The organism is Burkholderia sp. AU17457, from assembly GCF_002223255.1.
GTDB classification, from domain to species: domain Bacteria; phylum Pseudomonadota; class Gammaproteobacteria; order Burkholderiales; family Burkholderiaceae; genus Burkholderia; species Burkholderia sola.
Genome location: NZ_NKFB01000004.1, coordinates 113,305 through 167,719, shown reverse-complemented (window position 1 = coordinate 167,719; position 54,415 = coordinate 113,305). Strand labels below are relative to the sequence as shown.

Here is a 54,415-nt window from a genome sequence, read left to right as displayed (position 1 = left end):
CGATCGCGGAAGTGCTGCAGTACCTCGGCTTCGCGGACGTGCGCGAAGGCGACGTGTTCCTGACGCCGCCGGGGCGTGTGTTCGCGGAATTCGGCACGCAGGAACGCAAGCTGATGTTCGCGGATCACCTGCTGAAGCACGTGCCGCTCGCCGCGCGGATCAAGAAGGTGCTGAACGAGCGGCCGGGCCATCGCGCGCCGCGCGTGCGCTTCGAGCAGGAGTTGGAGGATTTCCTGTCGGACGGCGCGGCCGAGGAAACGCTCGACGCGGTGATCGACTGGGGCCGTTATGGCGAGATCTTCTCGTACAACGACCAGACCGAGATCTTCAGCCTCGAGGACGTCGAGTCCTGAAGCGGGCCGAGTGCGCGGTATAACGGCGTATCGTGGCCGGCCCGCGCGCCGCGCTGGAGCGTGTGCCTTCCATGACCGGATCATGGAAGAGCGGTTTTCTCGAGTGAATTTGAATGACCGACAAGAATCCCGATTTTTCACCGATGCGCATGCGGGCTCGCGGATTCGTGGCGCAAGGCCGCATCGAGGATGCGCTTGGACTGTACGGCGACATCCTGAAAGTGGCGCCGGAAGACGCGGCGACGTATGCCGATCGCGGCACGACCTTCGCGATGATCAAGAAGACGGATCTCGCGCTGAACGATCTGAACCGGGCCATCGAGCTGGGCTACACGGACCCGTCGGCGTATTGCACGCTCGCGACGATTTACCTCGAAGGCGGCGCTTACCAGAAATCGCTCGATTACTTTGACAAGGCGCTGAAGCTCAATCCCGACCAGCCTTTCGTCTATTTCAATCGCGCCCGGGCATACGAGACGCTGGGCGATATCAACGCGTCGATCGCCGATCTCGAGCGATGCCTGACTTACAACCCGGACGATACGCTGTCCGCGAAAATCGAGGAAAGGGTGGCGCAGCTTCGCACGCGTCTGTAACCACGGCAGCTCGCGAGTACGCTGAACGACGCGGGCGCCGCGCATGGTGTACGGCGCATCGCGCGATTACTGCAAATTCCCCCACCGATCGACGGCCGGTTCCGCCGACGCCCACTTCCAGTGCGTGCCTTGCTGGCACGCATTCGCGAAATACCAGTCGGCCTTGTCGCCGTCCTTCACCGAAAACGCGAATTCCTTGCACAGCGCGAGCGCCGACGAATACGCGCGCGTGACGCGCACTTCGCCTTCGCCGTTTTCAAGCGGCAGCGTGTTCTTCACCTTCCACGGCTTCACTTCGCCGACGGCGAGACTGCCGGCCGTTTTCGCGATCGCGTCCTGCTGATTCTGATGGAGCTGCTTCATCGTGCGGTTGACGGCCTCGTCAGTCGCGGCCTGCACGGCAATCCCGACGCCGACACCGACCGCCGGGTTCGCGGTGACGAGGCCCGTTGCCGCGCCGGCCAGCGCGCCGCTCGCCGCGCCGACCGAGCCGCAGCCCGACAGCGCGAGCGTCGCCGCGCACAGCGCGCCGATCGCCGCGATACGGATCGCGATGCTCATTGCAGCGCGCCCCAGCGTTCGGTCGCCGGTTCGGCCGACGCCCATTTCCACACGGGCCCGTCGCGGCAGATGGTGGCGACGTAGAACGCCGATTGCGCGGCCTTGTCGGCCTTCGCCGGCGTATCGACCGCGAACACGATTTCCTTGCAGTCGAGCGGACCGACGCTGATCATCCGGCTGACGGTCACGCGGCCCTGCTCGTCGTCCTCGATCGGGAACGAATGGTGCGTCGACCACGGCGCGACGCCGCCGACGTCGAGCGGGCCGGCCGCCTTCGCGATCTGCTCCTGCGTGTAGCGGTGCGCGACGCGTTGCGAGTACTGGACGCCGGCCCGCGCGCCGGCAACGGCGCCGAGGCCGATGCCCGTCGCGACGGCGGCATTGTTGGTGACCTTGGCGGCGATCGCGGCGCCCGCGATACCGGCGCCGGCCGTCGCCCCTTCGCTGTACAGCGAATTGCAGCCGGACAGCAGTGCGGCCGTGGCGATCACGGCCAGCGCGACGCGCGCCGGCGTGGCCCGGCGCGGCGATTCGAAACGAATGTTCATCCCTGAGTGCAAGTCCTGTCTGGGTGAGCGGCGACGCGTGCACGTCCTGATGCCGCGTCATTGTTTCGCAATTGTCATAGGAAAACTGCAAAGCTTTGACAAATCGCCGGGCGGCGGGCCGCGTGCGCGCGGGCGGCGTTATTGTCGGATAGAAGATCGGAGAGGGGTCGAAACGTTACAAATTGAAGGTAATTGTTACCTTCGGATGCGATCAAGCGACCTAGACTGTTTTGCTATGGAATGTTTCTACGACGGCCTCGAGCCGCGCCGCATATGAGACACCCAGCCATGCGCCGTTCGAAACGGTTGTCACACCGGCCGCCCATCGCGGCGGCCGACCATCCGGAAGCACCACCGCGCCCGCGGACCGACGCGCCTTCGGCACCGCCTGCGGGCACGCCGGACGAGACGCCGTCGGACGGCGATCACAACCAGGGCGGTGCTCGCCCGGAAGGGCTCGACTATCAGCGCGACCTTGGCCAGGAGCAGGACGCCTGATGCGGTCGTCGCCGCATTCCATCGCCGTATTTCATTGCAATTCTCGGAACTGAGTCGCCGCGCGGCCGCCTTCGGGCCGCCGCGCCTGCTCTGGCGTGCGTCGCGCGCCAGCCAATCGAATCGAGGAGGGGAAGTCGCATGAGCAGATTGATCGTGGTATCGAATCGTGTCGCCGCCGGCGAGGACACGCGCCCGAGCGCGGGCGGCCTGGCCGTCGGCGTGATGGACGCGCTGAAGGAAACCGGCGGCGTCTGGTTCGGCTGGAACGGCGAGATCGTCGGTGCGCCGGATGCCGAGCCCGCGATCCAGCGGGACGGCAATGTGACGTATGCGACGGTCGGGCTGACCCGGCGCGACTACGACCAGTACTACCGCGGCTTCTCGAACGCGACGCTATGGCCGGTGTTTCATTACCGCGGCGATCTCGCGCGCTTCGACCGCCAGGAGTACGCCGGTTATCTGCGCGTGAACGCGATGCTCGCGAAGCAGCTCGCCGCGCTGCTGCGACCCGACGACCTGATCTGGGTGCACGACTACCACCTGCTGCCGTTCGCGCACTGCCTGCGCGAGCTCGGCGTGAAGAACCCGATCGGCTTCTTCCTGCACATCCCGTTTCCGTCGCCCGACATGCTGCGCCTCGTGCCGCCGCACGAGGAACTCGTGAAGTTCATGTGCGCGTACGACGTGGCGGGCTTCCAGACCGAGGCCGACAAGCAGGCATTCACCGATTACATCGAGCGGCGCGGCATCGGCACGGCGAGCGACGACGGGATGCTGCATGCGCACGGCCGCGTCGTGAAGGTCGCCGCCTATCCGATCGGCGTGCATCCGGACGCGATCGCGCAGGCGGCCGTCCAGTACGGCACGCGCAAGCCGGTGAAGATGCTGCGCGAGGCGCTGGGCGACCGCAAGCTGGTGATGAGCGTCGACCGCCTCGATTACTCGAAGGGGCTCGTCGAGCGCTTCCAGTCGTTCGAACGGATGCTCGCGAATGCGCCGGGCTGGCAGGGGCGCGTGTCGCTCCTGCAGATCGCGCCGCCGACGCGTTCCGACGTGCAGACCTACCAGCACATCCGCGAAACGCTCGAAGGCGAGGCCGGCCGCATCAACGGCCGCTTCTCGCAGCTCGACTGGACGCCGATCCAGTACCTGAACCGCAAGTACGAGCGCAACCTGTTGATGGCGTTCTTCCGGATGTCGCAGATCGGCTACGTGACGCCGTTGCGCGACGGGATGAATCTCGTCGCGAAGGAATACGTCGCGTCGCAGGATCCGGCCGATCCGGGCGTGCTCGTGCTGTCGGAGTTCGCGGGCGCGGCGGCCGAGTTGACCGGCGCGCTGCTCGTCAATCCGTACGACCTGTCGCAGATGGCCGAGACGCTCGAGCGCGCGCTGTCGATGCCGCTCGCGGAGCGGCAGGCGCGTCACGAGGAGAACCTCGCGCGGTTGCGCGAGAACGACCTGTCGGTCTGGCGCGATACGTTCGTCGCCGACTTGCGCAGTGTCGCCGCGGCGGCGTCGGTCACGCAGCGCGCGGGCCGGCGGGTCGCGCATGCGTGAGTGCGTGCCGGGCGCCGGCAGCGACGACGAAACGGCGGGCGATACGGCCGGCCGCTTCTTCGTCGTGACGGGCGGCCCCGGTTCGGGCAAGAGCACGTTGCTCGATGCGCTGGAGCGCGCCGGGTTCGCACGCTCGCAGGAGGCCGGGCGCGGCGTGATCCGCGACCAGCTGGCCGTCGACGGCCCGGCGCTGCCGTGGCGCGACCCGGCGGCGTTCGCCGAGCTGATGCTGGGCTGGGAGATGCGGTCCTACCATCTCGCCCGGCAGGCGCGCGGGCCGGTGTTCTTCGACCGCGGCGTGCCGGACGTGATCGGCTATCTGAAGCTGACCGGGTTGGCGGTACCCGCGCACGCGGAAGCCGCGGCGCGGCGTTTCCGCTATCACCGGCGCGTGTTCATCGCGCCGCCTTGGCCCGACATCTATGTGCAGGACACCGAGCGCCGGCAGGATTTCGCGGAAGCGGTGCGGACCCATGACGCGATGGTCGAGTGCTATACGTCGTACGGCTATCGGCTGATCGAGTTACCGCGCGTGAGCGTGAAGGCGCGTGTGCGCTTCGTGATGGACACGCTCGACGCCGCATGATGGCCGCCGCGTGTACGGCGGACGACGGTGTCAGGCCGTCGCGTCCGGCCGCGGCGACGCGATGCGCAGCAGGCTGACGACCGCGGCCACCGCCGCGAACGCCGCGGCGACATACAGCGCGAGCGTCGGCCCGCGGTCGGGCGCGAGCCCGAAAATCAGCGCGACCAGCGCGGCGCCGAGCGTCTGGCCGGTCAGGCGCGCAGTGCTCAGCATGCCGCCGGCGCCGCCGCTGCGCTCGCGCGGCGCCGACGACAGCATCGCGCGGTTGTTCGGCGACTGGAACAGCCCGAAGCCCGCGCCGCACAGCGCCATCCGCCACACGATATCGACCGTGCCCGGGTGCGCGCCGATCGTGGCGAGCGACAGCAGTCCGGCCGCAAACAGCGCAAGCCCGATCCCGCCGAGGATGCCGGCCGAATAGCGGTCCGACAGCACGCCCGCGAGCGGTGCGGCGAACACGATCACGAGTGGCCACGGCGTCATGTAGAGGCCCGTCTCGACCTGCGAGAAGCCGAGCGAATGCTGTAGCCAGAACGGCAGCGCGACGAACGCGAGCATCTGCGACGTGAACGACGCCGTCGACGTGTAGACCGACAGCGCGAACATCGGGATGCGCATCAGGTCGACCGGCAGCAGCGGCGCGGGCTGCGACAACTGACGCTTCACGAAGAAGTAGCCGATCACGAATGCGACGGCCAGTTCGGCCGCGACGTACGCATGACTTTCGCCGTGACCGAGCCCGTCGACGGCCGTGATCAAGAGGCCGAACACGCACGCGTTCATCAGCGCGCTCGCGAAGTCGTACGGCGCGTCGTGCAGCGGGTTGGCCGGCAGCGCGCGCACGCTGCCGAGCACGGCCGCGATGCCGATCGGCACGTTGACCGCGAAGAGCCACGGCCACGACGCGAACGACAGGATCGCGGACGCGACCGTCGGCCCGATCGCCGACGACAGCGCGACCACCATCGCGTTGATCGACAGCCCGCGCCCGAGCATCGACGACGGGTAGATCATCCGCACGAGTGCCGCGTTGACGCTCATGATGCCGGCCGCGCCGAACCCCTGGATCACGCGCATCACCGCCAGCATCGGCAGCGAGCCGGCGAGCGCGCAGCCGAGCGACGCGGCGGTGAACAACGCGAGGCCGGCGATGTAGATGCGGCGATAGCCGACGCGTTCGCCGAGCGACGCGAGCGGCAGCAGCGTGATCGTGACCGCGAGCTGGTACGCGTTGACGATCCAGATCGACGCGGCGTCGGACGCGTGCAGGTCGCGCGCGATGGTCGGCAATGCGACGTTCGCGATGGCGCCGTCGAGCACGGCGAGCGTGATGCCCAGGGCGACGCAGACGATCGCCCAGTAGCGTTGCGGAAGCGGCAGGCCGGTATCGGCGTTCATGACGGGAGCGAGAGCGTGGTTGTTCGCGCGCCCGCTTGCCGGTTGCGTGCGCAACCATGTGCAGGGGCGGCGGCGATGAACGGCCCGGCCAGCGCGGCTGCGGCGGAACGGGGCCGGTCGAGTGTATCACCGGGGCGCATCGCGCGACGCCAAGCCGCGCGGTGGCCGGCTGGCGCGCGCATTCAGCCTTCGAAGTCGAGGCCGCCGAGCCGCACGAGCGGGTCGGCCTGCGTGCGCGACGCGAGATCGATGTCGCGTGCGCTCTCCCATGCGCCGAGCTTTTTCGGCAACGCGGCGAGGTAGTGCTCGAAGCGCTGCGGGCCGTCCGGTTCCATCAGCCGCTCGATTTCGTCGGTGTCCCAGGTCAGTTCGAGATTCAGCGGATGCGCGAAGCCGCTCACGTGCTCGTGTGGCGCGCTGCGGATCTGCACGCGCGTCGGATGCCCGTGCCCGCCATAGGGGACGACGTCGGTCTGAACGTGATCGGCGAAGAATGCGGCGATCGCCTGCGCGATGCGCGGCGCGAATTCGGTATCGAAACGGCGGGCAGTGTCGGGCTGCATGAAGGCGTCTCCTGTCGGCCGAAAATCGTAGCACGGCGACGACGCGTTTCGGCGCGAGCGATACCGGTAATCGCGCGTTACCACTTGCTGCATCTATTACGGCCGCCTCCCGCCACAATGCATCGCATCCAGTACCACTTCGCGTGGGAGTCCATCATGAAAAAGATTGCCGCAGTGTGTGTCCTTGCCGGTTCGCTCGCGGTCGCGGGCCCGGCGTCCGCGCATGGCCGCGACGGCGGCGCCGTCATCGGCGCATTGATCGGCGGCGCGGTGCTGGGCGCGATCGTGACGTCCGCGATGAATCCGCCTGTCGCGTATCAGGCGCCCGTGTACCAGGCGCCGGCCTATCAACCGCCGACGTACTACCAGGCGCCCGCGTACCAGCAGCCTGCCTACCCGACCTATCAGCAGGCGCAGTACCAGGACGACGGCCCGAACTATTGCTACGACCGCTATCAGCGCGCGTACGTGTGCGGTGCGCCGGTGCAGGGCGGTTACGCGCGGTCGGCCGGCTGGTAAGCGGCGGCGCCTGCGCGCGAGCACGTGCGGGGCCGATGCGCGGGCATCGTCGACGATTGCTTCGCCGGCCCGGACGACGAAAGGCCCTCGCTCGATGCGAGGGCCTTTGCCTTTTTGTGCGGCCGGTTCGTCGGCCGGAGTGATGCGCCGCCGGCCTTCGGCGGGCCGTGCGCAGATACAAACGGTTGCAATTGCGCGTCAGTGGCGATGACCGCCGCCGCCACCGCCGCCGTTCCAGTCGCCGCGGTGTCCGCCGCCGCGTCCCCAGCCGTTCCCGCGGTTGCCGCGATCGCCGTCCCAGCGATGGTAGTCGCGCCGGCCGCGATCCCAGTCGCGTCCGCCGCCACCGCCCCAGATGTTGACCGTGCCGTACACGGGAGACGGGGCGTACGCATAGCCGGGATCGGAATAGTAAGGCTGCCCGTAGCCGTATCCGGCGTCCGGGGCAACGACGCAGCCGGCCAGCAGGGTGGCGACGCCGGCGGCAGCAATGAGCTTCAGCATGATGTTCTCCGTTGGTTCCGCTATAAGTACCGCGCCCCGCGATTGCCGGCTGTTTGCAATTGTGTCGCCAAATTACAGCCTCGTAAGGTCCTGTGACGAAAGTGTTAGCATCCGGGGCTCATTTGTTTTTCAGGAGCACATCGATGAAATTCGCGATCCGGGCCGCGCTGGCCGCCTTCTGCATGACAACGGCCGCCGCATGCGCGGCCGCGCCGGCCTCCGCGCCCGCCGTGTCGGCCGAGTCGATCAAGATGTTTCCGCAGGCAGCGACCGGCCAGCAGCGCGTCGTGATCGCGCTGCCGGCGCTCGAGAACGAGGGTGATGCGCGCGTCGAGCTGATGATCGGCAAGACGCTGCAGACCGACTGCAACCAGCAGTGGTTCGGCGGTGAGCTGACTGCCGAGGATGTGAAGGGCTGGGGCTATACGTACTACCGGCTCACCGACGTGAAGGGGCCGGCATCGACGCTGATGGCGTGCCCGGGCCAGGCGCCGCAGCAACGGTTCGTGCAGGTGCGCAGTGACGGTCAATTGCTGCGCTACAACAGCCGCCTGCCGCTCGTCGTGTATGTACCCGACGGCTTCGACGTGCGCTATCGCGTGTGGCATGCGTCGAAGGACGTGCAGCAAGCCGTGAAGCAGTAATCTCTCCGCGGCGTCCTGCCGCTACCCACGGGCCGCGCTGCTCGTGCCGACGAGCGCCGGCCATGCGGCCAGCGCGGCTTGCGCGACGGCCTCCAGATCGCGGCGGCTCGCGCCGTCGCGCGCCTGGATCGACATGCCCTGCTGAACCGTCACGTAGTAGCGTGCGATTGCGTCGACGTTCGCGTGCGCCGATATTTCACCGGTCGCGACGCCTTGCGCGAGGCGTTCCCTCAGCGCGTCGACCGTACCCTCGCGCATCGCGATCAGCGTTTGCCGGACCATATCGGAACGCTCGGCCGGATGCAGCGCCGACAGCACGATCAGGCAGCCGGCCGGCTTCGAGCGCCGCGTGAACACGCGTGCGGTATCCATCAGGTAGCTCTGCACGGCGTCGCGCGCGCTGGCTGCCCGTTCGACACCGCCCCAGATTTCTCGCCCCTCGGTTGCGCGGTAATGCTCGAGCGCTTGCCGGAACAACGCTTCCTTGCTGCCGAAGGCCGCATACAGGCTCGGCGATGCGATGCCCATCGCGGCCGTCAGGTCCGTCATCGACGCGCCTTCGTAGCCGAGACGCCAGAACACTTCCATCGCGCGATCCAGCGCCGCTTCCTTGTCGAAGCTTCTCGGTCGGCCTCGTTCAGCCATTGCGTCCGTCCCTTCGTCGATATCTGTATCGATCGATAAAATAAATCAATTGACTGTGAGGCGCAACTTCCCACATTCTGTGTCGGTCGTTACATAAATGAGGAAAGGAACCGACATGAATCGACTTCAGGGCAAACGTGCACTCATCACGGGCGGCAGCCGCGGCATCGGCGCGGCGATCGCGAAACGGCTGGCGGCCGATGGCGCGGACGTCGCGATCACGTATGAAAAATCGGCCGAGCGGGCGCAGGCCGTCGTCGCCGGCATCGAGGCGCTGGGCCGTCGCGCCATTGCGATCCAGGCCGATAGCGCCGATCCCGTCGCCGTGCGCAACGCGGTCGATCGCGCTGCGGAGACGTTCGGCGGCCTCGACATTCTCGTCAACAACGCGGGGATTTTCCGGGCCGGCGCGCTGGACGACCTCACGCTCGACGATATCGACGCGACGCTGAACGTGAACGTGCGCGCGGTGATCGTCGCGTCGCAGGCGGCGGCGCGGCATCTCGGGGAAGGCGGGCGCATCGTGTCGACCGGCAGCTGCCTCGCGACGCGCGTGCCCGATGCGGGGATGAGCCTCTATGCGGCGAGCAAAGCCGCATTGATCGGCTGGACGCAGGGGCTCGCGCGCGATCTCGGCTCGCGCGGCATCACGGTCAACATCGTGCATCCGGGTTCCACCGATACCGATATGAACCCCGCCGATGGCGAGCATGCCGATGCGCAACGTTCGCGGATGGCGATTCAGCAGTACGGCAAGGCCGATGACGTGGCCGCGCTCGTGGCGTTCGTCGTCGGGCCGGAAGGGCGGTCGATCAACGGCACCGGATTGACGATCGACGGCGGCGCGAACGCGTAAAGACCGATGCCCGGCGTGAGTGGGCCGGGTAACGGTGCGTTCATCGTTCGTCGTGGTTCGTTACTGGCAGCCGAGGCGCAGGTACTCGGTTTCCAGATCGGCCCGTTTGTCGTAGGCGTGCAGTTCGTTGCGCGGCTTGCCGTCCGGGCCCATCCCGCGCACGACTCGGTGGCCGCGATCGGGCGAGTGCGTGAGCGCATCGATGCCGGCGGCCAGTTCCCGGCACCGCGCGTCGGCGGAGGTGCTTTCCGCGCGTGGGGCTGCCGAAGCGGTGACGTTGGCGATGCCCGGGCTGACGTAGCGTTGCTTGGCAGGGGCCGTGCCGGTGTCGGCGGCGTTGGCCGTGGCGGTCATCGCTGAAAGCGCGGCGAGCGCCGCGATCGTTCGAATCATTCGAGAAGTCCGTATGCTGAACCGAAGAAGGTTCGGAATTCTACGCAGTGTTCGCTGCATGTCGGCGGAGAACGGACGAGGTGCGATCGCGTGTCGCGCGTCGCGGTGAACGGGCGATTACCCATCTTCGTGTGCTGCGCCGCATGCGCGGCAACATCCTCCGGACAGCAAAAAGCCCGCTTGCTTTCGCAAAGCGGGCTTCGGCATTTGGTTGCGGGGGTAGGATTTGAACCTACGACCTTCGGGTTATGAGCCCGACGAGCTGCCAGACTGCTCCACCCCGCGGCGCGAAGTGTACTTCGGGTTGATGCCGGGAGTCAATCGATTCGTGTGGCGGCAGTCCCGATGCCATATCGGGCCTGTTCCTTGAAACGCCTGCAACGCAGTGAAGCGGACGCGTACCGCCGCAAAATTTTCACATCCCCCCACAATATTCGCGCGCCTGATACGTCTTCAGACGCATGGAACCGCCACCCACTTCGCAAACGATGACCGACCCAGACCGCGACATCACTGCGACAGTGATGCGTGAACGAACGAGGCTAGGGAACTTCATTCGGCGCCGGATCCGCGACCCGGACGATGCCGAGGACGTTCTGCAGGATGTGCTTCACGAATTCGTGCAGGCTTATCGGCTGCCTGCGCCAATCGAACAGGCGAGTGCGTGGCTGTTCCGTACGGCGCGCAACCGCATCATCGATCGTTTTCGCAAGAAGAAGGAGCAGCCGCTGGCCGATCTGCTCGATGCCGACGACGACGCGGACAGCGAGTATCGCCTCGACCTCGCGCTACCGTCGCACGATGCCGGCCCTGAAGCGCTCTACGCTCGCACGCTGTTGCTCAAGGCGTTGCAGGATGCGCTCGACGAATTGCCGGCGAATCAGCGTGAGGTTTTTATCGCGCACGAGTTGGAAGGGGCGTCCTTCAAGGAGATGGCCGCGCAAAGCGGCGTCGCGCTCAATACGCTGCTCGCGCGCAAACGCTATGCGGTCCTGCATCTGCGTGCGCGACTGCAACCCATTTATGACGAACTGGATATCTAGAGGAGTCGACGGATGAATTTTCGAATCAGATGTGCGGGCAAAGCGCTGCTCGTGGTGGTCGCCATCGGCGTGCTCGGATGGGTCGTCATGATGCTTTGGAATTGGGTGATGCCGGGCTTATTCGTCGGCGCCCGGACGATTGATTTCGCCCATGCGCTGGGCTTGCTCGTGTTGAGCCGGATTCTGTTCGGCGGATTCCGCGGACACCGTGGCTGGCACGGCCGGCGCCACTGGCGCAAGTGGGAAGCCATGACGCCCGAAGAGCGCGAGCAATTCCGGGCCGCATGGCGATCGGGTGGCAAGCGGCCTACCGAGGAGTGAACATGCGCGAGAAATCAACGGCCGACTGCAAGCAGAAGGCGGGCGTGATCGCGCCGGTCGTCGATCTGAAACGTTGCGAAGGGAAGGGGGATTGCGTGACCGTTTGCCCTGAAGACGTGTTCGAGGTTCGGCGCATCGATCAGGCCGATTACCTCGATCTTGGTTTGATGCATCGGTTGAAACTGCGCGTGCATGGAATGAAGGTCGCGTACACGCCGAATGCGGACGCGTGCAGATCATGCGGGTTTTGCGTGACGGCGTGTCCTGAGCGCGCAATCACGCTTGCTCGAAGGGCATAGCGTCGTCCGTTCGCGCCGATGGTGGAACGGCAACTCGCTGAGCCTGACGGTGGATTGGCGCTTGCTGGATACGCCGTCTACGTGATCAACCTCATGAAGGAACGCACTTGGCTTCAACTACTCATGTTCTTCTGCAACGGCTTCATGAAGAAAGCCGGAGCGAAATCATCGCCCGCGCCCGCGCGCAGTTCCAGGGGCCGACTGAGGCGTTTCCGACGCTCGTCGACGAATACGACGCGCTTGTCCCTCGGCTGCGAGGGCGTTTTCTCGAAACGTTCGGCTTGTTCACCGAAGATTTTGAGTCCTCGGACGGCAGTGCTTTATCGTTGGCCGTGTCGGCGGAAACGGGGAGGCTCCTGCGCAACATGGTGCTGGCGCAACGGCCGACCAGAATTCTTGAACTCGGCAGTTCCTGCGGCGTGTCGACTCTGTATTTCGCCGACGCGTTGCGTACGCTGGGCCGTGGTGTGGTCATCGCGACCGAATGCGATGCGCTCAAGTGCGCGCGTTTGCGGGCTCACGTCGAAACAGCGGGCCTGGATACCTATGTCGATTTGCGCGAAGGCGATGTATTCGAGACGGTTGCCGAACTGGGCGGTACTGTCGACATGGTGTTTATCGACGTATGGGCCGACGCCTATCTGAATCTGTTCAAGCAGATCGAGCCCTTGCTACGACCAGGATCGGTCGTGCTGGCCGACAACATGTACACGGCCGAGGACGCCGTTCGACCGTACAAGCACTACCTCGACGAGGATCCGCGGTTTTCGACCACGACGCTGGATTTTGAGTCGGGGGTGGAGTTTACGGTTGTTGTTGCTTGAGCGGGGAGTTTCTTGCGAATCTTGGGAGAGGTTTGGGGCTTGGCTGGTCCCCCCGACAGGAATCGAACCTGTATCTAGCGCTTAGGAGGCGCTTGTTCTATCCATTGAACTACGGGGAGAGCCAAGTCCGGGCAATCGCGCAAAAAATGCGAACCGGACGGGCGGTGTGGACAGCGCGCAGAGTATAGCAAACGCGCGGCGCGTCGGCGGGGCGGAATGCACCCGCGACGCGGCTATCGCGAGATCACCCGCGATCGAAACAGAAAATCAGAAGTCGACGACGACGAAATCTTCCTTGCCCACGTCGCACAGCGGGCAGCGCCAGTCGGCGGGAATGTCGGCGAAACGGGTGCCGGCCGGAATTCCTTCGTCGGGCAGTCCTTCCGCTTCGTTGTAGACCCACCCGCAAATCAGGCAGACCCAGCTCTGGTATTCAGTTACTTCGCTCATGTTGCGCTCGGGATAATGAAAATTCGGCGATGCCGTCCGCAGCGTGGCCGGCGGACGAAAGGCGCAATGTTACCGGAATTTCGCCGAACGCCTGCGCAACGTCGTTTTAAACGTACGCATCGCGAACAACCAGCGTCATCGCGTCGGTCGGGCATGCAGTGTATGCTTCGTGAGCCTGTCAATCTGAAGGAGGAAACGATGCTCAACAGAAAGTGGATCGCGGGTGCAGTTTGTGTCGCGGCGCTGGCCGTGTCGACGCTCGCGCGCGCCGAAGCGCGTGTGTTCTTCGTCGAGCCGCGGGACGGCGCGACGGTGTCGAATCCCGTGCACGTGAAGTTCGGTCTCGAAGGCATGGCGCTGAAGCCGGCCGGCGACATGACCCCGGATACCGGTCACCATCACCTGCTGATCGACGGCAAGCCGGTGCCGAAGGGCGACGTGATCCCGGCGAGCGAACGTTCGCTGCATTTCGGCAAGGCCCAGACCGAAACCGACGTGAAGCTGCCGCCCGGCCAGCACACGCTGACGCTGCAGCTCGGTGACGGCGCACACCGTTCGTACGGTCCCGAACTGAGCTCGACGATCACGGTCAACGTGAAATAACCGTGCGTCCCGCGCCCGCGCCCGATGCGCCGCGCGCGGGATATGCCGATCGGCCGGCCGCGGGCATCCGGCCGGCATGCGCGTGCTCATGCGGGCACGCAAACCGTAGCCGGCGTCCCAAAACCGGAGGTCGGCCACACCGCGCCCACGATACCGCGCCAGCGCCCATCAAGCGCGCTCCACGGCACTCGTCCATCCAGCCGAGCCGATGCCGGCCTCCGCGCCCGGTACAATGGGCGCTTCCGATTTCTCTCTTCGCCGTCTCCCCATGTCGCTCTATTCCATTACCGGCGCGCAGCTCGCGTTCGGTCACGTCGCGTTGCTCGATCACGCGGATTTCTCGCTGGAAGCCGGCGAGCGGGTCGGTCTGATCGGCCGCAACGGCGCGGGCAAGTCGTCGCTGCTGAAGATCGTCGCCGATCTCGCGAAGCCCGACGACGGGCTGATCACGCGCCAGCAGGAGCTCGTGACCGTCTACGTGCCGCAGGAGCCCGAATTCGAGCCGGGCGCGACGGTGTTCGACGCGGTCGCGTCGGGGCTCGGGCATACGCGCGAACTGCTCGAAGAATACGATTCGATCGCGCATCGCCTCGCGGAGATCCCGGAAGGCGCCGAGCACGATGCGCTGCTCGCGCGGATGAACGCACTGCAGTCGTCGCTCGATGCGCACGACGCGTGGAACTGGCGTACGCGCGTGTCGATGACGCTCGCGCAAATCGGCCTGACGGACGGCGACGCCAGCGTCGACGCGCTGTCGGGTGGGATGCAGAAGCGCGTCGCGCTGGCGCGCGCGCTGGTGCTGCAGCCCGACGTGCTGCTGCTCGACGAACCGACCAACCACCTCGATTTCGACGGCATCCGCTGGCTCGAAGAGCTGCTCGTCGCGCAGCGCGCGGGCCTGCTGTTCATCACTCACGATCGCGCGTTCCTCGATCGCGTCGCGACGCGCATCGTCGAGCTCGATCGCGGCCGGCTGCTGTCGTATCCGGGCAATTTCTCCGCGTACCAGACGCGCAAGGCGCAGCAGCTCGAAGTCGAACGCGTGGAGAACGAGAAGTTCGACAAGCTGCTCGCGCAGGAAGAAGTGTGGATCCGCAAGGGCGTCGAAGCGCGCCGCACGCGCAGCGTCGGCCGCATCGCGCGGCTCGTGCAGATGCGCAACGAGCGCGCGGAGCGCCGCAATGCGCAGGGCAACGTGAAGCTCGACGTCGCGCAGGGCGAGAAGTCCGGCAAGATCGTCGCGGAGCTGACCGACGTGACGAAGCGCTACGGCGGCCGCACGGTGGTCGACCGCTTCTCGACGACGGTCATGCGCGGCGACAAGATCGGCTTCGTCGGCCCGAACGGCGCCGGCAAGACCACGTTGCTGAAGCTGATCCTCGGCGACCTGAAGCCCGACGAAGGCACGGTGCGCACCGGCACGAACCTGCAGGTCGCGTATTTCGACCAGATGCGCGCGCAGCTCGACCAGGAGAAGAGCTTGGCCGACACGATCAGCCCCGGCAGCGAATGGGTCGAGATCGGCGGCGTGCGCAAGCACGTGATGAGCTATCTCGGCGATTTCCTGTTCGCGCCGGAACGCGCGCGTTCGCCGGTGAAGTCGCTGTCGGGCGGCGAGCGCAACCGGCTGCTGCTCGCGCGCCTGTTCGCGCGCCCCGCCAACGTGCTGGTGCTCGACGAACCGACCAACGACCTCGACATCCCGACGCTCGAACTGCTCGAAGAACTGCTGGCCGACTACGACGGCACGGTGCTGCTGGTCAGCCACGATCGCGCGTTCCTCGACAACGTCGTGACGTCGGTGATCGCGGCCGAGGGCGACGGCAAGTGGCGCGAATACGTCGGCGGCTTCACCGACTGGCAGATCCAGAGCGAGCGCTCGGAGCAGCTCGCGCAGCAGGAAGCGGCGAAGCGCGCGGTCAAGGAAGCGGCGCCCGCGAAGGACGAACCGGCGAAGAGCGCGGCCGGCCGCAACGCGCAGCGTACGGTGAAGCTGTCGTTCAACGAGCAGCGCGAACTCGATTCGCTGCCGGAGAAGATCGCCGCGCTCGAAGCGGAGCAGAAGGCGATCAATGCGCAGCTCGAGGACGGCGCGATTTTCGCGAAGGATCCGCAGGAAGGCACGCGCCTGACCGAGCGGTTCGCGGCGATCGACGACGAACTGCTCGCCGCGCTCGAACGGTGGGAAACGCTCGAGGCGAAGCGCAAGCCGGTGTGACGCGCGCGGTGCGCGCCGATCCCGCGATTGGCGCGCCACGCGGAACCAGTAAAATACCGCGCGTCCAGGGTCGCGCCGCACACGCCGCGCGCCCGCTTTCGGAGCAGTCCAAGCACACCGTTGTTTCGATTCGCTTTTTTACGGAACTCAACGTTTTGTCCACGACGTTATCCACACGAGGTGTGGACAACGTCCCGATGAATGACGAAATTCAGCGCCTATGTCAACAAAGAAACCCAGCGCGGCCTATAGCGAAGCATCGATCAAGGTGCTCAAGGGTCTCGAGCCGGTCAAGCAGCGGCCCGGCATGTACACCCGTACCGAGAATCCGCTGCACATCATCCAGGAAGTCATCGACAACGCGTCCGACGAGGCGCTCGGCGGCTACGGCAAGCAGATCACGGTCACGCTGCATGCCGACCAGTCGGTCTCGGTCGAAGACGACGGCCGCGGCATCCCGTTCGGCATGCACCCCGAAGAGGGCGTGCCGGTCGTCGAGATCGTGTTCACGCGCCTGCACGCGGGCGGCAAGTTCGACAAGGCCGCGGGCGGCGCGTATACGTTCTCGGGCGGCCTGCACGGGGTCGGCGTGTCGGTGACGAACGCGCTCGCAACGCGTCTCGACGTGACGGTATGGCGCGACGGCAAGATCGCCGAACTCGGCTTCGCCGACGGCGACGTCGTGAAGCCGCTGTCCACGCAAGGCGTGGGCCGTGGCGAAAAGAAATCCGGCACGCGCGTGCAGGTGTGGCCGAATCCGAAATACTTCGATTCGCCGAACCTGCCGCTCGGCGAATTGCAGCGCCTGTTGCGCTCGAAGGCCGTGCTGCTGCCGGGGGTCGAGGTCGTGCTCGTCAACGAAAAGACCGGCGAGCGCCAGGCGTGGAAGTATGAAGACGGCCTGCGCGGCTACCTGCTCGACGAAATGAACGGCAGCGAGCTGTTGATTCCGCTGTTCGAGGGCGAGCGTTTCGCCGATTCGCGCTCGACCGACGAAACCTTCGCCGAAGGCGAGGGCGCGTCGTGGGTCGTCGCATGGAGCGAGGAAGGCTCGCTCGTGCGCGAGTCGTACGTGAACCTGATCCCGACGCCGGCCGGCGGCACGCACGAGTCGGGCTTGCGCGACGGCCTCTACCAGGCGGTGAAGAGCTTCGTCGAACTGCACAACCTGCAGCCGAAGGGCGTGAAGCTGCTCGCGGAAGACGTGTTCGCGCGCGTGTCGTTCGTGCTGTCCGCGAAGGTGCTCGATCCGCAGTTCCAGGGGCAGATCAAGGAGCGGCTGAACAGCCGCGACGCGGTGAAGCTCGTGTCGTCGTTCTCGCGTCCGGCGCTCGAACTGTGGCTGAACCAGCACGTCGAGCACGGCAAGAAGCTCGCCGAACTCGTGATCAAGCAGGCGCAGGCGCGTACGCGCGCCGGCCAGAAGGTCGAGAAGCGCAAGAGCTCGGGCGTCGCGGTGCTGCCGGGCAAGCTGACCGATTGCGAGACGGAAGACATCGCGCGCAACGAACTGTTCCTCGTCGAGGGCGACTCGGCGGGCGGCTCGGCGAAGATGGGCCGCGACAAGGAATACCAGGCGATCCTGCCGCTGCGCGGCAAGGTGCTGAACACGTGGGAAACCGAACGCGATCGTCTCTTCGCGAACAACGAGGTGCACGACATCTCGGTCGCGATCGGCGTCGATCCGCATAGCCCGGACGATACCGTCGACGTGTCGAACCTGCGCTACGGCAAGATCTGCATCCTGTCGGACGCGGACGTCGACGGCTCGCACATCCAGGTGCTGCTGCTCACGCTGTTCTTCAAGCATTTCCCGCAGCTGATCGAGCGCGGCCACGTGTACGTCGCGCGCCCGCCGCTGTTTCGTGTCGACGCGCCCGCGCGCGGCAAGAAGCCCGCGCAGAAGCTCTACGCGCTCGACGATGGCGAGCTCGAGGCGATCCTCGACAAGCTGCGCAAGGACGGCGTGCGCGACACGCAGTGGAGCATCAGCCGCTTCAAGGGCCTTGGCGAAATGAGCGCCGAGCAGCTGTGGGACACGACGATGAACCCCGACACGCGCCGCCTGATGCCGGTGAAGCTCGGCGAACTCGACTACGAGGCGACCGTCGCGCGGATGACGATGCTGATGGGCAAGGGCGAGGCAGCCGCGCGGCGCGGCTGGCTCGAGGAAAAGGGCAACGACGTCGAAGCGGACATTTAGTGCACCGCTTCCGCGCGGCCGGGCATGACGCCCGGCCCGGCCTCATGCCACTTACGAATACGGAATTCAGATGGACGACAATACTTCCGATCTCTTTGCCAGCCCCGACGCGCCCGAGAGCGACGCGCTGACGCTCGGCAACTATGCGGAACAGGCGTATCTCAGCTACGCGGTCAGCGTCGTGAAGAGCCGCGCGCTGCCCGACGTGTGCGACGGCCAGAAGCCGGTGCAGCGCCGGATCCTGTTCGCGATGAACGAAATGGGCCTGGGGCCCGACGCGAAGCCGGTGAAATCGGCGCGCGTGGTCGGCGACGTGCTCGGTAAATACCACCCGCACGGCGACCAGTCGGCGTACGACGCGCTCGTGCGTCTCGCGCAGGATTTCTCGCTGCGCTATCCGCTGATCGACGGGCAGGGCAACTTCGGCTCGCGCGACGGCGACGGCGCGGCGGCGATGCGTTACACGGAAGCGCGCCTCACGCCGATCGCGAAGCTGCTGCTCGACGAGATCGACCAGGGCACGGTCGACTTCATGCCGAACTACGACGGCTCGTTCGAGGAGCCGAAGACGCTGCCGAGCCGCATGCCGTTCGTGCTGCTGAACGGCGCGTCGGGCATCGCGGTCGGCCTCGCCACCGAAATCCCGTCGCACAACCTGCGCGAAGTCGCGGCCGCGGCGGTCGCGCTGATCCGCAATCCGAAGCTCACGCATGCCGAGCTGATGAACCTGATTCCGGGCCCGGATTTCCCCGGCGGCGGCCAGATCATCTCGAGCGACACCGAAATCGCGGCGGCGTACGAAACGGGCCGCGGCAGCCTGAAGGTGCGCGCGAAATGGAAGATCGAGGATCTCGCGCGCGGCCAGTGGCAGCTCGTCGTGACCGAGCTGCCGCCGAGCACGTCGGGTCAGAAAGTGCTCGAGGAAATCGAGGAACTGACCAACCCGAAGCTGAAGCTCGGCAAGAAGACGCTGACGCCCGAGCAGTTGAACACGAAGAAGGCGATGCTCGACCTGCTCGATGCGGTGCGCGACGAGTCGGGCAAGGAAGCGGCGGTGCGGCTCGTGTTCGAGCCGAAGTCGCGCACGATCGACCAGACGGAATTCGTGAACACGCTGCTTGCATACACGAGCCTCGAATCGAACGCGACGCTGAATCTCGTGATGATCGGCGCCGACGGCCGGCCGGGCCAGAAGGGCCTGCTGACGATCCTCGACGAATGGGTGAAGTTCCGCCAGCTGACGATGACGCGCCGGTGCCGCCATCGTCTCGCGAAGGTCGACGACCGCATCCACATCCTCGAAGGGCGGATGATCGTCTTCCTGAACATCGACGAGGTGATCCGCATCATCCGCGAGTCGGACGAGCCGAAGGCCGCGCTGATGAGCGCGTTCGGCCTCAGCGAGCGGCAGGCCGAGGACATCCTCGAAATCCGGCTGCGCCAGCTCGCGCGGCTCGAGAAGATCAAGATCGAGAAGGAACTCGAAGCGTTGCGCGACGAGAAGGCGAAGCTCGAGGAACTGCTCGCGAACGAAAGCGCGATGAAGCGGCTGATGATCAAGGAGATCGAGGCCGACGCGAAGCAGTACGGCGACGATCGCCGCACGCTGATCCAGCAGGAAAAGCGCGCGACGTTCGAGGCGAAGGTGGTCGACGAGCCGGTGACGGTCGTCGTGTCGCAGAAGGGCTGGGTGCGCGCGATGAAAGGTCACGGGCTCGACCCGGCCGGCTTCACGTTCAAGGCGGGCGACCACCTGTACGCCGCGTTCCAGTGCCGCACGCCGGATCGCCTGATCGCATGGGGCAGCAGCGGCCGCGTGTATTCGGTCGACGTGTCCGTGCTGCCGGGGGGGCGCGGCGACGGCGTGCCGGTCACGTCGCTGATCGAGCTCGAATCGGGCTCGCACCTGATGCACTACTACGCGGCGCCGGCCGACCAGCAACTGCTGCTCGCGTCGAGCAACGGCTTCGGCTTCCTCGCGAAGGTCGGGGACATGGTGAGCCGCCTGAAGGCCGGCAAGTCGTTCATGACGATCGACGCGGGTGCGGTGCCGCTCGCGCCGATGCCGGTGCTGCCGAACGCGACGCAGGTCGCGTGCCTGTCGAGCGGCGGGCGCTTGCTCGTGTTCGGGATGGACGAGATGAAGACGCTGTCCGGCGGCGGGCGCGGCGTGATCCTGATGGCGCTCGACGACAAGGAAACGCTCGTGCAGGCGCTGGCGATCGATCCGGCCGGCGTCGTGCTGATCGGCACCGGCCGTGGCGGCAAGGTGCAGGACGACACGCTGTCGTATGCCGGGCTCGCGCCGCACATCGGCAAGCGCGCCCGCAAGGGCCGCGCGCCGGACACGAAGCTCAAGGTCGTCACCGAGTTGCGTCCGCTGCTCGGCTGACGCCGCGTGGTCGACCGGATCGCCGGATCGCTGGTTCGGCCGCGATCGAAGGCCGCACGTCCGCTTCGGCGGGCGTGCGGCTTTTTCTTTCTGGCGCGGGGATGCGGGTAAGCAAGCGTGGCGCTGTCACGCGGAATTTGCAAAATAGTGTGAAATCGCGTCGAGGGTCCGAACCGCCGCGCGGCTGGCGGGTCGAACGTCGCTTGATGCCGCGTGCGACGCGGCCGTTCGCTGCACCCACTCATCACAGGATCGTCCCCATGTCCCACGCCGTTGCCGTCGCGCTGTTTCTTCATCTGCTGGCCGTCGCCGTGTGGGTGGGCGGGATGGTCTTCGCGCACTTCTGCCTGCGCCCCGCGCTGTCCGACCTGTCGCCGCAGTTGCGGCTGCCACTGATCGAAGGCGTGTTCGGCCGCTTCTTCAACTGGGTGTCCGGGGCCGTGATCGTGATCCTGCTGTCCGGCGGCTTCCTGCTGATGAGCTTCGGCGGCGCGCACGCGACGTGGTCGCTGCACGCGATGGCCGGACTCGGTGTCGTGATGATGCTGATCTTCGGGCACATCCGCTTCGCGCTGTTCCCGCGCATTCGCCGTGCGGTGCAGGCGCAGAACTGGCCGGACGGCGCGCGCGCGGTGAATGCGGTGCGCCTGCTCGTCGTCGTGAACCTCGTGCTCGGCGTCGTCACGATCGGCGCGGCCGTGCTGTCGCGCGGTTTCTGACTGGCTGGCGCAGGCTACTGCCTTCGGCGTAGGCCCGGCGGCACGCGCCGCTACGCGGCCAGCATCGCGTCGAGCAGCCACGAGCCGGCCGGCCCTAGCGGCCGGTTGCGCGACCAGACCGCATCCACCCGTACACGGCGCGGCCAGCCGCGCGCGCGCAGCTCGCACAGGCGGTCGCGCGCGAAATGCTCGACCATCCAGCGCGGCAGTTCCGCCCAGCCGAACCCGAGTACGGCCATCTCCAGCAGCATCAGGTAGCTCGGCGCCAGCCAGTGCTGCGTGCCGACGACGATCCGGTCGTCGGTGCCGCGGCCTTCCGTTTTCACGTAGGTATTGAGGCGCAGTTCGCGCACGTCGCGCAGCGCGGCGTGCGGCACCTCGGCGTCGCCGTATTCGGCGAGCGCGTGCGTGCGGCCGACGAACAGCCCGATCTCCGATTCCTCGGCTACCGTCGCCGCGCCGATATCGGCCGGGTAGGCCGCGCGCGCGGCCATCAGCCCGAGTTGCGCGCGACCCTGCTGGATCAGGTCGAGCACGTCGTCGTGCTCGGCGATCTGGCATTCGAGCTCGAGCGCCGGAAAGCGCCGTTCGAGCGCCATCAACGTTTCCTCGTAACGCTTCGACTGGTAGGTATCGGACACGACGAGCGTGAGCCGCGCTTCCTCGCCGTGCGCGAGCCGGGCGGCCGTGCGGTCGATCGCCGCGCTGGCCTCGAGCGCGCGCTGCACCTGCGGCAGCAGCGCACGGCCGGCATCGGTGAGCGTCGGCGTGCGCGTCGAGCGGTCGAACAATTGCACGCCGAGATCGATCTCGAGATTCGCGATCGCTTCCGACACGGTCGACTGACGCTTGCCGAGCTTGCGGGCGGCGGCCGTAAACGAGCCGAGCAGCGCCGCTTCGGCGAATGCGAGCAGGGCTTCCGGGGCATGGTGCATGCAGGGCTCCTCGCAGCGTTATATCGGTAAAACCGATGATATCAAACTGGATTCGCACGGTACCGCCGATCAGAATGCCCGACATGGATCAAGCAATGCATCGGAGGGCATCATGAAACAGACGAATAAAACGGTGACGGAACGCCTGCTCCACGCGCTGACGTTCGAACTGGTGGCGATCGCGCTGTGCGCGCCGATCGGCGCGTGGCTGCTCGACATGCCGGTGTCGCACGTCGGCGTGCTGACGGTGATGGTGTCGCTGATCGCGATGGCGTGGAACATGACGTTCAACACGCTGTTCGACCGCTTCGAGCGGCGGGCCGGGTTGTCGCGCACGCTCGGCATGCGGGTCGCGCACGCGGTGACGTTCGAGCTCGGCCTCGTCGCGATGGTGGTGCCGGTTGCCGCGTGGTGGCTGAACGTGAGCCTCGTCGAGGCGCTGCTGCTCGACCTCGGCATCGTGCTGTTCTTCCTGCCTTACACGTTCTGCTTCAACCTGGCGTACGACGCGCTGCGCGCCCGCTGGATCGCGCGCCGCGTCGCGGTGCAGGCCGGCTGACGGAGTCAGGCCGGCCAGCGCGAGCAGGGTGACGGCCGCCGCTCGTCAGTGCGCGACCCACAGCCACACGCTGCACACGGCGGCGACCACGCCGTACACGGCATAGACGGGCACCTTGAAGCGCGTGAAGCACAGCGTCGCGAACGCGCCCGTCAGCCAGTAAACCGGGTCGGCCGGTTCGCGATGCAGGATCTTCACGACGGCGACCACGAGAAAGGCCGTCGTCGCCGCGCGCAGCAGGCGCATCCCGTGCTCGAAGCGCGCATGGCGCTTGAGCCGGAGCAGATGGTTCTGCGCGAATACGACGAGGCACCCCGATGGAATGAACAGCGCGGCGGTGGCGAGCAGCGCACCGACCCACCCGTCGGTCAGGTAGCCGAGAAACGGCACGACGTTCAGCAACGGCCCCGGTGCGACCGGCGACAGCGCGAACGCCAGCGTGAAGTCGTGATCGGAGATGCCCGTCGCCGGCGACACGAACAGCGTCTTGAGCACCGGCAGCGCGGAGAAGCCGCCGCCGAACAGCGTCATGCCGGCGCCCGCGAGGCGCGGCCACAGCAGATCCGCCTGGTAATCGCCCGGCAGCGGCACTGCGAACAGCACGACGAGCACGCCGAGCAGCACGAGCAGGCCGCGATCGCGCTTCGGCAGCGTGAAATCGACCGCGTCGCGTTGCGACGGCCCCGTCAGCCAGCCCGCTGCAAACGCGGCGAACAGAATCCCGACGAAAGCGGCCGGACTATGCGCGAAAGCCAGCAGAATCGTCGATAACGCGGCGATCGCCTGTTCGAGCCGCGTGCGTGCGAGCGAGCGCAACTGCTTGACCCACGTGACGCCGATCAGCGCGGCGAGCACCATCCCGAAGTGATTGATCAGCACCGGCGCGGCCAGCGAGCGGACGAGCGGCGTCTGATAGAAGATCGCGAACAGCGTCATCAGGACCGAGAACGGCAGCACGCTCGCAATGCCGGCGATCCATGCGCCGGCGCGGCCATGCAACGTCTGGCCGACCTGCACGGCGACATTGCAGCCGACGGGGCCCGGTACGAGCCACGCGAGCGCGACGAGATCGCCGAAGACTTGCGGCTCGATGCGCTGCAGCCGCTCCACGTAATGGCGTTCGAGCTGCGCCATCATCGAAAGCCCGCCCCACGAGACGGCCGAAATGCTGGCGACGACCTTGAACAAGGTCCATAGGGAGGCCGGTGCCTCTTCGACACGCGCGGTCGCTTCGACTTCGACGGTTGTCATGATTGTGTGGTTGGCGCGGGGCCAGATCTCTCGCGTAAGGCCGTGGCGACGGCCCGCCGACACGTCGGCCCTCCCGATTGTCCGCCGCGCATCGTGACACTACCATGCGCGAAAACGCTAGTTAATGAACTAAACGACCGGATCGGAAAACGTAACAATTGCGGCGGTGCGCAACGCGCGCCGCGGCTGCAGCGGTGCGGCTCAGCCGCCCGTGCTGCCGGTCGCGCGATGCGCGATGACGTTCGGATGATCGCCGCGCACGCCGAAGCGTGCGATCAGCGCGGGAATCGCATCGGCCGGCACCGGGCGCGAGAACAGGAACCCCTGTGCCTCGATTTCGCCGAGTGCGGACAGCCACGTGATCTGCTCCTCGGTTTCGGTGCCCTCGACGACGACGGTCAGCCCGAGCGAGCGCGCCAGATGCACGATCGACGACACCATCACGCACACGCTGCGATCGGTCGGAATCGCCTGCACGAACGAGCGGTCGACCTTCAGCGTGTCGACGGAGAAGCGGTGCAGGTACGACAGCGACGAATAGCCGGTGCCGAAATCGTCGAGCGCGATCCGGATGCCGAGCTTTTTCAGCGCGACGATCTTCTCGGACACGAGTTCCGGATATTCCATCATCGCGGTTTCGGTGATCTCGATCTCGAGCCGGTTCGCGTCGATGCCGGTGTCCTGCAGCGCCTGCGAGATCGTCTCGATCAGGTCGCCGCGCCAGAACTGCACGGGCGAGATGTTGACCGCGAGCGTCAGCGTGTCGTGGCCTTCGTCGCGCCAGCGCGCGATCTGCTCGCACGCGGTGCGGATCACGAAGTCGCCGATCGGCACGATCAGGCCGGTCGATTCGGCGATCGAGATGAATTCGTTCGCTGAGATCACGCCGTGTTCGGGATGATCCCAGCGTGCGAGCGCCTCGAAGCCGGTGATATAGCGGTGCGTGAGGTCGATCTTCGGCTGATACGCGAGGAACAGCTGCCCCTCGGCGAGCGCGACACGCAATTGCTGTTCCCAGCGCATCAGGTGGTCGGCGCGGTGCGACAGGTGCGGCGCATAGAACTGGTAGCAGTTCTTGCCGGCATCCTTCGCGCTGTACATCGCGAGGTCGGCCTTTTTCAGCAGGTCGATCTCGCTTTCGTTCGCGACGGTGTGCAGCGCGATGCCGATGCTCGCATGCAGCACGAACGAACTGCCGCGTACGTCGAACGGCTCGCTGAACATCCGGATGATCGCTTCCGCGAGCCGCACCGCGCGCCGCTCGACGTCGTCGCCCTTCATCACGACGACGAACTCGTCGCCGCCGATGCGCGCGAGCGAGCCTTCGTCGCCGACCGCATCGGCCAGACGCGACGCGGTCATCTGCAGCACGATGTCGCCGGCGTTGTGGCCGAGCGTGTCGTTGACGGTCTTGAAGTTGTCGAGATCGATGAACAGCAGGCCGAGCCGTGACAGGCTCGCGGGCATCGACACGTCGTTGCGCAGCCCGCGCAGCGTCGCATAGCGGTTCGCGAGGCCGGTGAGCAGGTCGTATTCGGCGAGCTGCGTCATTTCGCGCTCGCGGCCGAGCAGCTTGCCGATCAGCCCCGTCGCGACGCCGAAGAACGCGAGCATCGCGAGCGTGATGAAGCTCGTCATCAGCAGGTAGACGTTGCGCGTGTGGGTGTAGTCCGCGAACTCTTCCGTCTGCGACAGCCCGACCATCACCGCGAGCGGGTAGCCGTCGAGGTGGCGGTACGACACGATGCGCGTCACGCCGTCGATCGGATCGACGATCGTGCCCGTCACGCGCTCCGCGATCGGGTAGACGCCCGACGCCGAAAACGCGCCCGGCGCGTTGTTCACCGAGCCCGTGCGCCGCGCGAGCACCGCGCCCGTGTCGGACACGACCGCGATCACGCCTTCCTTGCCGATGGCCGCGTTGTTGTAGAAATCGTTCGTGAAGTAGCTCGGGTCTTCCGACACCACGACGATGCCCGCGAAGCTGCCGTCCGGATTGTTCAGGCGCCGCGTCATCTGCAGCGTCCAGTGGCTCGACACGCGGCCGAACACCGGCTTGCTGATGAAGAGGCGGTCGTCGTTGTGCGCGAGGTGGACCTTGAAGTGCTCACGGTCGGACAGGTTGATCGGCTGCGGATGGAGTTCGGCGGTGTTCGCGAACAGGATGCCTTTCGCGTTGACGAGCGACACCTGGATCAGCGTGTCGCTCGGCACGACGCCTTTCTCGACGGCGCTCGCGAGATTGAAGCGCGCCGGCGACTTCTCGAATTCGAACTTGACGAAGCGGGTGATCTGGTCGACCTGGTGGATCGCTTTGACCGTATGCTGCTCGAGCGCGGACGACAGGATCGCCGCGGAGGCCGCTGCTTCCTTGTACGCACTGTCCTTTTCAACGGACAGCCGCGCGATGATCACGGCCCACAGCAGCGCGAGCGCCAGCATCCCGAGCAGCGGGATGGCAAACAGCGCACGCCGGCGCGATTTGCGCGGCGCGCGTAGCGGTCGGTTCGGCGGCGTGTGGTTGGACCGGGCGGAACTCATCGAAGAGGGCGGCGTCCTGCTCGCGTGCGCCATCCGTCTGGATGGCCGGCTATGGTTCGGATTGTCCCGACGTCTGTTCGTTCGCGGGACGCGCAACCATGGACAGACCTCCGAAACAACGGATTAGGCCCGATATTACTGGCTGGAACGTTTTTGCGATAGCTGGGCAAAGCGCGGAGCGCCGGACGAGCCGGCGCCATCGCACATCGCGAAATGTCAGTCGGGCGAGCGGAACGTGCCGTCGACGACCGTGACGACGTGGCCGCCGATCCAGGTCGTGCCGTCTGCGTCGTAGCTGACGAAGACGCGGCCGTCGCGGCCGATCGCCGTGCCCTGGCGGGCCGTATACGACGAGCCGGGGCGGCGTTCCTGCCGCGTCAACAGCCCGGCCAGCGCGGCGTTCGCGCTGCCGGTGACGGGGTCCTCGCCGGGGATGCCGAACTTGCCGCCCGTCATCAGGCAGCGGATCTCGAACGTCGCCGGGCCGCCTTCGGCGTGCGGCGCGTAGACGGCGAGGCCGTCCACGCCGTAGCGGTGGGTCAGCGCCGCCAGCGCGGCCGGATCGGGTGACAGGCCGATGCACGCGTCGGCCGACTTCAGCCGCACGACGAGCCACGGCGCGCCGTTGTCCACCGCGCACGGCTCGGCGTCCAGGTCGAGCGCGTCGCTGCAGAGCGCGGCGGCCAGTACCGCGTAGTCCGAACGGTCGAGCGGCGTGACGCGTGCCGGCGGCGCGGCGAACGCCCAGCCGTCGACCTGCTCGCGCAGCGCGACGCGGCCGACCCCGCACTGCTGGATCAGCCGGCCCGGCGTGCGGGGCCGCGCGCCGCTTTCCAGGAACGCGTGCGCGGTGCCGAGCGTCGGATGGCCGGCGAACGGCAGTTCGCCGCCCGTCGTGAAGATCCGCACGCGGTAATCGGCTTCCGGATCGGTCGGCGTGCAGAGAAACGTCGTTTCCGACAGGTTCGTCCAGCGGGCGATCTCGAGCATCGCGTCGTCGCCGAGCGAATCGGCGTCGAACACCACGGCGAGCGGATTGCCCTTGAACGGCACCGACGTGAACACGTCGACCTGCTTGAAGCGAACGAAACGGCCGGGCATCGCGCGGCGCCCGTTACGCGACTTCGGCGATCAGCTCGATCTCGACGCACGCGCCGAGCGGGATCTGCGCGACGCCGAACGCCGAGCGCGCATGCTTGCCCGCGTCGCCGAACACTTCGGCGATCAGCTCCGACGCGCCGTTCGTCACGACGTGCTGCTCGGTGAAGTCGAGCGTCGAGTTGACGAGGCTCATCAGCTTGACGATGCGCGTGACCTTGTTCAGGTCGCCGGTGTGCGCGTGCAGCGTCGCGAGCAGGTCGATCGCGATCGAGCGGGCGGCCGCCTTGCCGTCTTCCGTTTGCAGATCCGCGCCGAGCTTGCCGGCCCAGACCTTGCCGTCCTTCTTCGCGATGTGGCCCGACAGGTAGACCGTGTTGCCGCTTTGCGCGCTCATCACGTAGGCCGCGGCCGGTGCGCCGGCGGTCGGGAGCTCGATGCCGAGCGACTTCAGTTTGTCGTAGACGTTAGCCATGCGTTCGATTCCTCGTAGAGAGTCGTGACAGGGAAAAAGGGGATCAGAGGCGCTCGCGCAGCAGCTTGCCGAGGCGCGCGACGCCTTCCTCGATCTTCTCGGGCGGCACCGTCACGAACGACAGGCGCAGCGTGTTCTGCTGCGCGTTCTCCGCGAAGAACGGCGCGCCCGGCACGAAGGCGACGTGATTGTCGACGGCCGCGGCGAGCAGCGTCATGCTGTCGATCTGCGCGGGCAGGTTCACCCAGATGAACATCCCGCCTTCCGGGCGGTTCCACGTGACGCCTTCCGGCATGTGGCGCGCAAGCGCGCCGAGCATCGCGTCGCATTGCGCGCTGTACAGCTCGCGGATCGTCGGGATGTGCTCGTCGAGGAAGCCGTCCTTGATCACTTCGTGCGCGATGCGCTGCGTGAGCGTCGGCGTGTGCAGGTCGGTGGCCTGCTTGGCCTGCACGAGCTTGAAGTGGAGTTCCTCGGGCGCGATGATGTAGCCGATCCGCAGGCCCGGCGCGAGCACCTTCGAGAACGTGCCGAGGTGCACGACGTGGTCGGGCGCCATCGACAGCATCGTCGGCAGCGGCTCGCCCTGGTAGTTCAGCGCGCCGTACGGATCATCCTCCAGCACCGGGAACGGGCTCGACTGCGCGAACGCGGCGAGCGCGCGGCGGCGCTCGACGGGCAGGCGGCGGCCGGTCGGGTTCTGGAAGTTCGGCTGCGCGTACAGCAGGCGCGCGCCTTGCGTGAGTTCGGGGGCGAGGCCTTCCGGCAGCAGGCCCTGCTCGTCGGTTGGCACCTGCACGTAGCGCGGCTCGTACAGCGAGAACGATTGCAGCGCGCCGAGGTAGGTCGGCGTTTCGACGAGGATCGGGCTGCCCGGGTCGATCAGCGCCTTGCCGAGCAGGTCGAGCGCCTGCTGCGAGCCGGTCGTGATCAGCACCTGCGACACGCGCACACTGTAGCGCTCGGCGATCCATTCGCGCAACGGCAGGTAGCCTTCGGTCGCGCTGTACTGGAGCGCGGCGGCCGGCGCGTCGCGCAGCACGCGGTCGGCGGCGGCACGCATGCGTTCCGCCGGGAACGTCGCGGGGGCGGGCAGGCCGCCGGCGAACGAGATGACCTCGGGGCGTTCCGTGACCTTCAGGATCTCGCGGATCGCGGAGCTCGTCAGCTTGCGGGCGCGTTCGGAAAGCTGCCAGTGCGGCGGATGCAGGTCGTTCGGATTCATAGTCTCCTCGTTCGGATATCGTGGTCAGTCAAGAAAGGTCGTTCGGGCGCATCGCTTCGACGCTGCCGGGTGGGCAGCGCCGGCACGATGAAGCCTTCGCGGCTGGGTAAGCACGGCCAGTCAGGCAAAACCGATCAGGCAAAACGTTCATTATGGCGCACCTCATCAGCCGGCGCGAGCGGCGCGCGGCGCCGTGGCCACCGCCGAGCGGCGCCCGAGCACCACGGTCGCGATCACCGCGGCCGCGAACAGCCACGTCGACGACGTGACCGTTTCGCCGAACAGCAGCGCGGAAAAGGCGATCGTGAAGAAGATCTGCAGCAGCTGCACCTGGCCGACGCGCGCGGTGCCGCCCATCGCGAGCCCCGCGTACCACGCGAAAAAGCCGATGAATTGAGAAAAGAGGGTCACGTAGCCGAACGCGAGCCACGTGCGCGGCGCGAGCGGGCCCGGATGCGCCGCGTGCTGCATCCAGGCGAGCCAGCCGACCGGCAGCACGAGGAAGGGGGCCGACACGACGAGCGCCCAGCAGATCACCTGCCAGCCGCCGATCTGGCGTGCGAGGCGCGCGCCTTCCGCATAGCCGAGCGCGCCGATGCCCACCGCGACGAGCATCAGCGCGTCGCCGGCCTGCACGGCGCCGCCGCCGTCGCGCAGCGCGAACGCGATCACGAGCGCGCTGCCGGCCACCGCGCTGGCCCAGAACGCCTTCGACGGCCGTTCGTGCGACAGCCATGCCGCGTACAGCGCGACGAACAGCGGTTGCAGACCATTGACCACCGCGCCGTGCGAGGCCGGCACGCTCTTCATCGCCCACGCGGAAAACACCGGATACGCGATGATCACGCCGGCCGACGTGATCGCGAGGCTTTTCAGTTGCGCGCGGGTCGGCAGCGGCTCGCGGCGCCACCACAGCAGCAGGCCGGCCGGCACGGCGGCGGCGAGCGCGCGGCCGAGCCCGTTGAGCAGCGGATTGAGTTCGGATACGACGATCCGCGTCATCGGCAGCGTCAGGCTGAAGATCATCACGCCGATGAGGCCGAGCAGCATGCCCCGGGTTTCGCGCGAATTCATGTACTGGGTGTCTCCGTATTGCAGGGTGGGGAATCGGGCGGGCGCTCAGCGCAGCGTGCGCGCGCCGTGCGGCGTATCGAATTCGGCGACGAGGGCCGGCGCGCCGTCGGTGGACTCGACGTCGAGCAGGTGGGCGGCGCCGAGCCAGTCGAGCTGCTCGCGGATCGTATCCGCACGCGGGTGGACGCCCTCGAGCGCCTTCAGCGCGACGCCGCCGTTCGGCAGCGATTCGGCCGGATGGCGCGGGCTGTCCCACTGGATCAGCGATGGCACGAGGCCGTCGCCCGCGCCCTGCCACGCGGGGAAGCTGCCGTCGTCGGGCACCGTGAGGCCCCAGCTCAGATCACCGCGTCGCATTGCGACGACGGGCGCGATGCGGGCCGGGTACTGGCGCTGCCACAGCACGAGCTGGCGCGGGCGGTCGACGCGCGCGACCCAGTGCGCGAGAAACGGGCCTTGCGCGAGTCGCGCGTGCATCGACGGGGCGTCGAGCCCGAACAGCCGCGCGCGCGGCGGCTTCGCATCGTCGCCCGGCGCGGGTGCGTCGGGGTCGATCGCGATCACTTCGAGGTAGAGCCCGCCCCACGCACCGAACAGCGCATTGTGGGTCCGCATCAGCGGGTGGCGGCCGCCGCCGGCCGGTTCGATGCCGAGCGCGTCGGCGACATGGCGCACGCCTTCGTCGAGGGTGCGCGCGGCGATCACGAGATGGTCGAGTGTCAGGGAGCGGGCTGGCATGAGCGTCGGTCGGGAAGCGAAAGTGTCATGGTAGGCGGGCGCCGGGCCGGGTGGAGGCCGGACCGGCCGGCGCACCGGCCGCGACGCGGGCCGGCGGGCGCAGCGCCATGTGCGGCCGGGTCGGACCGATGGCCGCACGATCGCCATTCCGGTCAACTGTAATCGTCGCTACCGGCACAGTAACGGTACAATCGGCACGATAGCCTTCGGTACAGTTGGAGCTGCCGCCCATGTCCACCGTCCCACTCGCCCAGATTCCCGCGCCGCACGACACGGCCACGCTCACACTCGTCGACCAGCTGGTCCAGTGGGCGCGGCGACGCATCGACGAACGCGTGTTTCGTCCCGGCATGCGCATGCCGTCGATCCGCAAGCTCGCGCTCGACAAGAGCGTGTCGCGCTTCACCGTCGTCGAGGCCTACGAGCGGCTCGTCGCGCAGGGCTACCTCGACTCGCGGCGCGGCTCCGGCTTCTACGTGCGCGAGCGCACGGGCGCCGGCCCGCAGCCGGCCGACGGCGTCGCGCGCACGGCCGAGGCCGCGCCCGTGCACAACACGATCGACGTCGTCTGGCTGCTGCGCAACATGCTGCACACCGTCAGCCCGGAGAAGGGCCCGGGCCTCGGCTACCTGCCGGGCCGCTGGCTCGACGGCGAGCTCATCACCGGCGCACTGCGCGCGCTCGGGCGCCAGTCGGGCGCGCAGATGCTCGGCTTCGGCACCGCGCAGGGCTTTCTGCCGCTGCGCCAGCAACTGCAGACGCGCCTCGCCGAAGTCGAGATCGGTGCGAAGCCCGAACAGATCGTGCTGGTTTCCGGCATCACGCAGGCGATCGACCTGATCTCGCGGATCTACATGCGGCCGGGCGATGCGGTGATCGTCGGCGATCCCGCGTGGTTCCAGATGTTCGGCCGTTTCGCGGCGCAGGGCGCGCAGCTCGTCGGGATGCCGTATACGCCCGACGGCCCCGACCTCGATGCGCTCGAAACCCTGGTGCAGATGTGGCGGCCGAAGATGCTCGTGATCAACTCGGTGCTGCAGAACCCGACCGGCACGTCGCTGTCGGCCGCGCAGGCGTTCCGGATCCTGAAGCTCGCGGAGGCCTACGACTTCCTCGTCGTCGAGGACGACGTGTACGGCGACCTGTGCCCGCCGAGCTATCCGGCCACGCGCCTGGCGAGCCTCGACCAGTTGAAGCGGGTGATCTATCTCGGCAGCTATTCGAAGACGCTCGCGGCGAACCTGCGGGTCGGCTACGTGGCCTGCGCGCCGGAGATCGCGAAGGCGGTCACCGACCAGAAGATGCTGGTCGGGATGACCACGCCCGAGCTCAACGAGCGCGTGCTGTACAAGATCCTGACCGAAGGGCATTACCGGCGCCACGTCGAGCGGCTGCGCGCGCGGCTCGACGGCGTGCGCGACAAGACCGCGCGGATGCTCGAGCGCACGGGGCTCGGGCTCTTCACGATGCCGGCGGCCGGGATGTTCCTGTGGGCCGACACGGGTGTCGATTCGGACGCGCTCGCGGCGGTCGCGCACGAGGCCGGCTTCCTGCTGACGCCGGGCAGCCTGTTCTCGCCGCAGCAGTCGCCGTCCACGTGGATGCGCTTCAACGTCGCGAATTGCGGCGATCCGGCGCTGCCCGGGCTGCTGGCGCGCTATATCGACTCGGCGGTGCGGCGCGCGTCGTGACTCGGCGCGGCAGGCCGGCTCTTGAAATGCCCGGCGCCGTCCCCAGATACGCGCGCAAACCGCTGGCGCCGGGCGGTCGTCCTTCGTGGGGCCGCCGGCATCGCGCGCCGGGCGCCGGCGTCACCCCTTTCCAGTTCAAGTAAGAGGAAACAGCATCCATGGCACACGAAACGATGAGCTTTCAGGCAGAGGTCAAGCAACTCCTCCACCTGATGATCCATTCGCTCTACAGCAACAAGGAAATCTTCCTGCGCGAACTGGTGTCGAATGCGTCCGACGCGGCCGACAAGCTGCGTTTCGAAGGGCTCGCGGATAGCGCGCTGTACGAGAACGATCCGAACCTGCGCATCCGCATCGGCTACGACAAGGCCGCGCGCACGATCACGATCGACGACAACGGCATCGGCATGAGCCGCGACGAGGCGATCGCGAACCTCGGCACGATCGCGCGTTCGGGCACCAAGGAATTCTTCACGAAGCTGTCGGGCGACCAGCAGAAGGATGCGGCGCTGATCGGGCAGTTCGGCGTCGGCTTCTACTCGGGCTTCATCGTCGCCGACAAGATCACCGTCGAGACGCGTCGCGCGGGCCTGCCGGCGAACGAAGCCGTGCGCTGGGAAAGCGCGGGCGAGGGCGATTTCACGATCGACGCGATCGAGCGCGCGCAGCGCGGCACGACGATCACGCTGCACCTGCGCGAAGGTGAGGACGAACTGCTGTCGTCGCATCGCCTGAAGTCGATCATCCAGAAATATTCCGACCACATCGCGCTGCCGATCCTGATGCGCAAGGAAGAGTGGGATCAGGAAAAGGGCGAGATGGTCCTGAAGGACGAGGACGAGACCGTCAACCAGGCGAGCGCGCTGTGGACGCGTTCGAAGAGCGACGTCACCGACGAGCAGTACACGCAGTTCTACCAGCACATCGCGCACGATCACCAGGATCCGCTCACGTGGACGCACAATCGCGTCGAGGGCCGCAGCGAATACACGCAGCTGCTGTTCGTGCCGGCGCACGCGCCGTTCGACCTGTGGAACCGCGACTATCGCGGCGGCCTGAAGCTGTACGTGAAGCGCGTGTTCATCATGGACGACGCCGAGCAGCTGCTGCCGCAATACCTGCGCTTCGTGAAGGGCGTCGTCGATTCGGCCGACCTGCCGCTGAACGTGTCGCGCGAGATCCTGCAGGAAAGCCGCGACGTGAAGGCGATCCGCGAAGGCGTGACCAAGCGCGCGCTGTCGATGCTCGAGGAGCTCGCGAACGCGGAAGACGATGCCGGCAAGGACAAGTACAAGACGTTCTGGGGCGCATTCGGCCAGGTGCTGAAGGAAGGTCTCGGCGAGGATCACGCGAACCGCGAGCGCATCGCGAAGCTGCTGCGCTTCGCGTCGACGCACGGCGACACCGACGCGCAGGACGTGTCGCTCGCCGACTACGTGTCGCGCATGAAGCCCGAGCAGAGCAAGATCTACTACGTGACCGCCGATACGTGGCAGGCCGCGAAGAACAGCCCGCATCTGGAAGTGTTCCGCAAGAAGGGCGTCGAGGTGCTGTTGCTGACCGACCGCGTCGACGAATGGATGCTGTCGTTCCTGCACGAATTCGACGGCAAGCCGCTCGCGAGCGTGGCCCGCGGCGATCTCGATCTCGGCGAGCTGAACGACGAGGAGAAGAAGGCGCAGGAGCAAGCCGGCGAGGCGATCAAGCCGGTCGTCGAGAAGATGAAGGAAGCGCTCGGCGACAAGGTGAAGGAAGTGCGCGTCACGTTCCGCCTGACCGATTCGCCGTCGTGTCTCGTCGCCGACGACAACGACATGAGCGGCTACCTGCAGCGGATGCTGAAGGCGGCCGGCCAGAACGCGCCGGCGATGCAGCCGATTCTCGAGATCAATCCTGAGCACGCGCTCGTGAAGCAGCTGAACGCCGACAGCGCCGATTTCGGCGACTGGTGCCATCTGCTGTTCGATCAGGCGCTGCTGGCCGAAGGCGGCATGCTCGACGATCCGGCGAGCTTCGTGAAGCGGACCAACGCGCTGCTGCTGTCGCGCGCCGCGTGAACGCGCGCATGCGATTCGACGGCGCGCAGGCCGGCTGGTGCGAGACCCCGCGGCCTGGCTGCACGCTCGACCAGCGCGACTGGCTGACGCGCGGCGGATCGCTGACCGCGCACCTCGCGCGGCTCGGCCGCGTGAGCGTGCGCGTGACGCGCGAGGCCGTCGACGCGCCGTGGTTCGACGAGCCCGACGCACTCGCGAGCTCGCCGCGCGCGCCGATGTGGGTGCGCGAGGTGATCCTGTCGGTCGACGGCACGCCGTACGTCGCCGCGCACAGCATCGCGCCGCTCGCGGCCAGCAAGGGCGTGTGGCAGGCGATGCGGCGGCTGCGCACGCGGCCGCTCGCGGAACTGCTGTACAGCGATCCGCAGGTCGAGCGCTCGGCGCTCGTGAGCAGGCGCGTGATCGCCGGCCATCCGCTGTATGCGCTCGCGAGCCATGCATTGCAGGGCGCGCGCGCGCCGCACGCGTTTGCCGCGCGGCGCTCGGTGTTCCAGCGGCACGGCAAGCCGCTGATGGTCACCGAGTGCATGCTGCCGGCGCTGTGGCGCCATCTCGATGCGCACGGCGACGGGCCGCGATCGGTCGGGCCGCACGGAGACGCGTGATGTTGCGGGGTTTTCCGCCGGTCGTCGCACCGGACACGCACACGATGATCCTCGGCAGCTTTCCGGGCGAGGCGTCGCTCGACGCCGCGCAGTACTACGCGCATCCGCGTAACCAGTTCTGGCGGCTGCTCGGCGCGGTGCTCGGCGAGCCGTCGCTGCATGAACTGCCGTACGATGCGCGGCTTGCGCGTGTGCTGTCATACGGCATCGGCATCTGGGATGTGCTCGATGCGTGCCATCGACAGGGCAGTCTCGATTCCGCGATCAGGAACGCGCAGCCGAACGACTTCGATTCGCTGCGCGAGCATGCGCCGTTGCTCAAGCGCGTGTGCTTCAACGGCAAGACGGCAGGGCGGTTCGCCGACGTGATCGGCGCGGCGGGTTATGAAACCCTCGTGTTGCCTTCGTCGAGCCCGGCGAATGCGATGCTGTCGTTCGAGCAGAAGCTGGCGCTTTGGCGCGCACTTCGCGCCTGAGACGCGTCGGATTCCGAGTCTCTCCCGGTCAGGGCTTCGCCTTGCCTTGCCTGGCGCCCGTGGTCGACGCAATGCGACTTTGTGCGGCGACGAGTTGATCATCGGTGGTCGCCACCAGCCACAGACTGGAGAGCCATCCCCGGCGATCTGGCGATGCATGGTCCGTCGCTGTATGCGTCATGGCCGCCGTGAGCCTCCCCGAATGTCGTTTCAGTTTGGCATAGGTTCGGTCGACCGAACGGGCTTTTTATTGCAAGAAAGTAAAGGACCGGCACGTACGCGGATCAGGCAGGCGGCGGGTTTCGCGGATTTCGATGGTCGTCGTATCAGCAGCCGAAACGGACCGGAACATCGACGCGTACCGGCGGTGGGCGCGCGTGGCGTTCGTCACACGCCGTTGCGTGCGACGCTCAATCGTCCTTGCCCCAGCGCCAGCGCGGTTTCTCGCCCTTGAGCCAGCACACCGCGGTCAGCAGCGCGGCCAGCACCACGATGCACGCGCCGTACGCAATCGGCGAACGCTGCGGCGGCACGAGCCACGCGCTCGCAGTGACGCCGATCGCGAACAGCAGCAGCACGACCCACCCCTGCCACGCCACCGGCAACCCCCAGCCCCAGCCGTAGCGCTTCGCGGGAAACCGGATCTTCTTGTCGTTCGAGGTCATGCGCGCTCCTGTGATCCGCGACTGCAGCGTGGCGCCGACGGGATTCGGCGTCACGCGTGGCCGGACCCGCGGCGCGGCCCCGACCCCCACCAATGCTATCCTCTCGTCCGCTCATCCAGCGCATCCAGCATCACCCAGCGAGATTCAACCATCATGACCCGACTGATCAAGCGCGCGTCCGCCGAGGCGCGCGCGTTCAAGCAACGCAAGCCGTCCGCGTACAACGGCTCCGAAAAACTCCAGCCGCCGCGCGTGAAGCGCCGCCCGGACATCGACGAGCACGACGACGTGCCGGTGCTCGAAGCGCCGCGCAAGCCGCGCTTCGCGCCCGTGACGTTCTCCGAAGAAGGCGGCGTGCGCTTCCTGCACTTCGGCACCGAGTGGGTGCAGGGCGCGATGCGGATCTCGAAGCCGCTGCATATCGAGCTCGAATACGCGCAGCAGATGATGGCGTGGCTGCTGTTCCTCGAAACGCCCGAGCGGATCGTCCAGCTCGGGCTCGGCACCGGCGCGCTGACCAAGTTCTCGCACCGTTTCCTGCCGCACGCGAAGGTCGAGGCCGTCGAGCTGAACCCGGCCGTGATCGTCGCCGCGCGCACGATGTTCGCGCTGCCGCCCGACGACGCGCGCCTCGTCGTGCACGAAGCCGACGCATGGGATTTCGTCAACGATCCCGCCAACCGCGGCACGGCGGGCGCGATCCAGATCGACCTGTACGACGCGACCGCGCGCGGCCCCGTGCTCGACAGCGTCGCGTTCTACCGCGCGGTGCGTGGCTGTCTCGCCGACGCCGGCATCGCGACGATCAACCTGTTCGGCGATCATCCGAGCTTCGTGCGCAACATGAAGCACCTGAACGCGGCATTCGATCACCGTGTGATCGCGCTGCCCGAAGTGCACGACGGCAACCGGATCGCGATCGCGTTCTCGGGCCCCGCGCTCGACGTGCCGTTCGCGCAGCTGGAAGCCCGCGCGAAGCTGATCGAGGACACGCTGAAGCTGCCCGCGCGCAAGTGGGTGAAAGCTTTGAAAGCAACGACCGGCGCCCGCGACGCCGCGTTCGCGATCTGACGTCGCATGCACCGGCGACAGGCCGGTGCAACCGCGCGACAAGGGGCGGATCACCTCGGGTTCGCCCCTGCTTGACCGTGTGCTCGCGGCTCCTATACTGGCGCGAAGCCAGGGGAGCCGCAGCCTACCCGTTTTGCCGCTCCTCTCGGCGCCGTACCCGCTCAACAAGATCGATAACCGGGATAGAAGAGGAGACGTCATGGCTCACGATGCCGACGCCAACCGGGCCGCCAAGCGCTGGCTCTGGCTGCTGGTACTGCCGCTGATCGCGATGGTCTGGGTACCGTCGTACAGCAAGATCGAACCGCAATGGCTCGGTTTTCCGTTTTTCTACTGGTACCAGCTGCTGTGGGTCTTCATCAGCGCGGTGATTACCGCGTTCGTGTATTTCAAGACCAAGAACGCGTGGAAGGCGAGCGGCACGCAAGGAGGTGCGCAATGAATCTCGGCGCGACCTTCGTCTTCGTCCTGCTGTTCATCGGCGTCACGATCATCGGTTTCCTGGCCGCGAACTGGCGGCGCGGCGATCTTGCCCATCTCGACGAATGGGGCCTCGGCGGACGCCGCTTCGGCACGATCGTCACGTGGTTCCTGCTCGGCGGCGATCTCTACACGGCCTATACGTTCGTCGCGGTGCCCGCGCTCGTGTTCGGTGCCGGCGCGATGGGCTTCTTCGCGCTGCCGTACACGATCCTGATCTATCCGTTCGCGTTCGTCGTGTTCCCGAAGCTGTGGAGCATCGCGAAGCGGCACGGCTACGTGACGGCCGCGGATTTCGTCAATGCGCGCTACGGCAGCCGGATGCTCGCGCTGGCGATCGCGGTGACGGGCATCCTCGCGACGATGCCGTACATCGCGCTGCAGCTCGTCGGCATCGAGGTGGTGATCGGCGCGCTCGGCTTCGACACGACCGGCTTCGTCGGCGACCTGCCGCTCATCATCGCGTTCGCGATCCTCGCCGCTTACACGTACACGTCCGGGCTGCGTGCGCCCGCGATGATCGCGATCGTGAAGGACGTGCTGATCTACGTCACGATCGCCGCCGCGGTCATCGTGATCCCCGCGAAGCTCGGCGGCTTCGGGCACATCTTCTCCGCGGTGCCGCCCGCGAAGCTGCTGCTGAAGGCGCCCGACGCGGCGAGCCTGAACGGCTACAGCGCGTACGCGACGCTCGCGATCGGCTCGGCGCTCGCGCTGTTCCTGTATCCGCACTCGGTCACGGCGATCCTGTCGTCGTCGTCGGGCAACTCGATCCGCCGCAACATGGCGATGCTGCCCGCGTATTCGTTCGTGCTCGGCCTGCTGGCGCTGCTCGGCTACATGGCGCTCGCCTCCGGCGTGAAGGACATGCCGCAGTACGCGCCGTACTTCAAGGCGTTCGGCCCGAACTTCGCGGTGCCCGCGCTGTTCCTCGAGTACTTCCCGTCGTGGTTCGTCGGCGTCGCGTTCGCGGCGATCGGCATCGGCGCACTGGTGCCGGCGGCGATCATGTCGATCGCGGCCGCGAACCTGTACACGCGCAACATCCATCGCGAGTTCGTGAACCGCAACATGTCGCACGACCAGGAAACGCACGTCGCGAAGCTCGTGTCGCTGATCGTGAAGGTCGGCGCGGTGGCGTTCATCCTCGGGCTGCCGCTGACCTACGCGATCCAGCTGCAACTGCTCGGCGGGATCTGGATCATCCAGACGCTGCCCGCGATCGTGCTCGGCCTGTACACGCGCGTGCTCGACCATCGCGGCCTGCTGGCCGGCTGGGCGGCAGGCATCGTGTGCGGCACGTGGATGGCGGTCTCGCTGAAGCTGGCGAGTTCGATCTTCACGATCCACCTGTTCGGCCTCGCGATTCCCGGCTACGCGGCCGTGTGGTCGCTGGTCGTGAACCTGGTGGTGTCGGTGGTAGTGAGCGTGCTGGTGCGCGCGATGGGGATGACGCATGCGGAGGATCGCACGCGGCCGGAGGATTATCTCGACGTCGTCGAGGGCTGATACGGGCCGTGCGCGGCGGTGTGCCGCGCACGCGCCACGCGGCAACGAAAAACGCCCGCCACCGCAAGGTGACGGGCGTTCGTTCTTGCGTCAGCCCTGCGCGCGTTTCGCGAGTTCCTCGCGCTGCGACAGATCCTCGACGTTGACCATCCAGTGCACGCCGAAACGATCCTTCGCCATCCCGAAGCCGAGCGCCCAGAACGTCTTGCCGAACGGCATCGTCACTTCGCCGCCGTCGGCGAGCGCATTGAACAGCTTCTGGCCTTCGTCGACCGTCGCCGGGTTCAGCGACAGCGAATAGCCGGCGTGCGCGGCGCCTGCCGGCTGGCTGCAGTCCCCGTCCGAGCACATGATCATCGACTCGCCGATCGTGAAACTCGCGTGCATCACCTTGTCGGCCATCTCGGGCGACATCGGGTAATCGGGATTCGGCGGGGCGTCCTTGAAGTGCATCTTGAACATCGTCTTCGCACCGAGCGCCTTTTCGTAGAACTGAAGGGCTTCGTCGGCACGACCGTAGAACGTCAGGTACGGTTGAACTTGCATCGTTGTCTCCTGGGATGTGCCATGCCGGCGCGTCGGCGCTGGCGTGGCGTCGTGCAAGACTGACTGGGGAAAGGGCGCATCGGGAGGCGGCCGTCGCACCCGTGACGTGGATTGTAGTGCGCGCGCTTGACGATGGAATGAAAAATAAAACGGCTGCGAACGCGAAGTTCGCAGCCGTTTTCGGCGCGTGTGCTGACGCCTGTTGTCAGTCTTGCTGACAGCCGCTGACGCGCAGGCTCAGCGCAGCGCGTCGATCAGCTTCTCGAGCTTCACCGCGTCGGCGGCGAATACGCGGATGCCTTCGGCGAGCTTTTCGGTCGCCATCGCTTCATCGTTCAGCTGGAAGCGGAACGATGCCTCGTCGATCGCGACGCGCTCGGCCGGCTTGTCCTGCAGCGTGTCCGGGGACAGCTTGCGTGCGACCGTGTCGTTGCTCTCCTGCAGCTTCTGCAGCAAATCGGGACTGATCGTCAGCAGGTCGCAGCCGGCGAGCTCGATGATCTGGCTGGTGGTGCGGAAGCTCGCGCCCATCACTTCGGTCTTGTAGCCGAACGTCTTGTAGTACGTGTAGATGCGGCGCACCGATTGCACGCCCGGATCGTTCACGCCGCCGTCCCGCGCTTCGTCCCAATCCGCGCCGGCCTGCTTCTTGTACCAGTCGTAGATGCGGCCGACGAACGGCGAGATCAGCTGTGCGCCGGCTTCCGCGCATGCGGCGGCCTGCACGAGCGAGAAAAGCAGGGTCATGTTGCACTTGATCCCTTCCTTCTGCAGCACCTCGGCCGCGCGAATGCCTTCCCACGTCGACGCGAGCTTGATCAGGATGCGCTCGCGGCCGACGCCGGCCGCTTCGTACAGCTTGATGAGCTCGCGGCCCTTGTCGATCGAGCGCTGCGTGTCGAACGACAGGCGGGCGTCGACCTCGGTCGACACGCGGCCCGGGATCAGCTTCAGGATTTCGGTGCCGAACGCGATCAGCAGGCGGTCGATGATGAAATCGGTGCTTTCGTTGCGATGATCGCGGACGGTTTTCTCGAGGATCGGCTTGTACGCATCCTTCTGGACGGCCTTCAGGATCAGCGACGGGTTCGTGGTCGCGTCCTGCGGCTTGTATTGCGCAAGCTGCTGGAAGTCGCCCGTGTCGGCGACGACGGTCGTGTACTGCTTCAGCTGGTCGAGTGCGGTAGTCATGGCGATTCGGAAGAAGAGCGCGGGGCGCCGGGTTCTCACGGGCCGCGCGAGCGCGGCGGCGAAGCGAAGCGGCGCCGGGCGCCGCTTCCGATCCATCATTTTAGGCCCGATTCGTGTCGCGCACGTTTTGGCGCATCGGGCGCGTGCCGCGGCGGGCGGCGGGCCGCGTCACGCGGGGCGCCGCGCGTTCAGGATCACCTGCGTGACGACGCCCGCGACGAGCCCCCAGAACGCCGGGCCGATCGACAGCAGCGTAAGGCCCGAAGCCGTGACCATGAACGTGACGAGCGCCGCTTCGCGCTGCTTCACGTCCTGCATCGCGTTCGCGAGCCCGCTCATGATCGAGCCGAACAGCGCGAGCGCGGCGACCGACACGACGAGCGCCTTCGGCAGCGCCGCGAACAGCGCGGCGATCGTCGCGCCGAAGATGCCGGCAATCAGGTAGAACGTGCCGCACCACACGGCGGCCGTGTAGCGCTTCGCGCGATCCTCGTGCGCTTCGGGGCCCGTGCAGATCGCGGCCGTGATCGCCGCGAGGTTCACGCCATGCGAGCCGAACGGCGCGAGCAGCAGCGACGCGAGGCCGGTCGTCGCGATCAGCGGCGAAGAAGGCGTCTGATAGCCGTCCGCGCGCAGCACCGCGATGCCCGGCACGTTCTGCGACGCCATCGCGACGACGAACAGCGGAATGCCGATGCTGACGATCGATGCGATCGAGAATGCGGGCATCGTGAGCACGGGCTGCGCGAGCGCGATGTGGAAATGGCTGAAGTCGAGCAGCCCGAGGCCGCCGGCCGCCGCCGTGCCGACGATCAGCGTCGTCGGAATCGCATAGCGCGGCGCGAGCCGCTTGACGATCAGGTAGGTGAAGAACATCGCGAGCACGAGCGCGGTCCGGAACTGCGCGGCGCGGAAGATCTCGATGCCGATCTCGAACAGGATGCCCGCGAGCAGCGCGGCCGCGATGCCGGCCGGAATGCGCTTCATCAGCGTGTCGAACAGCCCGCTCACGCCGACGGCCGTCAGCAGCAGCGCGCATACAACGAACGCACCGATCGCCTCCGGGTAGGGCACGCCGGGCAGCGACGCGACCAGCAGCGCGGCGCCGGGCGTCGACCACGCGACGACCACCGGCGCGCGAAAGCGCAGCGACAGGCCGATGGTCGTCAGCGCCATGCCGATCGACAGCGCCCAGATCCACGACGAGATCTGCGCATCGGTGAGGTGGGCGGCGCGGCCGGCCTGGAACATCAGCACGAGCGAGCTCGTGTAGCCGGTCATCATCGCGACGAAGCCGGCGACGAGCGTGGACACGGACGTATCGGCAAAAAAGCGGCGGCCGCCGGCGCGGCTGGCGCTCGCGGTGGGCGAAGGGTTCATGCTCTCTCCGGGGTGGCCGCTCGGACGCGGCCGGGGTATCTGCAGGTGGGTGTCGTTACTTGCTGAGTGCGCGCATCGCGGTTTCGAGGCCCGCGAGCGTGAGCGGATACATGCGCTGGCCGAGCACGTCGCGAATGATCGCGACCGACTGCCGGTATTCCCATAGCCGCTCGGGCTCGGGGTTCAGCCACGCATGGTGGGGGAACTGGTCGGCGAGGCGGCGCAGCCACACGGCGCCGGCTTCCGGGTTGTTGTATTCGACCGAGCCGCCGGGCTGCAGCACTTCGTACGGGCTCATCGTCGCGTCGCCGACGAAGATCAGCTTGTAGTCGGGCGTGAACTTGTGCAGCACGTCCCACGTCGCGGTGCGCTCCGAGTGGCGGCGGCGGTTGTTCTTCCACAGGTGGTCGTACACGCAGTTGTGGAAGTAGAAGAATTCGAGGTGCTTGAATTCGGCCTTCGCGGCCGAGAACAGCTCTTCGGTGCGCTTGATGTGGTCGTCCATCGAGCCGCCGACGTCGAGCAGCATCAGCACCTTCACGTTGTTGTGGCGCTCCGGCACCATCCGCAGGTCGAGCCAGCCGGCGTTCGCGGCCGTGCTGCGGATCGTGCCGGGCAGGTCGAGCTCCTCGGCCGCGCCTTCGCGCGCGAAGCGGCGCAGCCGCCGCAGCGCGACCTTGATGTTGCGCGTGCCGATTTCGACCGAATCGTCGTAGTCGCGGTACGCGCGCGCTTCCCACACCTTTACCGCGGTGCGGTTGCCGTTCGACGGGCCGCCGATGCGCACGCCTTCGGGGTTGTAGCCGCCGTGCCCGAACGGCGACGTGCCGCCGGTGCCGATCCACTTGTTGCCGCCTTCGTGGCGTTCCTTCTGCTCGTCGAGCAGCGCCTTCAAACGTTCCATCAGCTTGTCGAGCCCGCCCATCGCTTCGATCTGCGCCTTCTCCTCGGGCGACAGCTCGCGCTCGAGGCGCTTCTCGAGCCAGTCGAGCGGGATGTCGAACGCCTCGGACGGCAGCGCGGACACGCCGTGGAAATACGCGCCGAACGCCTGGTCGAACTTGTCGAAGTATTGCTCGTCCTTGACGAGCGTCATCCGCGCGAGGAAGTAGAACGCATCGATCGACGGCGAGATCAGCCCGGCCTTCAGCGATTCGAGCAGCGTCAGGTATTCCTTCACCGAGACGGGCAGCTTGGCTGCGCGCAGCGCGTAGAAGAAATTGAGCAGCATGGCCGGGCCTTCGCGGGTGGGTTACCGGTTGTGCCGGTTCATGTAGACGAGCCGTTCGAGCAGGCTCAGGTCCTGCTCGTTCTTCAGCAGCGCGCCGGCGAGCGGCGGCACGATCTGCTTCGCGTCCGCGCCGCGCAGCGCGTCGGCCGGGATGTTGTCGGCGAGCAGCAGCTTCAGCCAGTCGAGCAGTTCGGACGTCGACGGCTTCTTCTTCAGGCCCGACACGCCGCGCAATTCGAAGAAGCTCTCGAGCGCCGCGCGCAGCAGTTCCTCGCGGATGTTCGGGAAATGCACCGCGACGATCTTCTGCATCGTCGACGGATCGGGAAACTGGATGTAGTGGAAGAAGCAGCGGCGCAGGAACGCGTCGGGCAGTTCCTTCTCGTTGTTGGACGTGATGATGACGAGCGGACGGTGCTTCGCGCGAATGGTCTCGCGCGTCTCGTACACGTGGAACTCCATCCGGTCGAGCTCGCGCAGCAGGTCGTTCGGGAATTCGATGTCGGCCTTGTCGATCTCGTCGATCAGCAGCACGCTCGGCTGCTCGGCGTCGAACGCCTGCCACAGCACGCCCTTGACGATGTAGTTCGCGATGTCCTTCACGCGCGCGTCGCCGAGTTGCGAATCGCGCAGCCGCGACACGGCGTCGTATTCGTACAGGCCCTGCTGCGCCTTGGTGGTCGACTTGATGTGCCACTGCAGCAGCGGCATGCCGAGCGCGGCGGCCACTTCCTCGGCGAGCATGGTTTTGCCGGTGCCGGGCTCGCCCTTGATCAGCAGCGGGCGTTGCAGCGTCAGCGCGGCATTGACCGCGAGCTTCAGATCGTCGGTGGCGACGTACTGCGAGGACCCTTCGAAACGCATGGCGGCGCTCTTCTTCAACGGGAAAAAACCCAGTATAAGTCAGAAGGGCTGTCCGGGCGGGCCGCGCCCGCGTATCGTTGCGGGGCTGTGGCGGGGCCCGCCGGGGCGCCGTATGGACGCATTCCCCGCCGACGCGGTACAATCTGGCCGTTTTTTTTGGCCTGCGTGGCGACCGACAAGCAAAACGGCGCGGGCCGTTGCCGCTTCGGCGCCAGTTTCCCCTCAAGCTAGGTTACAAGAGCTATGAACAAATTCGTCGGCAAACACGTCGTTGTCGCAGCGCTCGTGGCGCTCGCGGGCAGCGCGCAGGCGGCCGGTGTGGTCGGCAACCCGAAGGACGGGGCGAGCAAGGCCGCCATGTGCATCGGTTGCCACGGCATCCAGGACTACCGCGCGGCGTATCCGGAGGTCTACCGGGTGCCTGTCCTCGGCGGCCAGAACCAGCAATACCTCGAGAACGCGCTGAAGGCCTACCGCAAGAAGGATCGTCACTTCCCGTCGATGAACGCGATCGCCGGCTCGCTGACCGACCAGGACATCGCGGATCTGTCGGCGTACTACGCCGCCCAGAAGGCCGACACGAAGGACAACCCCTACAAGTAAAGCGCGCGCCGCCGATCTCTCCGGCGGGACAGGAGCATTCATGAACAACGCATTCAAGACGGCGGCGGTTGCACTGGCGGCCGGCCTCGCGATCGGTACCGCGCACGCCGCGGACATCTCGAAGGGCAAGGAACTGGTCGAATCGCACAACTGCGCGGCCTGCCACGGCGCGCAGCTGAACAAGCCGATCAACGCGGAGTACCCGCGCCTCGCCGGCCAGCACGCCGACTACCTCGTGTGGGCGATGCGCCAGTACCAGATGGGGCTGACGAACCCGCTGATCGGCCGCAACAACGCGATCATGCAGGCGCAGGTACAGAACCTGTCGGTCAGCGACATGAAGGACATCGCGTCCTACATCGAGTCGCTGAAGGAAACCGACCTCGTGTTCAAGAAGTAAGCGCGACGGGCCTCACGGGCGCCTCGCGCAGCAAGAATACCCCGCCGCGGCGGGGTATTTTTTTGTCCGCGGCCGGGCGCAGGTCGATGTGCCGGCCCCGGACGCCACTTAGTCGCGCGATGCGCGGCGCAGGATGCGCTGCAGGTACGCGTCGGTATCGGGCGGCGTGTTCGTGCGCTGCGCTTCCCAGATCGTCTCGCCGAGGCATTCCATGATCGCGTGCTGCGCGTCGTGGGTCGAGTCGAGCTTCGCGGCCAGCTTGTCGTGCGCGGCGCGGATGCCGGGCGGCTGGTCGATCGACAACTGCTCGCTGATCGCGAGGTGCATCGACAGGTGCAGGAACGGGTTGGTCCGGCCTTCTTCGGGCGTGTAGTTGCGCGCGGCCGCGCCGTCGGCGTCGGCCAGTTCGTCGTGGTATTCGGGATGCTCGACGATCCAGTCGGCTGCGATCGCTTCCAGCGGCGTCAGGATTTCGCCCGCGCGCTGCTTGCGCCAGGTCTCGGTGAAAAAGCGACGCACGTCGTCGCGGCTTGGATTGAACATGGTGGGGAAACGTCGTGATTCGGGCGGCGTCATGCCGCGTCGCGCATTGTACGCCGGAGCGGCCGACGGCGCTGGCGGCGGCCCCGGGGGGGCGGGCGGCCCGGCGCGGGTCGTTGCGGCCGCTCGTCGCGCAACGGGTAAGCGCGGGCTAGGCTCGCCGCCGCCGCGCCGCTACACTCCGACGATTCCCGTCACGGCGCGTTGCTCGCCCGCTTTCATCTTTCATCATGACCGCCACCGTCCGCTCATCGTCCGCCGCCCTGAAGGGCGCGCTCTACGTCGCATTGTCCGCCGCCGCGTTCGGTGCAATGGCGATTTTCGGCCGCTATGCGTATGCGGCCGGCGTCGACGTGCTCGGGCTGCTGATCGTGCGCTTCGCGATCGGCGGCGCGGTGCTCGCCGCGATCGCGCGGCACCGCCGCGTCGCTTGGCCGCGCGGGCGGGCGCTCGCGCCGCTGGTCGCGATGGGCGCGCTCGGCTACGTCGGGCAGTCGTTCTGCTATTTCAGCGCGCTGCAGCACGCGCAGGCGAGCCTCGTCGCGCTGCTGCTGTACCTGTATCCGGCGTTCGTCACGCTGCTGGCCGCGTGGTGGCTCGGCGAGCGCCTCACGCGTGCCAAGGCCGTCGCGCTGGTGCTGTGTGTCGCGGGTTCGGCGCTGATGGTCGGCGGCGGGCACGGCGAGCCGCTCGGGATCGCGCTCGCGCTGGCCGCCGCGGTGATCTACTCGCTGTACATCGTCGGCGGCACGAAGGCGACGCGCGGCGTCGATCCGCTCGCGACCACCGCGATCATCTGCCTGTCGGCCACCGCGACGCTCGTCGCGATCGCCGTCGTGCGAACGGCCGCGTTCGGCGCGCCGCCGCGCTGGCCCGCGACGGCCGGCGGCTGGGCGTCGATGCTCGCGATCGCGCTCGTGTCGACGGTCGCCGCCATGCTCGCGTTCTTCGCCGGGCTGGAGCGGCTCGGGGCCGCGCGCACGTCGATGCTGTCGACGCTCGAACCGGTCGTGACGGTCGCGCTCGCGGCGCTGCTGTTCGGGGAAGCGTTGTCGCCGCTGCAGTGGGGCGGCGGCGTCGCGATTCTGGCGGCCGTGCTGGCGCTCGTGCGCGCGGGCGGCGCGGCCGCCGACGACGCGACGGCGACGTCGAACGCGTAGCCGGCAAGCCGCCGGCACCGCAACGGGGCCGGCGCGGTGCGTGGATACGTCAGCCGTGGCTGATGCTCATTCGTTGGGGGGCGGCGTCTTCGGCCGGAACTCGCACAGCGGCTCGATCGCGCAGTGCCAGCATTCGGGCCGGCGGGCCTTGCAGACGTAGCGCCCGTGCAGGATCAGCCAGTGATGCGCGTCCTGCAGGAATTCCTTCGGCGTGAACTTCTCGAGCGCGGCCTCGACGGCCCGCACGTCCTTGCCCGGCGCGAGCCCGGTGCGATTCGCGACGCGGAAGATATGCGTATCGACCGCGATCGTCGGCTGGCCGAACGCGGTGTTCAGCACGACGTTCGCGGTCTTGCGGCCGACGCCCGGCAAGCCTTCGAGCGCTTCGCGATCGGCCGGCACCTCGCCGTCGTAGCGCTCGAGCAGGATCCGGCACGTCGCGACCACGTTCTTCGCCTTGGTGCGATAGAGGCCGATCGTCTTGATGTACTCGGTGACGCCTTCCTCGCCGAGCGCGACGATTTGTCGCGGGGTGTTCGCGACCGGGAACATTTTCCGCATCGCCTTGTTGACCGACACGTCGGTCGCCTGCGCGGACAGCATCACGGCGATCAGCAGCTCGAACGGCGTCGAGTATTCGAGCTCGGTGGTCGGATGCGGATTGAGGCTCTGCAGCGTTTCGTAGATCGCGCGTCGTTTGCTGGCGTTCATGGAGCGTTCTGGTCGGGCGGAGCGGACGAGCCGTCCGGATCGTCGTTGCCTGCGTCGTTGTCGTGATCGTTGCTGCCCGAGGCCGCTTCGGCGTCGCGCTGCGCCTGCTGTTCGGCGAGCCGCTTGCGGCGGGCCTCGGCCGCGTCGATCTGCGCCTGGACGGCCGGGCTCACGCCTTCGGTGTTCTTCGGCCCCGCGCCTTGCCCGGACAGCTCTTCCTTCTTCTTGCGCGCGCGTTCGAGCGCGGCGGCGATGATCGCGCGTTTCTTCGCTTCGGCGTCGTCGGCCGGTGTGGCGGCCGGCGTGCCCTGCGAGCCGGGCTGCGCCGCCGATGGTTCCACGGCCGGCTTCGCGGCGCTGGCCGCGCGGCGGGCGGCGGCGCGCGCTTCGGCGGCCTCGCGCTCGCGGCGTTGGCGCGCGAGCCGCAGGTCGTGGCGTTGGCGCGCGGCGTCGGCCTGTTCCTGCGACCACGCGTCCCAGCCGGTGCGATCGCCGGTGACCGGCAGCATCGCGATGCAGTCGACCGGGCAGGGCGGCACGCACAGGTCGCAGCCCGTGCACAGCGACGCGACGATCGTGTGCATCTGCTTCGGCGCGCCGACGATCGCGTCGACTGGGCACGCCTGCATGCACAGCGTGCAGCCGATGCACAGGTTTTCGTCGATGAACGCGAGCGCGCGCGGATGCTCGCTGCCGTTGACGGGGTTCAGCGGAATGACCGGCTTGCCGAGCAGGTTCGCGAGGCGCGCGATGCCTTCGGCGCCGCCGGGCGGGCACTGGTTGTAGTTCGCGTTGCCGGCGGCGATCGCCTCGGCGTACGGACGGCAGCCGTTATAGCCGCACTTCGTGCATTGCGTCTGGGGAAGCAGATCTTCGATGCGATCCGCGAGTGTTTTGGAATCGGTCACGGTGACGACAGGCTGACAACAGGCGCAGCGGCGCCGAATGGCTCTCGACCGCGTCGGGCGCGGCCGGAAAGGTTTGCCAAAGCTCGATTATCGCCGATTTCCCGCATTGCGCCGGACGCCGTCTATGCGCATAATCGAACCGCTTTTTTGCAGGGGCTCAGCAGGAGGGCGGCCGCCCGCGGCGCGCCTGTTCCAGGGCGGCCGACGCCGAGGCGGTGGGGGTGTCGGTCCGAATCAAGCGGCTCACATAGCAAAGCGCCACCATGAATCAGCCAAAAATCAAAAGAGATCCTGAAGGCACGCGCCGCCGCATCCTGATGGCGGCAGCCGAAGAGTTCGCGAATGGAGGGCTGTTCGGCGCGCGCGTCGATCAGATCGCGCGCCGGGCCGAAACGAACGAGCGCATGCTCTATTACTACTTCGGCAGCAAGGAGCAGCTCTTCACGGCGGTGCTCGAACACGCGTTCTCCGCGCTGACGGAGGCCGAGCGCGTGCTGGATCTCGACGGCGTCGCGCCGGTCGAAGCCGTCACGCGGCTCGCGCATTTCGTGTGGGACTACTACCGCGACCATCCGGAGCTGCTCCGGCTCATCAACAACGAGAACCTGCACGAAGCGCGCTATCTGCACAAGTCGACGCGGATTCGCGAAATGATGTCGCCGATCGTCGCGAAGCTCGGCAACGTGCTGATGCGCGGCCAGAAGGCCGGGCTGTTCCGCGGCGACGTCGATCCGCTGCGCTTGTACGTGACGCTGTCGGGGCTTGGCTACTACATCGTGTCGAACCGCTTCACGCTTGCCGCGACGCTCGGCCGCGACTTCACCGACACCGACGAGCGTGCGGAAATGGTCCGGATGAACACTGAGGTGCTGCTCGCCTATCTGCTGCGGCGCTGACGCGACGAACGCAGGAGCCGACGAGCTGCCCGCTCGCGGCCGCGGCCGGATAAAAAAACGCCGCCGTTGCGCCAGGCAACGGCGGCGTTTTTGCGTCGGACCGCGGCGCGTCAGGCGGCCTTGCGGGCCCGCACGGTTTTGGCGCGCGGGCTGCCTGCTGCGCGTTTCGCCGCGGGCGCGGCCTTCGCGGCGGGCGTCCTGGCGGGCGCGACCGTCACGGCCGGCGCCTTCGCGCGCGTGCGTTTCGCGGCGGTGACGCGCACCGCCGTTTCCGGCTCCGGCTTCGCGGCCGGCACGACGCCGATCGTGGTCGCATCCTGCGCATCGACCGGCAACTTCGTCGCGCCGTGCTTCGGCTCCGGCGCATGCTCGCGGATGAAGTCGCGCAGCTGCGGATAGATGATCGTGCGCCAGCGGCGGCCCGAGAAGATCCCGTAGTGGCCGCACTTCTCGGCGGTCAGGCTGCGGCGATCGTCCTGCGGGATGCCCGTGCACAGCTCGTGCGCGACGTGCGTCTGGCCGCTGCCCGAGATGTCGTCGAGTTCGCCCTCGATCGTCATCAGCGCGGTGTGCTTGATGTCCTGCGGCCGCACGCGCTCGCCCTCGACGTCCCACGTGCCTTCCGCGAGGCGGAATTCCTGGAACACGACGCGGATCGTCTCGAGGTAATACTCGGCGGCCATGTCGAGCACCGCGTTGTACTCGTCGTAGAAGCGGCGGTGCGCTTCGGCGTCGTCCTCGTCACCGCGCAGCAGGCTCTGGTAGAAGTCCCAGTGCGATTGCGCGTGCCGCTCCGGGTTCATCGCGACGAAGCCCGTGTGCTGCAGGAAGCCCGGATACACCTGGCGGCCTTCGCCCGGATAGTTCGCGGGCACCGTGTGGATCACGTTGTTCTCGAACCACGCGGTCGAGTGTTGCGTGGCCAACGAGTTCACCGACGTCGGGCTGCGGCGCGCGTCGATCGGGCCGCCCATCATCGTCATCGTGAGCGGCGTGTCCTCGCCGCGGCTCGCCATCAGCGAAATCGCCGCGAGCACCGGCACCGTCGGCTGGCATACCGAGATCACGTGCAGGTTGCGCGCGCCGATGTGACGGATGAATTCCTGGATGTACGCGATGTAGTCGTGCAGGTGGAACGGGCCGACCTCGACCGGCACCATCCGCGCGTCGATCCAGTCCGTGATGTAGACCTTGTGATCCTGCAGCAGCGTGCGCACCGTGTCGCGCAGCAGCGTCGAGTGGTGGCCCGACAGCGGCGCGCAGACCAGCACGACGGGCTCGTCCTTCAGTTGCGTGACGGCGTCGGCGTCGTCCGAATAGCGCTTGAAGCGCAGCAGCCGGCAGAACGGCTTCTCGATGATCGTCTGCTCGACGATCGGGATGTTGTGGCCGTCCTTGACGATCTGATGAAGGTTGAATTCCGGCTTTTCGTAATCCTTGCCGAGCCGATACATCAGCTCATAGGCGGCCGCCATCCGCGGCGCGCCGGGCATCAGCGAGAACGGGCTGGACGGATTCGCGAACGACTTCGACGCGGCCTGGGCCCAGGCCGTGAGCGGGCTCAGCATTGCCCGCTGGAATTCGTGCAGTTGGTAAAGCATGCAGGCTACTCCCGCGTGGGGGGACGGTGCGCAAGGGCGGCGTGAGGCGTCGCGGCGTGCCGTGTGGGTCAGCGGCCGGCCATGTTGCATTGCAGCCGGACAATCTCGTCGATCATATCGGACAACGATCGGTGGTGCAATGCAACATTTCCCGGATTTTTCATCAAATTTTTGCGATTTGACGATCTATGAACAAGGGCCCGCGCCGCCGCTCAGCGGCCAGTGGCCACGGCCGGGGCGGGCTGGCCGGCCGCGCGCGCCATCGCGTCTTCATGGTGCATCAGGTTCATCGCGGTATGCACGAGCGCCACGTGCGAGAACGCCTGCGGGAAGTTGCCGACGAGCCGCCCGGCCACCGGGTCGTATTCCTCCGCGAGCAGGCCCAGGTCGTTCGACAGCGCGAGTAGCCGGCTGAAAAGCCGGTGCGCGTCGTCGATCCGGCCGAGCAGCGCATAGCTGTCGACCAGCCAGAAGCTGCACGCGAGAAACGTGCCTTCGCCCGGCGGCAGGCCGTCGTCGTATTCGGTCGTGCGGTAGCGCATCACGAGCCCGTCGTGCAGCAATTCCCGTTCGATCGCGTCGACCGTGCCGACGATGCGCGGGTCCTCCGGCGGCAGGAAGCCGAGCTGCGGCAGCAGCAGCACGCTCGCGTCGAGCTCGTCGCTGCCGTAGCTTTGCGCGAACGCCTGCTTGCCTTCGTGCCACGCGTTCGCGCAGACGTCCGCATGGATCCGCTCGCGCAGCACGCGCCAGCGGTCGAGCGAGCCGGGCAGCCGGAACATTTCCGCCGACTTGATCGCGCGGTCGAACGCGACCCACGCCATCACCTTGGAGAACGTGAAATGGCGGCGGCCGCCGCGCGTTTCCCAGATCCCTTCGTCGGGTTCCTGCCAGATCTTCTCCAGATGGTCGAGCAGCGCGCACTGCACCGACCAGACCGTGTCGTCGGCCTGCAGGCCGCCCACGCGCGCGAGGTGCAGCGCGGCCATCACCTCGCCGAACACGTCAAGCTGGAGCTGGTTCGCGGCACCGTTGCCGACGCGCACCGGCAGCGAATCCTGGTAGCCGGGCAGCCAGTCGAGCTCCATTTCCGGCAGCCGGCGCTCGCCGGCGATCCCGTACATGATCTGGATTTGCTCGGGCGAGCCGGCCATCACGCGGCCGAGCCACGTGCGCCACGCGCGCGCCTCGTCGTAGTAGCCGCCGCGCATCAGCGCGAGCAGCGTGATCGTCGCGTCGCGCAGCCAGCAGTAGCGGTAGTCCCAGTTGCGGTTGCCGCCGATCTTCTCGGGCAGCGACGTGGTCGGCGCCGCGACGATGCCGCCGGTCGGCTCGTATGCGAGCGCCTTCAGCGTGATCAGCGAGCGCCGCACGGCGGCCGCGTAGCGGCCCTGCACCTGGCAGCGGCCCGACCATTCGAGCCAGTAGTTCTCGGTGCGCGCGAGCATCGACAGCGGGTCGCGCGCCGGCGGCAGCCGCATGTGCGACGCCGCGTAGCCGAGCGAGAACGGCACGCGCTCGTCGGCGCTCACCGTGAATTCGGCGAGCGTATGGAGGTTCTTGCCGGTGAGCGGCACCGGCGTGCGCAGCACGACGGTATCGGGGCCGGCGATGGCCTTCATGCCGTCCTCGCGGGTCAGTTGCGTTACCCACGGAATCGAGAAGCCGTAGTCGAAGCGCAACACGAGCTCCATGCGCATCTTCATCGTGCCGTGGCGGCCGACGACGATCCGCACCAGTTCGGACCAGCCGTTGCCGGGCGGCATGAAGTCGATCACGGTGACGGCGCCGTCGGCGCTTTCGTAATCGGTTTCGAGGATCAGCGTGTCGCCGCGATAGCGGCGTGTCGTGTGCGTGATCGCGGCGTCGGCGGCCGGAGCAAGCAGCCAGCGGCCGTGCTCGGGCGTGCCGAGCAGCGCCGCGAAGCAGGCGCCCGAATCGAAGCGGGGCCAGCACAGCCAGTCGACGGAGCCGTCTTTTGCGATCAGCGCGGCCGTGTGGCCGTCGCCGACGAGGGCGTAGTCTTCGATCAGGGCGGGCATGGGCAGGCGATCCTTGGGTATTCGAGTTCACAATGCGGACGTCGGCGGCCCGGACTTCACGCCCGGGCGCCGCGCCCCGTATACTCGGCCGGGCGGCGGAGCGCATGAACGGCCGGCGTTTCGTCCTATCTCAACACTTGAAGCGACTCGATGCAAGGAGGATTCAATGCCCAACCGTTTACGGGAGCGTGACGCTCGCGCTTCGACACGAGGGTTCCCGCTTAGGTTCGCTCACTGGATGAAAGGTTTCGCGATCGTGCTGTCCTTGTCCGCGACCCACGCATTCGCGCAGCAATCGTCCGCCCCGGCCGACGGCGTCTACAACCTGCTCGTCGGCACCTATACGGGCGGCGGCAGCGACGGGATCTACGTGTACCGCTTCGATACCAAGACCGGCAGCGTCGCGCCGGTATCGTCGGCGAAGACCGTGAATCCGTCGTATCTGTTGCCGAGCCGCGACGGTCGCACCGTCTATGCGGTCAACGAGCTGCCCGGCGACGACGGCCCCGCGACGCAGCGCGGCGGCGTCAGCGCGTTCCGCTTCGACGCGAAGACGGGCGCGCTGAGCTTCATCGAGCGCGTATCGTCGGAAGGGA

Annotated in this window: 57 protein-coding genes and 2 tRNA genes (2 of these 59 running past the window's edge); 30 read left to right on the top strand and 29 right to left on the bottom strand. The window is 67.2% G+C overall.

Annotated features, from left to right (window positions below; all coding sequences use genetic code 11):
- Positions 1-353: the 3' end of an ABC transporter ATP-binding protein gene (locus CFB49_RS13085; protein WP_006755837.1), read on the top strand. The gene continues 985 nt to the left of window position 1, outside the view; the window shows 353 of its 1,338 coding nt (coding positions 986-1,338); its start codon lies beyond the left edge, outside the window; it ends in the stop codon at positions 351-353.
- Between the two features lie 113 nt (positions 354-466).
- Positions 467-949, top strand: a complete 483-nt coding sequence (locus CFB49_RS13080; protein ID WP_089491531.1) for a tetratricopeptide repeat protein — start codon at positions 467-469, stop codon at positions 947-949.
- A gap of 66 nt (positions 950-1,015) precedes the next feature.
- Here the strand turns inward: CFB49_RS13080 and CFB49_RS13075 are convergent, their stop codons facing one another.
- Both CFB49_RS13075 and CFB49_RS13070 read right to left on the bottom strand, forming a co-directional pair.
- Complete coding sequence (locus tag CFB49_RS13075; protein WP_089491530.1) at positions 1,016-1,510, bottom strand: hypothetical protein; 495 nt, start codon at positions 1,508-1,510, stop codon at positions 1,016-1,018.
- Positions 1,507-2,058: a hypothetical protein gene (locus CFB49_RS13070; RefSeq protein WP_069618059.1), complete on the bottom strand. Its 552-nt coding sequence runs from the start codon at positions 2,056-2,058 to the stop codon at positions 1,507-1,509. Before CFB49_RS13070 ends, CFB49_RS13075 begins: the two co-directional genes overlap by 4 nt.
- Positions 2,059-2,346: 288 nt before the next feature.
- Here CFB49_RS13070 and CFB49_RS13065 point away from each other — a divergent pair, with 288 nt between their 5' ends.
- The 3 genes from CFB49_RS13065 to CFB49_RS13055 all read left to right on the top strand — a co-directional run bounded on the left by CFB49_RS13065 (position 2,347) and on the right by CFB49_RS13055 (position 4,702).
- The gene (locus tag CFB49_RS13065) at positions 2,347-2,556 is read left to right on the top strand and encodes a hypothetical protein (protein WP_089435444.1); all 210 of its coding nucleotides are present in this window, start codon (positions 2,347-2,349) and stop codon (positions 2,554-2,556) included.
- Between the two features lie 138 nt (positions 2,557-2,694).
- Positions 2,695-4,116 (top strand): alpha,alpha-trehalose-phosphate synthase (UDP-forming), encoded by a 1,422-nt coding sequence (gene otsA, locus CFB49_RS13060; protein ID WP_089491529.1) that lies wholly within the window; start codon positions 2,695-2,697, stop codon positions 4,114-4,116.
- Entirely contained in the window at positions 4,109-4,702 is a 594-nt protein-coding gene (locus tag CFB49_RS13055) for an AAA family ATPase (protein ID WP_089491832.1), read from the top strand. Before otsA ends, CFB49_RS13055 begins: the two co-directional genes overlap by 8 nt.
- A gap of 30 nt (positions 4,703-4,732) precedes the next feature.
- Here CFB49_RS13055 and CFB49_RS13050 read toward each other — a convergent pair whose 3' ends face one another.
- Positions 4,733-6,100: an MFS transporter gene (locus CFB49_RS13050; protein WP_069618063.1), complete on the bottom strand. Its 1,368-nt coding sequence runs from the start codon at positions 6,098-6,100 to the stop codon at positions 4,733-4,735.
- Between the two features lie 182 nt (positions 6,101-6,282).
- Positions 6,283-6,663 (bottom strand): DUF5594 family protein, encoded by a 381-nt coding sequence (locus CFB49_RS13045; RefSeq protein ID WP_069618064.1) that lies wholly within the window; start codon positions 6,661-6,663, stop codon positions 6,283-6,285.
- A gap of 117 nt (positions 6,664-6,780) precedes the next feature.
- Between CFB49_RS13045 and CFB49_RS13040 the strand changes: the two genes are divergently transcribed.
- The gene (locus CFB49_RS13040; RefSeq protein ID WP_089435442.1) at positions 6,781-7,182 is read left to right on the top strand and encodes a hypothetical protein; all 402 of its coding nucleotides are present in this window, start codon (positions 6,781-6,783) and stop codon (positions 7,180-7,182) included.
- A gap of 198 nt (positions 7,183-7,380) precedes the next feature.
- On the opposite strand, the gene CFB49_RS13030 is transcribed toward CFB49_RS13040, so the two are convergent.
- A complete protein-coding gene (locus CFB49_RS13030) occupies positions 7,381-7,686 on the bottom strand; it encodes a hypothetical protein (protein WP_069618066.1) in 306 nt (101 codons plus the stop codon).
- 143 nt (positions 7,687-7,829) lie between these two features.
- On the opposite strand from CFB49_RS13030, the gene eco reads away from it, so the two are divergent.
- Positions 7,830-8,330: a serine protease inhibitor ecotin gene (gene eco, locus CFB49_RS13025; protein ID WP_089491528.1), complete on the top strand. Its 501-nt coding sequence runs from the start codon at positions 7,830-7,832 to the stop codon at positions 8,328-8,330.
- Positions 8,331-8,351: 21 nt separating this feature from the next.
- On the opposite strand, the gene CFB49_RS13020 is transcribed toward eco, so the two are convergent.
- The gene (locus CFB49_RS13020; protein WP_089491527.1) at positions 8,352-8,975 is read right to left on the bottom strand and encodes a TetR/AcrR family transcriptional regulator; all 624 of its coding nucleotides are present in this window, start codon (positions 8,973-8,975) and stop codon (positions 8,352-8,354) included.
- 115 nt (positions 8,976-9,090) lie between these two features.
- On the opposite strand from CFB49_RS13020, the gene CFB49_RS13015 reads away from it, so the two are divergent.
- A complete protein-coding gene (locus tag CFB49_RS13015; protein WP_069618069.1) occupies positions 9,091-9,831 on the top strand; it encodes an SDR family NAD(P)-dependent oxidoreductase in 741 nt (246 codons plus the stop codon).
- Between the two features lie 60 nt (positions 9,832-9,891).
- On the opposite strand, the gene CFB49_RS13010 is transcribed toward CFB49_RS13015, so the two are convergent.
- The gene (locus CFB49_RS13010; RefSeq protein WP_089491526.1) at positions 9,892-10,224 is read right to left on the bottom strand and encodes a hypothetical protein; all 333 of its coding nucleotides are present in this window, start codon (positions 10,222-10,224) and stop codon (positions 9,892-9,894) included.
- Positions 10,225-10,432: 208 nt separating this feature from the next.
- Positions 10,433-10,509 (bottom strand) — tRNA-Met (locus tag CFB49_RS13005).
- A gap of 176 nt (positions 10,510-10,685) precedes the next feature.
- Here CFB49_RS13005 and CFB49_RS13000 point away from each other — a divergent pair.
- The 4 genes from CFB49_RS13000 (at position 10,686) to CFB49_RS12985 (ending at position 12,711) form a co-directional block, all read left to right on the top strand.
- Positions 10,686-11,267 (top strand): RNA polymerase sigma factor, encoded by a 582-nt coding sequence (locus tag CFB49_RS13000; RefSeq protein ID WP_176730192.1) that lies wholly within the window; start codon positions 10,686-10,688, stop codon positions 11,265-11,267.
- A 12-nt stretch (positions 11,268-11,279) separates the two neighbouring features.
- Positions 11,280-11,588, top strand: coding sequence for a hypothetical protein (locus CFB49_RS12995; RefSeq protein WP_069618072.1), 309 nt, complete (start codon positions 11,280-11,282; stop codon positions 11,586-11,588).
- Positions 11,589-11,590: 2 nt separating this feature from the next.
- Positions 11,591-11,887, top strand: coding sequence for a 4Fe-4S binding protein (locus tag CFB49_RS12990; RefSeq protein WP_089491525.1), 297 nt, complete (start codon positions 11,591-11,593; stop codon positions 11,885-11,887).
- 107 nt (positions 11,888-11,994) lie between these two features.
- Positions 11,995-12,711: an O-methyltransferase gene (locus CFB49_RS12985; protein ID WP_089491524.1), complete on the top strand. Its 717-nt coding sequence runs from the start codon at positions 11,995-11,997 to the stop codon at positions 12,709-12,711.
- 44 nt (positions 12,712-12,755) lie between these two features.
- Here CFB49_RS12985 and CFB49_RS12980 read toward each other — a convergent pair.
- A tRNA-Arg gene (locus tag CFB49_RS12980) sits at positions 12,756-12,830 on the bottom strand.
- A 148-nt stretch (positions 12,831-12,978) separates the two neighbouring features.
- Entirely contained in the window at positions 12,979-13,161 is a 183-nt protein-coding gene (locus tag CFB49_RS12975; protein WP_006478164.1) for a rubredoxin, read from the bottom strand.
- 198 nt (positions 13,162-13,359) lie between these two features.
- On the opposite strand from CFB49_RS12975, the gene CFB49_RS12970 reads away from it, so the two are divergent.
- The 5 genes from CFB49_RS12970 (at position 13,360) to CFB49_RS12950 (ending at position 21,296) form a co-directional block, all read left to right on the top strand.
- Positions 13,360-13,764, top strand: a complete 405-nt coding sequence (locus CFB49_RS12970) for a DUF4399 domain-containing protein (RefSeq protein ID WP_089491523.1) — start codon at positions 13,360-13,362, stop codon at positions 13,762-13,764.
- Between the two features lie 268 nt (positions 13,765-14,032).
- Positions 14,033-15,982 carry an ATP-binding cassette domain-containing protein gene (locus tag CFB49_RS12965; protein WP_069618080.1) on the top strand — a complete coding sequence of 650 codons (1,950 nt, stop codon included), beginning with the start codon at positions 14,033-14,035 and terminating at the stop codon, positions 15,980-15,982.
- A 220-nt stretch (positions 15,983-16,202) separates the two neighbouring features.
- Complete coding sequence (gene parE / locus CFB49_RS12960; protein WP_089491522.1) at positions 16,203-18,185, top strand: DNA topoisomerase IV subunit B; 1,983 nt, start codon at positions 16,203-16,205, stop codon at positions 18,183-18,185.
- Positions 18,186-18,255: 70 nt separating this feature from the next.
- Positions 18,256-20,577 (top strand): DNA topoisomerase IV subunit A, encoded by a 2,322-nt coding sequence (parC, locus tag CFB49_RS12955; RefSeq protein WP_069618082.1) that lies wholly within the window; start codon positions 18,256-18,258, stop codon positions 20,575-20,577.
- Positions 20,578-20,837: 260 nt separating this feature from the next.
- Entirely contained in the window at positions 20,838-21,296 is a 459-nt protein-coding gene (locus tag CFB49_RS12950; protein WP_050017501.1) for a CopD family protein, read from the top strand.
- A 50-nt stretch (positions 21,297-21,346) separates the two neighbouring features.
- Here the strand turns inward: CFB49_RS12950 and CFB49_RS12945 are convergent, their stop codons facing one another.
- Positions 21,347-22,231 (bottom strand): LysR family transcriptional regulator, encoded by an 885-nt coding sequence (locus tag CFB49_RS12945; protein ID WP_069618083.1) that lies wholly within the window; start codon positions 22,229-22,231, stop codon positions 21,347-21,349.
- A gap of 112 nt (positions 22,232-22,343) precedes the next feature.
- Between CFB49_RS12945 and CFB49_RS12940 the strand changes: the two genes are divergently transcribed.
- Complete coding sequence (locus CFB49_RS12940) at positions 22,344-22,790, top strand: multidrug/biocide efflux PACE transporter (protein WP_069618084.1); 447 nt, start codon at positions 22,344-22,346, stop codon at positions 22,788-22,790.
- A 45-nt stretch (positions 22,791-22,835) separates the two neighbouring features.
- Here CFB49_RS12940 and CFB49_RS12935 read toward each other — a convergent pair whose 3' ends face one another.
- From CFB49_RS12935 to CFB49_RS12900, 7 genes are all read right to left on the bottom strand, one after another.
- The gene (locus CFB49_RS12935) at positions 22,836-24,041 is read right to left on the bottom strand and encodes a chromate transporter (RefSeq protein ID WP_089435433.1); all 1,206 of its coding nucleotides are present in this window, start codon (positions 24,039-24,041) and stop codon (positions 22,836-22,838) included.
- 201 nt (positions 24,042-24,242) lie between these two features.
- Positions 24,243-26,582 (bottom strand): bifunctional diguanylate cyclase/phosphodiesterase, encoded by a 2,340-nt coding sequence (locus CFB49_RS12930; RefSeq protein ID WP_069618085.1) that lies wholly within the window; start codon positions 26,580-26,582, stop codon positions 24,243-24,245.
- A gap of 216 nt (positions 26,583-26,798) precedes the next feature.
- Complete coding sequence (locus tag CFB49_RS12920; protein ID WP_069618086.1) at positions 26,799-27,683, bottom strand: PhzF family phenazine biosynthesis protein; 885 nt, start codon at positions 27,681-27,683, stop codon at positions 26,799-26,801.
- Positions 27,684-27,696: 13 nt separating this feature from the next.
- The gene (locus CFB49_RS12915) at positions 27,697-28,155 is read right to left on the bottom strand and encodes a RidA family protein (protein WP_006478174.1); all 459 of its coding nucleotides are present in this window, start codon (positions 28,153-28,155) and stop codon (positions 27,697-27,699) included.
- A gap of 43 nt (positions 28,156-28,198) precedes the next feature.
- Positions 28,199-29,380 (bottom strand): aminotransferase-like domain-containing protein, encoded by a 1,182-nt coding sequence (locus CFB49_RS12910; RefSeq protein WP_069618087.1) that lies wholly within the window; start codon positions 29,378-29,380, stop codon positions 28,199-28,201.
- A gap of 165 nt (positions 29,381-29,545) precedes the next feature.
- Positions 29,546-30,454, bottom strand: a complete 909-nt coding sequence (locus CFB49_RS12905; protein WP_069618088.1) for a DMT family transporter — start codon at positions 30,452-30,454, stop codon at positions 29,546-29,548.
- A 45-nt stretch (positions 30,455-30,499) separates the two neighbouring features.
- On the bottom strand, positions 30,500-31,192 hold the full coding sequence (locus CFB49_RS12900) for a VOC family protein (protein ID WP_089491521.1): 693 nt from the start codon (positions 31,190-31,192) through the stop codon (positions 30,500-30,502).
- Between the two features lie 230 nt (positions 31,193-31,422).
- On the opposite strand from CFB49_RS12900, the gene CFB49_RS12895 reads away from it, so the two are divergent.
- The 4 genes from CFB49_RS12895 to CFB49_RS12880 all read left to right on the top strand — a co-directional run bounded on the left by CFB49_RS12895 (position 31,423) and on the right by CFB49_RS12880 (position 36,021).
- Complete coding sequence (locus CFB49_RS12895; RefSeq protein WP_050018117.1) at positions 31,423-32,883, top strand: aminotransferase-like domain-containing protein; 1,461 nt, start codon at positions 31,423-31,425, stop codon at positions 32,881-32,883.
- Positions 32,884-33,041: 158 nt separating this feature from the next.
- The gene (htpG, locus tag CFB49_RS12890) at positions 33,042-34,940 is read left to right on the top strand and encodes a molecular chaperone HtpG (protein WP_089435430.1); all 1,899 of its coding nucleotides are present in this window, start codon (positions 33,042-33,044) and stop codon (positions 34,938-34,940) included.
- Between the two features lie 8 nt (positions 34,941-34,948).
- Positions 34,949-35,545 carry a chorismate--pyruvate lyase family protein gene (locus CFB49_RS12885; RefSeq protein WP_089491831.1) on the top strand — a complete coding sequence of 199 codons (597 nt, stop codon included), beginning with the start codon at positions 34,949-34,951 and terminating at the stop codon, positions 35,543-35,545.
- On the top strand, positions 35,545-36,021 hold the full coding sequence (locus CFB49_RS12880; protein ID WP_069618093.1) for a DNA-deoxyinosine glycosylase: 477 nt from the start codon (positions 35,545-35,547) through the stop codon (positions 36,019-36,021). Before CFB49_RS12885 ends, CFB49_RS12880 begins: the two co-directional genes overlap by 1 nt.
- Before the next feature lie 410 nt (positions 36,022-36,431).
- On the opposite strand, the gene CFB49_RS12875 is transcribed toward CFB49_RS12880, so the two are convergent.
- Positions 36,432-36,686: a hypothetical protein gene (locus CFB49_RS12875; protein ID WP_089491520.1), complete on the bottom strand. Its 255-nt coding sequence runs from the start codon at positions 36,684-36,686 to the stop codon at positions 36,432-36,434.
- 153 nt (positions 36,687-36,839) lie between these two features.
- On the opposite strand from CFB49_RS12875, the gene CFB49_RS12870 reads away from it, so the two are divergent.
- From CFB49_RS12870 to mctP, 3 genes are all read left to right on the top strand, one after another.
- The gene (locus CFB49_RS12870; RefSeq protein ID WP_089491519.1) at positions 36,840-37,757 is read left to right on the top strand and encodes a spermidine synthase; all 918 of its coding nucleotides are present in this window, start codon (positions 36,840-36,842) and stop codon (positions 37,755-37,757) included.
- Positions 37,758-37,956: 199 nt separating this feature from the next.
- Entirely contained in the window at positions 37,957-38,199 is a 243-nt protein-coding gene (locus tag CFB49_RS12865; RefSeq protein ID WP_006490660.1) for a DUF3311 domain-containing protein, read from the top strand.
- Positions 38,196-39,746, top strand: a complete 1,551-nt coding sequence (gene mctP / locus CFB49_RS12860) for a monocarboxylate uptake permease MctP (RefSeq protein ID WP_069618096.1) — start codon at positions 38,196-38,198, stop codon at positions 39,744-39,746. The genes CFB49_RS12865 and mctP overlap by 4 nt, the downstream gene beginning before the upstream one ends.
- Before the next feature lie 90 nt (positions 39,747-39,836).
- Here mctP and CFB49_RS12855 read toward each other — a convergent pair whose 3' ends face one another.
- The 5 genes from CFB49_RS12855 to CFB49_RS12835 all read right to left on the bottom strand — a co-directional run bounded on the left by CFB49_RS12855 (position 39,837) and on the right by CFB49_RS12835 (position 44,958).
- Entirely contained in the window at positions 39,837-40,292 is a 456-nt protein-coding gene (locus CFB49_RS12855; RefSeq protein WP_089435427.1) for a VOC family protein, read from the bottom strand.
- A gap of 237 nt (positions 40,293-40,529) precedes the next feature.
- Positions 40,530-41,483: a transaldolase gene (gene tal / locus CFB49_RS12850; RefSeq protein WP_089491830.1), complete on the bottom strand. Its 954-nt coding sequence runs from the start codon at positions 41,481-41,483 to the stop codon at positions 40,530-40,532.
- 168 nt (positions 41,484-41,651) lie between these two features.
- Positions 41,652-42,863, bottom strand: coding sequence for a benzoate/H(+) symporter BenE family transporter (locus tag CFB49_RS12845; protein ID WP_089491518.1), 1,212 nt, complete (start codon positions 42,861-42,863; stop codon positions 41,652-41,654).
- Between the two features lie 55 nt (positions 42,864-42,918).
- A complete protein-coding gene (locus CFB49_RS12840) occupies positions 42,919-44,094 on the bottom strand; it encodes a vWA domain-containing protein (protein WP_050018108.1) in 1,176 nt (391 codons plus the stop codon).
- A 21-nt stretch (positions 44,095-44,115) separates the two neighbouring features.
- Complete coding sequence (locus tag CFB49_RS12835; protein ID WP_089491829.1) at positions 44,116-44,958, bottom strand: AAA family ATPase; 843 nt, start codon at positions 44,956-44,958, stop codon at positions 44,116-44,118.
- A 243-nt stretch (positions 44,959-45,201) separates the two neighbouring features.
- On the opposite strand from CFB49_RS12835, the gene CFB49_RS12830 reads away from it, so the two are divergent.
- Together CFB49_RS12830 and CFB49_RS12825 are read left to right on the top strand one after the other, a co-directional pair.
- Positions 45,202-45,561, top strand: a complete 360-nt coding sequence (locus CFB49_RS12830; RefSeq protein WP_006478192.1) for a c-type cytochrome — start codon at positions 45,202-45,204, stop codon at positions 45,559-45,561.
- A gap of 40 nt (positions 45,562-45,601) precedes the next feature.
- Complete coding sequence (locus CFB49_RS12825) at positions 45,602-45,961, top strand: c-type cytochrome (protein ID WP_006478193.1); 360 nt, start codon at positions 45,602-45,604, stop codon at positions 45,959-45,961.
- A 108-nt stretch (positions 45,962-46,069) separates the two neighbouring features.
- Here CFB49_RS12825 and CFB49_RS12820 read toward each other — a convergent pair whose 3' ends face one another.
- Positions 46,070-46,537 (bottom strand): DUF1841 family protein, encoded by a 468-nt coding sequence (locus tag CFB49_RS12820; protein WP_371090871.1) that lies wholly within the window; start codon positions 46,535-46,537, stop codon positions 46,070-46,072.
- Between the two features lie 194 nt (positions 46,538-46,731).
- On the opposite strand from CFB49_RS12820, the gene CFB49_RS12815 reads away from it, so the two are divergent.
- Positions 46,732-47,661 carry a DMT family transporter gene (locus tag CFB49_RS12815; RefSeq protein WP_089491517.1) on the top strand — a complete coding sequence of 310 codons (930 nt, stop codon included), beginning with the start codon at positions 46,732-46,734 and terminating at the stop codon, positions 47,659-47,661.
- A gap of 66 nt (positions 47,662-47,727) precedes the next feature.
- On the opposite strand, the gene nth is transcribed toward CFB49_RS12815, so the two are convergent.
- Positions 47,728-48,372 carry an endonuclease III gene (gene nth / locus CFB49_RS12810; protein ID WP_006478196.1) on the bottom strand — a complete coding sequence of 215 codons (645 nt, stop codon included), beginning with the start codon at positions 48,370-48,372 and terminating at the stop codon, positions 47,728-47,730.
- Positions 48,369-49,280 (bottom strand): electron transport complex subunit RsxB, encoded by a 912-nt coding sequence (gene rsxB / locus CFB49_RS12805; protein ID WP_069618101.1) that lies wholly within the window; start codon positions 49,278-49,280, stop codon positions 48,369-48,371. The genes nth and rsxB overlap by 4 nt, the downstream gene beginning before the upstream one ends.
- A 263-nt stretch (positions 49,281-49,543) precedes the next feature.
- Here rsxB and CFB49_RS12800 point away from each other — a divergent pair, with 263 nt between their 5' ends.
- Entirely contained in the window at positions 49,544-50,176 is a 633-nt protein-coding gene (locus tag CFB49_RS12800; RefSeq protein WP_089491516.1) for a TetR family transcriptional regulator, read from the top strand.
- A gap of 110 nt (positions 50,177-50,286) precedes the next feature.
- On the opposite strand, the gene CFB49_RS12795 is transcribed toward CFB49_RS12800, so the two are convergent.
- Entirely contained in the window at positions 50,287-51,777 is a 1,491-nt protein-coding gene (locus CFB49_RS12795) for a polyhydroxyalkanoate depolymerase (RefSeq protein ID WP_089491515.1), read from the bottom strand.
- A 212-nt stretch (positions 51,778-51,989) separates the two neighbouring features.
- Complete coding sequence (locus CFB49_RS12790) at positions 51,990-53,819, bottom strand: glycoside hydrolase family 15 protein (protein ID WP_069618103.1); 1,830 nt, start codon at positions 53,817-53,819, stop codon at positions 51,990-51,992.
- 166 nt (positions 53,820-53,985) lie between these two features.
- On the opposite strand from CFB49_RS12790, the gene CFB49_RS12780 reads away from it, so the two are divergent.
- Positions 53,986-54,415, top strand: the 5' portion of a protein-coding gene (locus CFB49_RS12780; protein WP_089491514.1) for a lactonase family protein. The gene runs 818 nt beyond the window's last position; only the first 430 of its 1,248 coding nucleotides appear in the window; its start codon is at positions 53,986-53,988; its stop codon lies off the right edge, out of view.

Bases quoted from the DNA above. Each gene is read 5' to 3' on its own strand.
- CFB49_RS13080 (WP_089491531.1), top strand. From the start codon at position 467: ATGACCGACAAGAATCCCGATTTTTCACCGATGCGCATGCGGGCTCGC.
- CFB49_RS13075 (WP_089491530.1), bottom strand. From the start codon at position 1,510: ATGAGCATCGCGATCCGTATCGCGGCGATCGGCGCGCTGTGCGCGGCG.
- CFB49_RS13070 (WP_069618059.1), bottom strand. From the start codon at position 2,058: ATGAACATTCGTTTCGAATCGCCGCGCCGGGCCACGCCGGCGCGCGTC.
- CFB49_RS13065 (WP_089435444.1), top strand. From the start codon at position 2,347: ATGCGCCGTTCGAAACGGTTGTCACACCGGCCGCCCATCGCGGCGGCC.
- otsA (WP_089491529.1), top strand. From the start codon at position 2,695: ATGAGCAGATTGATCGTGGTATCGAATCGTGTCGCCGCCGGCGAGGAC.
- CFB49_RS13055 (WP_089491832.1), top strand. From the start codon at position 4,109: ATGCGTGAGTGCGTGCCGGGCGCCGGCAGCGACGACGAAACGGCGGGC.
- CFB49_RS13050 (WP_069618063.1), bottom strand. From the start codon at position 6,100: ATGAACGCCGATACCGGCCTGCCGCTTCCGCAACGCTACTGGGCGATC.
- CFB49_RS13045 (WP_069618064.1), bottom strand. From the start codon at position 6,663: ATGCAGCCCGACACTGCCCGCCGTTTCGATACCGAATTCGCGCCGCGC.
- CFB49_RS13040 (WP_089435442.1), top strand. From the start codon at position 6,781: ATGCATCGCATCCAGTACCACTTCGCGTGGGAGTCCATCATGAAAAAG.
- CFB49_RS13030 (WP_069618066.1), bottom strand. From the start codon at position 7,686: ATGCTGAAGCTCATTGCTGCCGCCGGCGTCGCCACCCTGCTGGCCGGC.
- eco (WP_089491528.1), top strand. From the start codon at position 7,830: ATGAAATTCGCGATCCGGGCCGCGCTGGCCGCCTTCTGCATGACAACG.
- CFB49_RS13020 (WP_089491527.1), bottom strand. From the start codon at position 8,975: ATGGCTGAACGAGGCCGACCGAGAAGCTTCGACAAGGAAGCGGCGCTG.
- CFB49_RS13015 (WP_069618069.1), top strand. From the start codon at position 9,091: ATGAATCGACTTCAGGGCAAACGTGCACTCATCACGGGCGGCAGCCGC.
- CFB49_RS13010 (WP_089491526.1), bottom strand. From the start codon at position 10,224: ATGATTCGAACGATCGCGGCGCTCGCCGCGCTTTCAGCGATGACCGCC.
- CFB49_RS13000 (WP_176730192.1), top strand. From the start codon at position 10,686: ATGGAACCGCCACCCACTTCGCAAACGATGACCGACCCAGACCGCGAC.
- CFB49_RS12995 (WP_069618072.1), top strand. From the start codon at position 11,280: ATGAATTTTCGAATCAGATGTGCGGGCAAAGCGCTGCTCGTGGTGGTC.
- CFB49_RS12990 (WP_089491525.1), top strand. From the start codon at position 11,591: ATGCGCGAGAAATCAACGGCCGACTGCAAGCAGAAGGCGGGCGTGATC.
- CFB49_RS12975 (WP_006478164.1), bottom strand. From the start codon at position 13,161: ATGAGCGAAGTAACTGAATACCAGAGCTGGGTCTGCCTGATTTGCGGG.
- CFB49_RS12970 (WP_089491523.1), top strand. From the start codon at position 13,360: ATGCTCAACAGAAAGTGGATCGCGGGTGCAGTTTGTGTCGCGGCGCTG.
- CFB49_RS12965 (WP_069618080.1), top strand. From the start codon at position 14,033: ATGTCGCTCTATTCCATTACCGGCGCGCAGCTCGCGTTCGGTCACGTC.
- parE (WP_089491522.1), top strand. From the start codon at position 16,203: ATGTCAACAAAGAAACCCAGCGCGGCCTATAGCGAAGCATCGATCAAG.
- parC (WP_069618082.1), top strand. From the start codon at position 18,256: ATGGACGACAATACTTCCGATCTCTTTGCCAGCCCCGACGCGCCCGAG.
- CFB49_RS12950 (WP_050017501.1), top strand. From the start codon at position 20,838: ATGTCCCACGCCGTTGCCGTCGCGCTGTTTCTTCATCTGCTGGCCGTC.
- CFB49_RS12945 (WP_069618083.1), bottom strand. From the start codon at position 22,231: ATGCACCATGCCCCGGAAGCCCTGCTCGCATTCGCCGAAGCGGCGCTG.
- CFB49_RS12940 (WP_069618084.1), top strand. From the start codon at position 22,344: ATGAAACAGACGAATAAAACGGTGACGGAACGCCTGCTCCACGCGCTG.
- CFB49_RS12935 (WP_089435433.1), bottom strand. From the start codon at position 24,041: ATGACAACCGTCGAAGTCGAAGCGACCGCGCGTGTCGAAGAGGCACCG.
- CFB49_RS12930 (WP_069618085.1), bottom strand. From the start codon at position 26,582: ATGAGTTCCGCCCGGTCCAACCACACGCCGCCGAACCGACCGCTACGC.
- CFB49_RS12920 (WP_069618086.1), bottom strand. From the start codon at position 27,683: ATGCCCGGCCGTTTCGTTCGCTTCAAGCAGGTCGACGTGTTCACGTCG.
- CFB49_RS12915 (WP_006478174.1), bottom strand. From the start codon at position 28,155: ATGGCTAACGTCTACGACAAACTGAAGTCGCTCGGCATCGAGCTCCCG.
- CFB49_RS12910 (WP_069618087.1), bottom strand. From the start codon at position 29,380: ATGAATCCGAACGACCTGCATCCGCCGCACTGGCAGCTTTCCGAACGC.
- CFB49_RS12905 (WP_069618088.1), bottom strand. From the start codon at position 30,454: ATGAATTCGCGCGAAACCCGGGGCATGCTGCTCGGCCTCATCGGCGTG.
- CFB49_RS12900 (WP_089491521.1), bottom strand. From the start codon at position 31,192: ATGCCAGCCCGCTCCCTGACACTCGACCATCTCGTGATCGCCGCGCGC.
- CFB49_RS12895 (WP_050018117.1), top strand. From the start codon at position 31,423: ATGTCCACCGTCCCACTCGCCCAGATTCCCGCGCCGCACGACACGGCC.
- htpG (WP_089435430.1), top strand. From the start codon at position 33,042: ATGGCACACGAAACGATGAGCTTTCAGGCAGAGGTCAAGCAACTCCTC.
- CFB49_RS12885 (WP_089491831.1), top strand. From the start codon at position 34,949: ATGCGATTCGACGGCGCGCAGGCCGGCTGGTGCGAGACCCCGCGGCCT.
- CFB49_RS12880 (WP_069618093.1), top strand. From the start codon at position 35,545: ATGTTGCGGGGTTTTCCGCCGGTCGTCGCACCGGACACGCACACGATG.
- CFB49_RS12875 (WP_089491520.1), bottom strand. From the start codon at position 36,686: ATGACCTCGAACGACAAGAAGATCCGGTTTCCCGCGAAGCGCTACGGC.
- CFB49_RS12870 (WP_089491519.1), top strand. From the start codon at position 36,840: ATGACCCGACTGATCAAGCGCGCGTCCGCCGAGGCGCGCGCGTTCAAG.
- CFB49_RS12865 (WP_006490660.1), top strand. From the start codon at position 37,957: ATGGCTCACGATGCCGACGCCAACCGGGCCGCCAAGCGCTGGCTCTGG.
- mctP (WP_069618096.1), top strand. From the start codon at position 38,196: ATGAATCTCGGCGCGACCTTCGTCTTCGTCCTGCTGTTCATCGGCGTC.
- CFB49_RS12855 (WP_089435427.1), bottom strand. From the start codon at position 40,292: ATGCAAGTTCAACCGTACCTGACGTTCTACGGTCGTGCCGACGAAGCC.
- tal (WP_089491830.1), bottom strand. From the start codon at position 41,483: ATGACTACCGCACTCGACCAGCTGAAGCAGTACACGACCGTCGTCGCC.
- CFB49_RS12845 (WP_089491518.1), bottom strand. From the start codon at position 42,863: ATGAACCCTTCGCCCACCGCGAGCGCCAGCCGCGCCGGCGGCCGCCGC.
- CFB49_RS12840 (WP_050018108.1), bottom strand. From the start codon at position 44,094: ATGCTGCTCAATTTCTTCTACGCGCTGCGCGCAGCCAAGCTGCCCGTC.
- CFB49_RS12835 (WP_089491829.1), bottom strand. From the start codon at position 44,958: ATGCGTTTCGAAGGGTCCTCGCAGTACGTCGCCACCGACGATCTGAAG.
- CFB49_RS12830 (WP_006478192.1), top strand. From the start codon at position 45,202: ATGAACAAATTCGTCGGCAAACACGTCGTTGTCGCAGCGCTCGTGGCG.
- CFB49_RS12825 (WP_006478193.1), top strand. From the start codon at position 45,602: ATGAACAACGCATTCAAGACGGCGGCGGTTGCACTGGCGGCCGGCCTC.
- CFB49_RS12820 (WP_371090871.1), bottom strand. From the start codon at position 46,537: ATGACGCCGCCCGAATCACGACGTTTCCCCACCATGTTCAATCCAAGC.
- CFB49_RS12815 (WP_089491517.1), top strand. From the start codon at position 46,732: ATGACCGCCACCGTCCGCTCATCGTCCGCCGCCCTGAAGGGCGCGCTC.
- nth (WP_006478196.1), bottom strand. From the start codon at position 48,372: ATGAACGCCAGCAAACGACGCGCGATCTACGAAACGCTGCAGAGCCTC.
- CFB49_RS12800 (WP_089491516.1), top strand. From the start codon at position 49,544: ATGAATCAGCCAAAAATCAAAAGAGATCCTGAAGGCACGCGCCGCCGC.
- CFB49_RS12795 (WP_089491515.1), bottom strand. From the start codon at position 51,777: ATGCTTTACCAACTGCACGAATTCCAGCGGGCAATGCTGAGCCCGCTC.
- CFB49_RS12790 (WP_069618103.1), bottom strand. From the start codon at position 53,819: ATGCCCGCCCTGATCGAAGACTACGCCCTCGTCGGCGACGGCCACACG.